The sequence below is a fragment of the Corynebacterium sp. PCR 32 genome (assembly GCF_037464985.1).
Lineage (GTDB): Bacteria > Actinomycetota > Actinomycetes > Mycobacteriales > Mycobacteriaceae > Corynebacterium > Corynebacterium kroppenstedtii_D.
In genome coordinates this window covers 57,672-115,342 of sequence record NZ_JBAHVL010000006.1, presented here as the reverse complement: position 1 = coordinate 115,342, position 57,671 = coordinate 57,672, and the positions used below count along the sequence as shown (strand labels likewise).

Annotated in this window: 53 protein-coding genes and 1 tRNA gene (2 of these 54 cut by a window edge); 22 read left to right on the top strand and 32 right to left on the bottom strand. The window is 56.1% G+C overall.

The genetic code is table 11. The features are described 5' to 3' along the window. A protein-coding gene (locus V5S80_RS08405; RefSeq protein WP_395170321.1) for a sensor histidine kinase crosses the window boundary here: on the bottom strand, window positions 1-511 show its 5' portion. It extends 1,289 nt beyond the left edge of the window; only the first 511 of its 1,800 coding nucleotides appear in the window; its start codon is at window positions 509-511; its stop codon lies beyond the left edge, outside the window. Window positions 512-568: 57 nt separating this feature from the next. Next, window positions 569-1,270 (bottom strand): response regulator transcription factor, encoded by a 702-nt coding sequence (locus V5S80_RS08400; protein WP_395170320.1) that lies wholly within the window; start codon window positions 1,268-1,270, stop codon window positions 569-571. A 158-nt stretch (window positions 1,271-1,428) separates the two neighbouring features. Here V5S80_RS08400 and V5S80_RS08395 point away from each other — a divergent pair, with 158 nt between their 5' ends. Further along, the gene (locus tag V5S80_RS08395) at window positions 1,429-2,520 is read left to right on the top strand and encodes an AbrB family transcriptional regulator (protein ID WP_395170319.1); all 1,092 of its coding nucleotides are present in this window, start codon (window positions 1,429-1,431) and stop codon (window positions 2,518-2,520) included. A gap of 341 nt (window positions 2,521-2,861) precedes the next feature. Here the strand turns inward: V5S80_RS08395 and V5S80_RS08390 are convergent, their stop codons facing one another. Together V5S80_RS08390 and V5S80_RS08385 are read right to left on the bottom strand one after the other, a co-directional pair. Next, on the bottom strand, window positions 2,862-3,626 hold the full coding sequence (locus tag V5S80_RS08390; RefSeq protein ID WP_395170318.1) for an ABC transporter permease: 765 nt from the start codon (window positions 3,624-3,626) through the stop codon (window positions 2,862-2,864). 78 nt (window positions 3,627-3,704) lie between these two features. Then, the gene (locus tag V5S80_RS08385; protein WP_395170360.1) at window positions 3,705-4,670 is read right to left on the bottom strand and encodes an ATP-binding cassette domain-containing protein; all 966 of its coding nucleotides are present in this window, start codon (window positions 4,668-4,670) and stop codon (window positions 3,705-3,707) included. A gap of 435 nt (window positions 4,671-5,105) precedes the next feature. On the opposite strand from V5S80_RS08385, the gene V5S80_RS08380 reads away from it, so the two are divergent. The 3 genes from V5S80_RS08380 to V5S80_RS08370 are packed head-to-tail and all read left to right on the top strand — an operon-like array spanning window position 5,106 to window position 7,668. After that, window positions 5,106-5,843 carry an ABC transporter ATP-binding protein gene (locus V5S80_RS08380; RefSeq protein ID WP_395170317.1) on the top strand — a complete coding sequence of 246 codons (738 nt, stop codon included), beginning with the start codon at window positions 5,106-5,108 and terminating at the stop codon, window positions 5,841-5,843. Window positions 5,844-5,884: 41 nt separating this feature from the next. Beyond that, on the top strand, window positions 5,885-7,075 hold the full coding sequence (locus V5S80_RS08375) for a hypothetical protein (RefSeq protein ID WP_395170316.1): 1,191 nt from the start codon (window positions 5,885-5,887) through the stop codon (window positions 7,073-7,075). Then, window positions 7,072-7,668 carry a hypothetical protein gene (locus V5S80_RS08370; RefSeq protein WP_395170315.1) on the top strand — a complete coding sequence of 199 codons (597 nt, stop codon included), beginning with the start codon at window positions 7,072-7,074 and terminating at the stop codon, window positions 7,666-7,668. Before V5S80_RS08375 ends, V5S80_RS08370 begins: the two co-directional genes overlap by 4 nt. Window positions 7,669-7,928: 260 nt before the next feature. Here V5S80_RS08370 and V5S80_RS08365 read toward each other — a convergent pair whose 3' ends face one another. Next, window positions 7,929-8,153 carry a hypothetical protein gene (locus tag V5S80_RS08365; protein ID WP_395170314.1) on the bottom strand — a complete coding sequence of 75 codons (225 nt, stop codon included), beginning with the start codon at window positions 8,151-8,153 and terminating at the stop codon, window positions 7,929-7,931. Between the two features lie 951 nt (window positions 8,154-9,104). Between V5S80_RS08365 and V5S80_RS08360 the strand changes: the two genes are divergently transcribed. Further along, window positions 9,105-10,523: an amino acid permease gene (locus V5S80_RS08360; RefSeq protein ID WP_395170359.1), complete on the top strand. Its 1,419-nt coding sequence runs from the start codon at window positions 9,105-9,107 to the stop codon at window positions 10,521-10,523. Between the two features lie 53 nt (window positions 10,524-10,576). Next, window positions 10,577-11,605 carry an ornithine cyclodeaminase gene (locus tag V5S80_RS08355; RefSeq protein WP_395170313.1) on the top strand — a complete coding sequence of 343 codons (1,029 nt, stop codon included), beginning with the start codon at window positions 10,577-10,579 and terminating at the stop codon, window positions 11,603-11,605. A 109-nt stretch (window positions 11,606-11,714) separates the two neighbouring features. Here V5S80_RS08355 and V5S80_RS08350 read toward each other — a convergent pair. Next, window positions 11,715-11,787 (bottom strand) — tRNA-Thr (locus V5S80_RS08350). A 276-nt stretch (window positions 11,788-12,063) separates the two neighbouring features. Between V5S80_RS08350 and V5S80_RS08345 the strand changes: the two genes are divergently transcribed. The 5 genes from V5S80_RS08345 (at window position 12,064) to V5S80_RS08325 (ending at window position 17,107) form a co-directional block, all read left to right on the top strand. After that, window positions 12,064-13,662: a threonine/serine exporter ThrE family protein gene (locus V5S80_RS08345; RefSeq protein WP_395170312.1), complete on the top strand. Its 1,599-nt coding sequence runs from the start codon at window positions 12,064-12,066 to the stop codon at window positions 13,660-13,662. Window positions 13,663-13,755: 93 nt separating this feature from the next. Then, a complete protein-coding gene (locus V5S80_RS08340; RefSeq protein ID WP_395170311.1) occupies window positions 13,756-14,163 on the top strand; it encodes a histone in 408 nt (135 codons plus the stop codon). Window positions 14,164-14,380: 217 nt separating this feature from the next. Beyond that, window positions 14,381-15,895 carry a trehalose-6-phosphate synthase gene (locus V5S80_RS08335; protein WP_395170310.1) on the top strand — a complete coding sequence of 505 codons (1,515 nt, stop codon included), beginning with the start codon at window positions 14,381-14,383 and terminating at the stop codon, window positions 15,893-15,895. Further along, on the top strand, window positions 15,882-16,241 hold the full coding sequence (locus V5S80_RS08330) for a 2Fe-2S iron-sulfur cluster-binding protein (RefSeq protein WP_395170309.1): 360 nt from the start codon (window positions 15,882-15,884) through the stop codon (window positions 16,239-16,241). Before V5S80_RS08335 ends, V5S80_RS08330 begins: the two co-directional genes overlap by 14 nt. 8 nt (window positions 16,242-16,249) lie before the next feature. Further along, the gene (locus V5S80_RS08325) at window positions 16,250-17,107 is read left to right on the top strand and encodes a trehalose-phosphatase (RefSeq protein ID WP_395170308.1); all 858 of its coding nucleotides are present in this window, start codon (window positions 16,250-16,252) and stop codon (window positions 17,105-17,107) included. An 80-nt stretch (window positions 17,108-17,187) separates the two neighbouring features. Here V5S80_RS08325 and V5S80_RS08320 read toward each other — a convergent pair whose 3' ends face one another. From V5S80_RS08320 to V5S80_RS08305, 4 genes are all read right to left on the bottom strand, one after another. After that, complete coding sequence (locus tag V5S80_RS08320) at window positions 17,188-18,339, bottom strand: LacI family DNA-binding transcriptional regulator (protein ID WP_395170307.1); 1,152 nt, start codon at window positions 18,337-18,339, stop codon at window positions 17,188-17,190. A gap of 34 nt (window positions 18,340-18,373) precedes the next feature. Beyond that, window positions 18,374-19,324 (bottom strand): 23S rRNA (guanosine(2251)-2'-O)-methyltransferase RlmB, encoded by a 951-nt coding sequence (gene rlmB, locus V5S80_RS08315; protein WP_395170306.1) that lies wholly within the window; start codon window positions 19,322-19,324, stop codon window positions 18,374-18,376. Window positions 19,325-19,393: 69 nt separating this feature from the next. Beyond that, complete coding sequence (gene cysS / locus V5S80_RS08310; protein WP_395170305.1) at window positions 19,394-20,815, bottom strand: cysteine--tRNA ligase; 1,422 nt, start codon at window positions 20,813-20,815, stop codon at window positions 19,394-19,396. A gap of 40 nt (window positions 20,816-20,855) precedes the next feature. Next, window positions 20,856-21,446: a CarD family transcriptional regulator gene (locus V5S80_RS08305; RefSeq protein WP_395170304.1), complete on the bottom strand. Its 591-nt coding sequence runs from the start codon at window positions 21,444-21,446 to the stop codon at window positions 20,856-20,858. A gap of 243 nt (window positions 21,447-21,689) precedes the next feature. Here V5S80_RS08305 and V5S80_RS08300 point away from each other — a divergent pair, with 243 nt between their 5' ends. Then, entirely contained in the window at window positions 21,690-22,355 is a 666-nt protein-coding gene (locus tag V5S80_RS08300; RefSeq protein WP_395170303.1) for a hypothetical protein, read from the top strand. 52 nt (window positions 22,356-22,407) lie between these two features. Here the strand turns inward: V5S80_RS08300 and V5S80_RS08295 are convergent, their stop codons facing one another. Both V5S80_RS08295 and V5S80_RS08290 read right to left on the bottom strand, forming a co-directional pair. After that, window positions 22,408-23,103 carry a hypothetical protein gene (locus tag V5S80_RS08295; RefSeq protein WP_395170302.1) on the bottom strand — a complete coding sequence of 232 codons (696 nt, stop codon included), beginning with the start codon at window positions 23,101-23,103 and terminating at the stop codon, window positions 22,408-22,410. Window positions 23,104-23,182: 79 nt separating this feature from the next. Next, window positions 23,183-23,875, bottom strand: coding sequence for a carbonic anhydrase (locus tag V5S80_RS08290; protein ID WP_395170301.1), 693 nt, complete (start codon window positions 23,873-23,875; stop codon window positions 23,183-23,185). Window positions 23,876-23,904: 29 nt separating this feature from the next. Between V5S80_RS08290 and V5S80_RS08285 the strand changes: the two genes are divergently transcribed. Continuing rightward, complete coding sequence (locus tag V5S80_RS08285; protein WP_395170300.1) at window positions 23,905-24,984, top strand: A/G-specific adenine glycosylase; 1,080 nt, start codon at window positions 23,905-23,907, stop codon at window positions 24,982-24,984. Between the two features lie 87 nt (window positions 24,985-25,071). Here the strand turns inward: V5S80_RS08285 and V5S80_RS08280 are convergent, their stop codons facing one another. Together V5S80_RS08280 and V5S80_RS08275 are read right to left on the bottom strand one after the other, a co-directional pair. Beyond that, window positions 25,072-27,789 (bottom strand): ATP-dependent Clp protease ATP-binding subunit, encoded by a 2,718-nt coding sequence (locus tag V5S80_RS08280; protein ID WP_395170299.1) that lies wholly within the window; start codon window positions 27,787-27,789, stop codon window positions 25,072-25,074. A 319-nt stretch (window positions 27,790-28,108) separates the two neighbouring features. Continuing rightward, complete coding sequence (locus tag V5S80_RS08275; RefSeq protein ID WP_395170298.1) at window positions 28,109-28,273, bottom strand: hypothetical protein; 165 nt, start codon at window positions 28,271-28,273, stop codon at window positions 28,109-28,111. Window positions 28,274-28,325: 52 nt separating this feature from the next. Between V5S80_RS08275 and V5S80_RS08270 the strand changes: the two genes are divergently transcribed. Next, complete coding sequence (locus V5S80_RS08270; protein WP_395170297.1) at window positions 28,326-29,141, top strand: SDR family NAD(P)-dependent oxidoreductase; 816 nt, start codon at window positions 28,326-28,328, stop codon at window positions 29,139-29,141. 68 nt (window positions 29,142-29,209) lie between these two features. Next, window positions 29,210-29,881, top strand: coding sequence for a tRNA (cytidine(34)-2'-O)-methyltransferase (locus V5S80_RS08265; protein WP_395170296.1), 672 nt, complete (start codon window positions 29,210-29,212; stop codon window positions 29,879-29,881). Window positions 29,882-29,918: 37 nt separating this feature from the next. On the opposite strand, the gene V5S80_RS08260 is transcribed toward V5S80_RS08265, so the two are convergent. Beyond that, a complete protein-coding gene (locus tag V5S80_RS08260; protein WP_395170295.1) occupies window positions 29,919-33,161 on the bottom strand; it encodes an error-prone DNA polymerase in 3,243 nt (1,080 codons plus the stop codon). Between the two features lie 276 nt (window positions 33,162-33,437). Between V5S80_RS08260 and V5S80_RS08255 the strand changes: the two genes are divergently transcribed. The 3 genes from V5S80_RS08255 to V5S80_RS08245 are packed head-to-tail and all read left to right on the top strand — an operon-like array spanning window position 33,438 to window position 36,270. Continuing rightward, entirely contained in the window at window positions 33,438-34,328 is an 891-nt protein-coding gene (locus V5S80_RS08255) for a MetQ/NlpA family ABC transporter substrate-binding protein (RefSeq protein ID WP_395170294.1), read from the top strand. Next, complete coding sequence (locus V5S80_RS08250) at window positions 34,328-35,539, top strand: methionine ABC transporter ATP-binding protein (RefSeq protein WP_395170293.1); 1,212 nt, start codon at window positions 34,328-34,330, stop codon at window positions 35,537-35,539. Before V5S80_RS08255 ends, V5S80_RS08250 begins: the two co-directional genes overlap by 1 nt. A gap of 53 nt (window positions 35,540-35,592) precedes the next feature. Continuing rightward, complete coding sequence (locus V5S80_RS08245) at window positions 35,593-36,270, top strand: methionine ABC transporter permease (RefSeq protein WP_395170358.1); 678 nt, start codon at window positions 35,593-35,595, stop codon at window positions 36,268-36,270. Between the two features lie 90 nt (window positions 36,271-36,360). Here V5S80_RS08245 and V5S80_RS08240 read toward each other — a convergent pair whose 3' ends face one another. From V5S80_RS08240 to V5S80_RS08230, 3 genes are read right to left on the bottom strand one after another with little or no spacing between them, the layout of a single operon-like run. Further along, window positions 36,361-37,539, bottom strand: a complete 1,179-nt coding sequence (locus V5S80_RS08240) for a sucrase ferredoxin (RefSeq protein WP_395170292.1) — start codon at window positions 37,537-37,539, stop codon at window positions 36,361-36,363. A gap of 46 nt (window positions 37,540-37,585) precedes the next feature. Then, a complete protein-coding gene (locus V5S80_RS08235) occupies window positions 37,586-39,241 on the bottom strand; it encodes a Y-family DNA polymerase (protein ID WP_395170291.1) in 1,656 nt (551 codons plus the stop codon). Between the two features lie 2 nt (window positions 39,242-39,243). Beyond that, window positions 39,244-40,068 carry a hypothetical protein gene (locus V5S80_RS08230; protein ID WP_395170290.1) on the bottom strand — a complete coding sequence of 275 codons (825 nt, stop codon included), beginning with the start codon at window positions 40,066-40,068 and terminating at the stop codon, window positions 39,244-39,246. Between the two features lie 188 nt (window positions 40,069-40,256). Here V5S80_RS08230 and V5S80_RS08225 point away from each other — a divergent pair, with 188 nt between their 5' ends. Continuing rightward, window positions 40,257-40,724, top strand: coding sequence for a hypothetical protein (locus V5S80_RS08225; RefSeq protein WP_395170289.1), 468 nt, complete (start codon window positions 40,257-40,259; stop codon window positions 40,722-40,724). 15 nt (window positions 40,725-40,739) lie between these two features. Here V5S80_RS08225 and guaA read toward each other — a convergent pair whose 3' ends face one another. From guaA to guaB, 6 genes are all read right to left on the bottom strand, one after another. Next, a complete protein-coding gene (gene guaA / locus V5S80_RS08220) occupies window positions 40,740-42,314 on the bottom strand; it encodes a glutamine-hydrolyzing GMP synthase (protein ID WP_395170288.1) in 1,575 nt (524 codons plus the stop codon). Window positions 42,315-42,475: 161 nt separating this feature from the next. Then, window positions 42,476-44,584, bottom strand: coding sequence for an FtsX-like permease family protein (locus V5S80_RS08215; RefSeq protein WP_395170287.1), 2,109 nt, complete (start codon window positions 44,582-44,584; stop codon window positions 42,476-42,478). A 3-nt stretch (window positions 44,585-44,587) separates the two neighbouring features. Further along, a complete protein-coding gene (locus V5S80_RS08210) occupies window positions 44,588-45,268 on the bottom strand; it encodes an ABC transporter ATP-binding protein (protein ID WP_395170286.1) in 681 nt (226 codons plus the stop codon). Next, window positions 45,265-45,768, bottom strand: coding sequence for a PadR family transcriptional regulator (locus V5S80_RS08205; protein WP_395170285.1), 504 nt, complete (start codon window positions 45,766-45,768; stop codon window positions 45,265-45,267). Before V5S80_RS08205 ends, V5S80_RS08210 begins: the two co-directional genes overlap by 4 nt. Before the next feature lie 100 nt (window positions 45,769-45,868). Beyond that, window positions 45,869-47,023: a GuaB3 family IMP dehydrogenase-related protein gene (locus V5S80_RS08200; RefSeq protein WP_395170284.1), complete on the bottom strand. Its 1,155-nt coding sequence runs from the start codon at window positions 47,021-47,023 to the stop codon at window positions 45,869-45,871. A gap of 159 nt (window positions 47,024-47,182) precedes the next feature. Next, window positions 47,183-48,697, bottom strand: coding sequence for an IMP dehydrogenase (gene guaB / locus V5S80_RS08195; protein ID WP_395170283.1), 1,515 nt, complete (start codon window positions 48,695-48,697; stop codon window positions 47,183-47,185). A 134-nt stretch (window positions 48,698-48,831) separates the two neighbouring features. Between guaB and V5S80_RS08190 the strand changes: the two genes are divergently transcribed. Next, complete coding sequence (locus tag V5S80_RS08190; RefSeq protein ID WP_395170357.1) at window positions 48,832-49,203, top strand: DUF5319 domain-containing protein; 372 nt, start codon at window positions 48,832-48,834, stop codon at window positions 49,201-49,203. 12 nt (window positions 49,204-49,215) lie between these two features. Here V5S80_RS08190 and V5S80_RS08185 read toward each other — a convergent pair whose 3' ends face one another. From V5S80_RS08185 to shbA, 5 genes are all read right to left on the bottom strand, one after another. Further along, on the bottom strand, window positions 49,216-49,791 hold the full coding sequence (locus V5S80_RS08185; protein ID WP_395170282.1) for a hypothetical protein: 576 nt from the start codon (window positions 49,789-49,791) through the stop codon (window positions 49,216-49,218). Next, the gene (locus V5S80_RS08180; protein ID WP_395170281.1) at window positions 49,792-50,937 is read right to left on the bottom strand and encodes a hypothetical protein; all 1,146 of its coding nucleotides are present in this window, start codon (window positions 50,935-50,937) and stop codon (window positions 49,792-49,794) included. Further along, on the bottom strand, window positions 50,927-51,634 hold the full coding sequence (locus V5S80_RS08175) for an ATP-binding cassette domain-containing protein (protein ID WP_395170280.1): 708 nt from the start codon (window positions 51,632-51,634) through the stop codon (window positions 50,927-50,929). Before V5S80_RS08175 ends, V5S80_RS08180 begins: the two co-directional genes overlap by 11 nt. Window positions 51,635-51,882: 248 nt before the next feature. Further along, window positions 51,883-52,854, bottom strand: coding sequence for a hypothetical protein (locus V5S80_RS08170; protein ID WP_395170279.1), 972 nt, complete (start codon window positions 52,852-52,854; stop codon window positions 51,883-51,885). A gap of 171 nt (window positions 52,855-53,025) precedes the next feature. Further along, a complete protein-coding gene (gene shbA, locus V5S80_RS08165; protein WP_395170278.1) occupies window positions 53,026-53,637 on the bottom strand; it encodes an RNA polymerase sigma factor ShbA in 612 nt (203 codons plus the stop codon). A gap of 296 nt (window positions 53,638-53,933) precedes the next feature. On the opposite strand from shbA, the gene V5S80_RS08160 reads away from it, so the two are divergent. Then, the gene (locus tag V5S80_RS08160; protein ID WP_395170277.1) at window positions 53,934-54,287 is read left to right on the top strand and encodes a WhiB family transcriptional regulator; all 354 of its coding nucleotides are present in this window, start codon (window positions 53,934-53,936) and stop codon (window positions 54,285-54,287) included. 115 nt (window positions 54,288-54,402) lie between these two features. After that, a complete protein-coding gene (locus V5S80_RS08155) occupies window positions 54,403-55,212 on the top strand; it encodes a DedA family protein (RefSeq protein ID WP_395170276.1) in 810 nt (269 codons plus the stop codon). Here the strand turns inward: V5S80_RS08155 and V5S80_RS08150 are convergent. From V5S80_RS08150 to pyrE, 3 genes are all read right to left on the bottom strand, one after another. Continuing rightward, window positions 55,177-56,514: a glycoside hydrolase family 76 protein gene (locus V5S80_RS08150; protein ID WP_395170275.1), complete on the bottom strand. Its 1,338-nt coding sequence runs from the start codon at window positions 56,512-56,514 to the stop codon at window positions 55,177-55,179. The two genes, V5S80_RS08155 and V5S80_RS08150, sit on opposite strands and share 36 nt — an antisense overlap. A gap of 93 nt (window positions 56,515-56,607) precedes the next feature. Next, window positions 56,608-57,288 carry a TrmH family RNA methyltransferase gene (locus V5S80_RS08145; protein ID WP_395170356.1) on the bottom strand — a complete coding sequence of 227 codons (681 nt, stop codon included), beginning with the start codon at window positions 57,286-57,288 and terminating at the stop codon, window positions 56,608-56,610. Between the two features lie 28 nt (window positions 57,289-57,316). Further along, on the bottom strand, window positions 57,317-57,671 hold the 3' portion of the coding sequence (gene pyrE, locus V5S80_RS08140) for an orotate phosphoribosyltransferase (protein ID WP_395170355.1). 224 nt of this gene lie beyond the right edge of the window; only the last 355 of its 579 coding nucleotides appear in the window; its start codon lies off the right edge, out of view; the stop codon is at window positions 57,317-57,319.

Genomic DNA, 57,671 nt, shown 5'->3' with positions numbered 1-57,671 from the left:
GCACGAAATATTGGCTGGGTAGTCGCGGGTTGTCACTGTAGGAACTTTGAACTGGTAGGCGACCTTGCTCGATAAACGGTGAATGCGCGGTGGATTGGAGTGATGCGTCGATTCGTGACTGCATGAATTCATTCAACGTTGAGGTCACGGCGAGGCCAGTAAAAAACATTCCCCCCGTGGAAATCACCATCACGATAATGATGAGTGAGGTATGGAGAGGTAGCCGGGAGAGGCGTCCTTTGGTCGTCCCCGTGTGTTGTTTACGCTCCCACTCTTGTCGACGCTTCTCACCACAATGTCGAGTGCATGGTGTTCGCCATCCTGGCCGGGCTGCCGGTACATGTGTCTTCTGGCCGAGTGCGTCACCATGAGATACCGAGTCGGCCGCAGTGACCGGGCGTTCCTCCGGAGTCATGCCATCGAGCTGGCCTGGATCGGAAGAATGAGTATCAGAAGGTTGGTGGGTATCAACGTCGTTCGGCTCGGCACTTTTTTTCAGATGATTCTGCATGAGTTGAAACCGAGAGTATCGTGAAATAACAGTGTCCCCTTACCCTGATGGTGGACCTTACCGTGGGGTACGGAGAACGTAACCCACGCCCCTCACCGTCTGGATCAAATGTGGTTCCTCTTTGTCCACTTTGCGTCGCAAATATGAGACATAGGATTCAACAACGTTTCCGTCGCCACCAAAGTCGTAGTTCCACACGTGGTCTAGAATTTTAGCTTTACTCAGTACGACTTCTGCATTCACCATAAGGTAGCGAAGTAATTTGAATTCTGTTGGGGACAAATCAATGTATTCGCCAGCTTTCGTCACTTCGTGCGAATTATCGTCCAACGTTAAGTCGGCATAGGTGATGCGTTCATCCGCGTCAGCCTCGGGCGGAGTGACACGCCGAAGAATCACTTTCAGCCGGGTGACGACTTCTTCAAGACTAAATGGTTTGGTGACGTAGTCATCAGCGCCGATGGTTAAGCCGTGAATTCGATCGTCCACGGCATCTTTGGCAGTCAAGAACAGGACGGGTGCATCATGTCCGTCGGCGCGGAGTTTGCTGAGGAGGGTGAAGCCGTCCATCCGGGGCATCATGACGTCGAGGATAAAGGCATCTGGGTGGAAAGACCGCGCAATATCTAAGGCTTCTCCGCCGTCGCTTGCCGTCGCAACCTCGAACCCCTGAAACTTCAGCGATACTTTGAGAAGCTCTACAATGTTTGCTTCATCGTCAACAACAAGAACACGCGTAGGGGCATCAGCAGAACTCATAACTCCAGTGTGCACGATTGCCCGCATTTTGTCTTCACACGCTGCATGTGAAGTTGCTGAGCACTTTCATCACGTTCCCTGTACATCACAATCATGCACCCTGCGATCAGAACAGACAGACTAAACTTCGTAATACAAACAGGGAGGCGGTGCATCAGGTGGCACACCATCATTCCAACGCCACAACACGACGGACACGGCTCGGCTGGACGCTCACGCTCATCACTACCGCCGCCACCATCACACTCTTTCGACGAGCAGCACTACCTTCCCCCATCATGCTGGGATCAATGATCGGAGCACTCTGCGGCGCCATCCTTGCACAAACCCGCATCCGCCCACCACGCTTCACCATCGGACCATCGCAAGGCATCGTTGCCCTCATGGCAGCTGGACCGCTCGTGACAACCCCACTACACCAACTAGCCTCCTACGCGCTCCCCACCACACTCGCCATCGGCATCACCTTGCTCCTCTGCGCCGCATGTGCATGGATTATCACACAAACATCGTCGGTCGACTCATCCACCGCGGTCATGTCAACGCTCGCCGGCGGGGCGTCAGCAATGGCAGTTCTCTCCGAAGAACTTGGCGCTGACTTTCGCTACGTCACCGTGGTTCAATACCTCCGAGTGATGATCGTGTCCTTTTCCCTCCCCTTTCTTCTTCCACTACTCATTGGGGAACACGTGAACGCAGGAACACAGCCACTCGTCGACCTCTCCCCCCATTCGGCGATCAATTGGCTGGTCGTCATCGCAGTAATCACCATCCCTGGCTGGCTCGCCAGCTTCACTACACTACCTGCGCCCCGGCTACTCGCCCCCCTCGCAGTCGCCATCCTCATTGGTGAATGGCAACCCGCCCTGGTCGCCAACCCAGGTATTGTTGAAACCGCCGCATTTCTCATTATTGGTTGGCAAGCAGGAGGAGCATGTGACCGTCAATCCCTTGTCACCAATGCTCGACGACTTCCCATCGCCTTCTTCTGCATCGTGGTGCTCATGGCCGGATGTGGGATCTTGGCGGGAATTCTCACCGCACTACACTTCGGAACATTCACTGACACATACTTAGCGACAACCCCCGGTGGCCTCTACATCGTCCTAGCCATTGCCAACGACCAAGAATCAGGCCCCATCGTCACCGTCATGCAAGTGACCAGAATGGTCGTCATGGTGATCGTCACAGCATTCGTTCCACGACTCATCCGAGCACAACAACATCACAAAGACAGTGCACAGTACTAACCCCCACGTCAGCACCCTGGGCCGACACGGATATAAAACAATACTCGACATTAGGCATACCGGTGTGCCACCTGAAGAGTCGACGGCACAAAGCTGGCCCCAAAATAATACACGTAGCTCAGCAGCATACTGAGCTGATGGAGTGGAATACGCACACAGATAGACTCAAGTGCTCGACTACCCTCACGACTCGGACACCTCCGGATACCTCTGCTTCCCGCAACCAATTCAGCCCAGCACCTTCCCACTGCGCAGTCCTGCCACTCGTATTTTTCGTGGAAGTATCGCCAGTATTCCCAGTCGTATCCCCGCCGTAGACATTCCCACCAGCGATAAGATAGCTACGAGTTTTCTTTACGGAATGTGCGCGTTCCCCACCAAATACCAGCAAAGAAGAGGACCAGCGACCAGAGAATTCCCCATGTCACCGTCGACGTATCTGGGTTGTCCCCAAACATAGCGCGGACGGCATCAACGATATATCGAGTAGGCATGAATGCCGAGAGCCGTTCAAGCCACGACGGCGCCAACGTCATCGGAAGAATAATTCCGGATAACAACATGATAGGCATAATGAGCATATTGGTCAGCGGTGCCATGACATCTTCAGACTTACTGGTCAGTGCCACAGCGTTCGATGCTGCAGCTGATGCCGCACCAGCGAACAACGTGATGATCACGCCCAGAATGGCTCCCCCAAGAGGAGCTTTCATCCCCATCGCATACCCCAAGACGACAAGGAGAATCGACTGAACTCCCAGCTGAGTGACATCACGCATCAAACGCCCACACAGGAGAGCAGTCCTACTGGCTGGTGTGACGCGTTCAGCTTCAATAACACCATCCCGCCATTCGGCAATAACACCAAAGCCGACGAACATTGCCCCCACAACCGTCAGCTGTACCAACAATCCAGGGACAAAAAAGGTATATGCGTTAGTCGCCCCGAATTGTGCGGTTAACGGCTTCAGCAACGGGCCAAAAAACACCAGATACATCACCGGCTGCAACAAGCCAATAATGATCCACGTAGGATTTCGCAGATTCATACGCAACTGCCTGCGATAAACAATGAAACTCTCACGGAAAAAAGTAGATATACTCATCAACTATCCTCATGCATTTCTTATGTATTTATTCCAATGAACATAGCGGTCCCACGGCCCCACCGATGGAGACAAGTCCTAGTCGCGCAACGAACGTCCCGTCAATGACAAAAAGACGTCATCCAGCGTCGGACTCTTGACACTGAGATCAGCAATCCCAATTTTTCCCTCATCCAATGCTCGAATAAGCTCAGGCAAGACACGGCCCGCCCCGCGAACATAGGCATCGACAACGCCATCGCACGCCTCCACAGGGCCGGTAGCGCCATGCGACAACACACGAGAAAAAATTTCTTGCGCCTCCACCTGACGCGCACTGTCGTCAAGTTGCAAAGAAATATGATCCCCAGAAACCGACGTTTTCAAATTTTCAGCCGTATCAGACGCAATTATTTTCCCGTGATCAGTAATGATGATCCTATCCGCCAGAGCATCCGCCTCGTCGAGGTAATGAGTAGTCAAGAAAATAGTCGAGCCGTGGTCATCACGAAGCTTACGAATATGCTCCCACAAGTTACTTCGCGCTTGGGGGTCCAAACCCGTGGTTGGTTCATCAAGAAAAACAAGCCTGGGGTTATGAATCAGCCCCATCGCAATATCAAGGCGGCGACGCTGACCACCCGACATATTCTTCGGCTGACGATCCCACAAACCATCCAAATTAAATTGATCGAATAGTGCCCGCGCACGATGTTCAGCATCTTTTTTTCGCAAACCGTAGAGCATGCCATGATCCATCACTTCCTCACCCGCACGGGCAGTGGACCCCGCAGACCCAGCCTGGCTGACATACCCAATGTTGCGACGTACCTCCACCGACTGGGTTGCGACATCATACCCCGCAACCCGAGCAGTGCCACTTGTTGGTTTCAACAGTGTGGTCAACATTCGCAGTGTTGTGGTCTTGCCCGCACCATTAGGACCCAAGAATCCGATAATTTCACCCGGTTCGACATGTAAACTCACACCATCAACCGCTTTCACGGGTTCTTTGCTACCGCCACGACCAGGGAAAGTCTGAGTAAGGTCATGCGCCTCTATCATCGGCGAACAAGTTTTATTAGGCATGACTCAGATCATGCCAGAAAATTGACATAGCCACACCCGATACAAAAACGAACACACCCCCATCCCCCCAAACACCACCTCCGGTAGCAACCTCGAAACCCAAGGCACGAACGCACGCTAGATAACGAGGCCGTGTCGACCACACGTCATATCAACCACGCTTCCCTGCAAGGCAATTTCCCCACCAGACACAACGGACCTTTAAACAGAACCATTACCCCGATGGTGAACACATGATGCCATCAACGTCACGTACCCCGACGCCACATCATTCCCCGTCGGGTACTCCACTCAGTATCTGACCACCGTCATGTCCGGCCCCCAAAAGAGGGCACACCCAAGGATGTTAGCCCTACTTAGTATAGGTTACTGGTGTTATTACCGTCCCCCACAAAGGAACTGAACCGTCCCATGACACCTGCCCTCCTCACGCGACAACTGCACTTTGGCTACCGGGCTGGTCACCCCGTTCTCCACGATGTTTCCTTCACCGTGGACGGCGGGTTTTCCGTTATCTTGGGGGCCAACGGTGCAGGTAAAAGCACACTCATGAGACTCCTCGCCGGCGAAGAGCGCCCACCCAAAGGCACAGTATTCATCCACGGAAGCCCCACCCACACCTCACGATTAGGCATTCACCCATGGCGACAACACCTCGGTTGGGTACCACAACATAACCCCGCCGACCCCGCCCAACGAGTGACCGACTTCGTCACCGACGTTGGCTGGCTCCGCGGCCTCTCCCATCGTGACGCACGTCGGGCAGCCAAGGAAGCCATCGCCCGTGTGAAATTAGAAGACAAAGCAACCAGCAGGATACGAACGCTATCCGGAGGGATGCAGCGTCAAGCCATGATCGCCGCAGGCATTGTCCACAACCCATCCATTGTTCTTCTCGACGAACCCACCGCAGGGCTCGACCCCAACCACCGAGCTGACGTCACCGCCATACTGCGTCGCCTCGCTAATAATGGAACCTCAATCCTCATGTCCACCCATGTTGCCGCCGATGTCACCGACGCCCAACGGGTCCTCGTCCTCGACAGCGGAGCCATCGTGGCCGATAGCCCAGTCGATATTCTCATCTCTCAGCACGGAAGTGTTGATGCCGCGTTCCGCGCTACTACTGGGCACGGTGATCACCGTTGAGACTCCTGCGCTACCTCCCAGTGCCGCTATTCGGAACGATCATGATGGTCGCAGCCAATCACGCAACTAGCCTGGCTGGAACATGGCCACAAGCAACATCACTAGTCGCCACGATGACATCAATCACTGGCGTAATACTCGCAACCATTGCTGCCTGGGACGCCGGCCACCGCACTCTCTCCTACCAACGCGCGACAGCAACCTCCGCCCTGCGGGCACTAACCGTCATCACCGGCCCAGCCGTCCTGTGCGCTCTGGTGACCTTCCTCAGCATTGCAGCAGTGACTTCCCTGGCTGTCCTCTCCGTCGATACCGGCGGACACCCCTGGTGGCTCACGATCCTCAGCTCACTGATGTGGTTAATCATGTGCGCCGTCGCGGGGACCGCAACAGGCTACGCCATCCACCGGCCAAGCCTGGCAGCTGTCACAGCACTGCTGGCATCAATCCTATGCGTCATCTCCTCAATGAAAGCACGAGAAAACGGCTGGCTCCCCCGCCTGATATTCCTCCCCGGAAGCCCGTTAGAGGTAGTCACCCGCCAACAAGTCCTGTGGATTATCTCTCTCCAGATCGTCAGCGTCCTAGTACTTATTACTGTGACCCTTCTTGCCCTAGCAGCACCCATCAACCGGCGATGGGCCCTATCGTCTGGAGTTGCCGCCCTTAGCACCACTATGGCAGCAGTAGGCCTGGGCGCATCGGGAACAAATATCGGTATGGAGCCACGCACCACATCCACCGCACAAGCCGTCTGCACTGCATCAATCAAAGGCGCAAGCTTCTGCAGCTGGCCAGAAGATAAACACACCGTCGAAGGCACAAGCAAGCACTGGAACGACTTCATTACCATCCTGCACACAGCCGGGCTGCCCGTCCCCACGGGCGTGTACGGGCAGCCCGGATCCGGCCATGACCATCAAATGTCAACCGTAGAGCACAGCCCGGCAGGAATATTTTCAGCGACATTCAAGCTCATCGCCGATCATGCAGAGAGCTCACGCACAGGAAACGTATGCCCGGAATACTCGAAGGCTACAAAAATCCTTCACTACTGGTCAATCTATTCATTCCGCACTCCCGATGACCCCGTGTCAATTTTCATTCAGGATTCCAGCCACGACAGGCAGACGCTCCACTGGGTGAAAGACACCCTGTCCACACAAAGTCCCGACGAACAAGCCCGCATACTCGCCCCGATCATTCACCAGGCCATAGGAGGATGCCCGTGATGATCAATCCCTATTTTCATCTCCGCGGCTGGCCCGAGTTCGTCGGTTTTCTCATCCTTGGCATCATTGTGCAATTCCTCGACACACTATCTATCCCCCAACTCGTCGGCCCAGAGCTCCGCCAACCGGTCTTCGTCTACAACCTCCTGCCACTAGTGATGACCGCCTCCGTCCTGGTCCTGTTAGGAAGCAGGTGGAACCCCCACTACGAAGCAGCCACCATCGCCCGCAGTGTCATGCTCACACGAATCGCCATCGTCGGCGTCATTATCGCGACCTGGGCTGGCGTGGCGGTCATGGGGATAATCGCAGTCGGCGTCGCATCAATCCACACCGTCCAGGCAGTATCCTTCGGGACCGCTGGCATCGGACTCGTCTGTGGTGCACGGTGGTGGTTCTCCACACGCACCACCGCATGGCTCACCATCCCCACCATGGCCATAGTGAGCACCATCCACTGGTTCGTCGGCGATCACACGCTCGTCGGAGACACCGTCGGCCGAGGACTATCCAACGAAATCCTCATCATCTGCGTCGCCATCGGCGGCCTTGGCGCAGGAACATGGATCACAGCGGGCCGCGAAATTCAATAAACACAGCCCGACCCTCAACTGCCGAGTGGGGACAAAATCGTTGTTGCCAGCTGTGTCCACTTACTAGGTCAAAATTATCTTCTACGTGCAAGACTCCCGACCGCATAAAAATTAATAATGTGGTCATTACTTCTCAACAGACGTGACCAGACTCGGATGCCACCATGATAGGCAACATTCTAGGATTAGCGTACTTCTCACAAGTATTGACAATGATGTCAAACGGCAGCATCAACTAGTACATCACTCGTGGTCAAAAACTAATCCTTCTTATTTATAAAATATATAATTGTTTGCCAGACCACGCCGACCACCACAATGGCAACGCCAAACCCTAGACCGATAGTACTCAAGCTTTCTTTAGCAATTTCCCAATAATTTCCTTCTCTGACGAGAGGAGCAAGAAGGGAGCAATATACAATCACACCAAGCAGTACAGCAGAAAGCCCTCTAAAAACACGTTGAGGTTCCTTAAATTTATCCACTTTTACCTCACTAATTCACTTCTCCACACGAAATAGCAATTCACCCTAAAAGAAGGATAAGAATAACTATTTCTACACCCTAATGTGGCAACTCCCACTTTCAATCTAGAAAATCACCAGATCTACAGCCACTAAAGGCGATACAACCATCGCATAGAAATAGGAACATAGATCAAGTAGGAAACAACCAACCTAGTATAAAGTGACCCCAGGTTAAACACCCCCAGGACCCACGAACTCCTCACACCGAAATAAGTACGACTATTTGCAGGCATTCTTATCCATGTTCATTGCATCTTCCGCTCCTGCCGAACCAAGAGCGCATGCAAAACCGGCCGGAAGGTTAATTACTCCAGTCGCCGTGCAGATCGCCCCTGACGATACTCGCCACGTCCACTTCGCCGCTGTCCCTCGCCAGCAACTTATCTCCCTGGAGACTACCTTTCACAGCGGGCCGCGAAATTCGCCATAACCCAGGCACAGGCCACACCGAACACCGCGCGAGGGACCCACGAACCACTATCTCCCCACCCCCACGTGAGGGACGTTAACAGGGAGAAAAACAGCACGTTGAGCAACAATCAACCTCTCCCTATATTAACCACTTCATCAACATCCTCGCAGCTCACCGGTGGTCTACCGTGCCATCCCTCTACATAAGAACGAACAAAGGGGAACACTATCTTTTAATTTTCCCTACCCGGCTCCCGGTATGTCACTCCTCATATATGTTGCCTTCTATGACCCAACACCCATTGCACAGATACCCCATCACTGCAACCACCACGAATGCAGCTTAAGGGAAGGCACCCTATGACATCATCAGGACACGAGAACACCTCCGCAGGTGATGATCCACCCCACCGGGACATACATCATCACCCTCGTGGACGCATTCATCCCGACGAAAACACCGGCCTGCAACAGTCCTTGAGCCGCCGCCAACTCCAGATGATCGCCGTAGGCTCAGCCATCGGCACCGGTCTCTTCCTCGGAACAGGAGCTCGCCTGGAACAAGCCGGCCCCGCCCTAGCCCTGTTGTACCTCATCTGCGGTTTTTTTGGATACCTCATCCTGCGGTCGCTCGGTGAACTCATCGTCTACCGCCCGACCTCCGGCTCATTTGTCTCCTACGCCCGCGAATTCTTCGGCGAGAAAGCTGCCTACACAGCAGGATGGATGTATTGGTTCAACTGGGCCATGACAGCCGTCGCCGATGGCACCGCCATCGCTATCTACATCAGGTGGTTTGGCCACTACAGTAAATTTGTAGCCAGCCTGCCACAATGGCTTCTCGCCCTCGCTGTTGTCCTCAGTGTTGCAGGGCTCAACCTTGTATCCGTCAAAGTCTTCGGCGAGTTGGAATTCTGGTTCTCCACGATCAAAGTTGGCGCCCTGATCCTCTTTCTCATCATCGGTATCGTGTTTGTCATCTTTGGCAGCCCCAACGGGCAACCAACCGGCATTCACCTCCTATCCGAAGGCGGCGGCATACTACCCAATGGCCTCCTACCCGCACTCGTCGTGGTACAAGGCGTCGTCTTTGCCTACGCCGGCATCGAACTCGTTGGAACAACCTCCGGTGAAGCTCAGGATGCCCGAAAAGAAATCCCCAAGGCCATCAACCTCGTCATACTGCGTATCGCGGTGTTCTACTGCGGCTCAGTACTCCTGCTATGCCTCTTACTTCCCTACACCACCTACTCCGCAGGAGAATCCCCCTTCGTCACTTTCTTCGCCTCCATCGGCGTCGATGCCGCAGCACCGATTATGCAACTCATCGTCATTACAGCAGCACTATCGTCGCTCAACGCGGGCCTCTACTCCACGGGCCGGATCATGCACTCCCTAGCATTGGAGGGCTCCGCTCCACGTTTTGCAGCCAAACTCACTCGCTCCGGCGTCCCCTATGGAGGAATTCTGCTCACAACGGTCGTAGCATTAGCCGGTGTAGGCCTCAACTACGTCGTCCCCGAGCAGACCTTTGAAATTGTCCTCAGCCTCGCCGCCCTGGGCACAATGGCAAGCTGGGCCACGATCACCTTGTCTCACATGAAGTTCGTGTCACTAGCCACCAAAGGTGTCTATCACCGTCCCGCATATCAAGCACACCTGGCCCCGTACAGCAACTACCTCATCCTCGGTTTCCTCGCCTGTGTAATCCTATTGATGGCATGCGACTACCCCGTGGGAACATGGACTCTCATCGTATCCCTGTTGTTTTTCCCCGCCCTGGCAGTGGGCTGGAAGATCAACCGCAGCCGAATCATGGCAGCTCTTGACGCCCGTCAAGCACAACGCACAGCAGAACAACACAACAACACGCACGACCGACAGCAAGGCATCACCACGGAACAACCACCCGGTTAGGACACAAAAACCCTATTCACCCCACCTAATCAATGTGAAGGAGCACTGTTTTTATGACCGGTTTCATCGATGTGAAAGCAATGACAGAATGGATTCAACGCGAAGGCGTCGAACACATCATCACTGGCATGATGGACTACCTGGAGCACGACTACAAGCGGTGGCGTCGCTTCGACAAAATCCCCCGAGTAGCTAGCCACACCCCCCTCGGCGTCATTGAACTCATGCCCACCTCCGATGGAGACGAATACGCCTTCAAGTACGTCAACGGGCACCCGTTCAACCCCGCCCGTGGATTCCAAACGGTCGCAGCCTTTGGCATGCTGTCAGATGTCAATAACGGCTACCCCACCTTCTTAGCAGAGATGACCCTGCTCACCGCACTACGCACAGCAGCCACCTCCGGCATGGTGGCACGCCACCTCGCCCGTAAAGATTCTTCCGTGATGGCAATGATCGGCGCCGGCAGCCAATCTGAATTCCAAGCACTGGGTATGCGCGCAGCACTCGGAATCGACGAGATTCGCATCTACGATATCGACTCAGCCGCCGTGGATAAATTCGTACGCAATATCGAACCACTGGGCTTCCACATCCACAAAGCCAGATCAGTAAGCGACGCTGTCGAGAACGCAGACGTCATCACGACCTGTACCGCCGACAAAGCTCAAAACACCATTCTCACCAATGACCACGTCACCGACGGAGTACACCTCAACGCAGTGGGTGGAGACTGCCCCGGTAAAACAGAATTAGAGGCCACGATTCTTGAGAGAGCCGACGTGTTCGTCGAGTTCCCCGAACAGACCCGCATCGAAGGCGAAATCCAACAAATGCCAGCCACCTTCCCCATCATCGAGGTGTGGGAAGTCATCGCTGGACAACGCAAGGGGCGTACCTCCGATCACCAGATCACTCTCTTTGATTCCGTAGGATTCGCCATCAACGATTTTTCGGCACTACGCTACCTCCGCGACTCCGTCACCGGCACCGATCTCGAGGCACATCTGGACCTCGTTGCTGACCCCGACGATCCCAAGGACCTCTTCTCGTTGATCCCGATCCTCTCTCCACTCCCCTAAGTGTGAGCCGGAACGGAGAGAACGCGGAGCACCAACCCTGACCACACATCAGGGCCACCACCCAGCACAATGAATACAACCCGCACACCACAATGTGTGCGGGTTACTGAGCTGGAGATGGGACTTGAACCCACAACCTACGGTTTACAAGACCGTTGCGCTACCAATTGCGCCACTCCAGCACACTGTCCTCGCGCCCAACACTCGCTACAACCATTCCGCCGGCACCAACCAGAGAATATGTCGAACCACGGCCAAGCACACTAAGCCAGCCCCGTCATCATACACGGAACCCAACTCACCACGAAAACACACCCTCCAACCACCGAAAACCCTCCCCAGACACCACACCACACACAGACATCTCGCCGTTCGTTCGTCAACACCTCAGTGTCTGTCGTAGCCTGTCACCACACACTCCTCGACCACCCCGATCAGTGAAGGCAACGATCGCCCCCATGGATTTCGTCTCAGGATTCAGCCACATATTCCGACGCATCGCCGGCTCACGCACCACCGGACCCCACACGGGCGGATCCAATCCTGTCGCCACCATCGACGCCGTCAAAGCAGCACCAGCACCATCACCACTCAAACCCATCGACTTCACCGACGCCGACGAAATCAACGCCGTGCTCGACCTCGCAGCACGCATCGGAGATGTCCTCCTCGCCAGCGGAATGAGCAACGGGGATGTCAAAGCCCACATGCACGCCATCACCGAAACCTACGGTATCCACGATGTCCACGTCGATATCACACTGAACACACTCATGCTCTACACCACGATAGGCCCCACCGAAGGAGCCCTATCAGCATTCCGCGTCGTCAGTAAACTCAGCATGGATTTTGCCCGCCTAGAAGAAATTGATGTCCTCGTCCGACGCATCCTCACCGGCGGCTACACCCGATCCCACGCAGCCGACGAACTCCACAGAATCGTCACAGCACCACCCACCTACAACCCCATCTTCATCCTCATCATGTGGGGCTTCTTCACCGGATCTGTCGCATTCCTCTTTGGCGGACACCTCACCGACGCCACCATTTCCTGCCTATCCGCCATCGTTATCATGTGGGGCTCCGCTGTCCTCGCCAGCCGAGGGCTCCCCCTCTTCTTCCAAAACGTCTTCGGCGGACTCTTCGCCCCCTTCCCCGCCGCCCTTACATACCACCTAGGAAACCACTACGGCATAGAAATTAACCCCTCCGTCTGCATCGGCGCCAGCATCGTCGCCATGCTCGCCGGGCTCACCCTCGTCCAAGCACTCCAAGACGGCATCACCGGCGCACCAGTTACAGCCTCCGCCCGATTCTTCGAAGCCGCCCTCTCCACCGGCGCCATCATCGCCGGCGTCGGCTTCGGACTCAGCATCACCACCCGCCTCGGCATCCCCCTACCAGCCTTCGAAGGCTCAGCATCCTCCGACGTCGTCCGCAACGTCGTCATCACCATATCGGGCGCCGTCGCCGGCGCATTCTTCGCCGTCGCCTGCTTTGCACGCCTCAGATCCACCGTCATCACCACCATCACCTCACTCATCGGCGCCGCCTTCTATTACATGATCCTGCTCCCCACCGGCTTCGGTCCCATCGCCGCCTCGGGCATGGCCGCCACACTCATCGGCCTCTTCGGCGGCCTACTCTCCCGTCGATACATGATCCCACCACTTATTACCGCTGTCTCCGGAATCACCCCACTCCTCCCCGGCTTCGCGCTCTACCGCGGCATGTACGCCATCCTCAACGAACACGCCTCGGCTGGTTTCTCCTCCGTGGCCACCGCATTCGCTATCGCCACCAGCCTCGCAGCAGGCGTCGTCCTCGGGGAATGGACAGCACGCAGACTACGCCGACCACGAATAGCCACCGCCTACCGCGGCGTCCGAAACATCATCCGCCGGCCCCTCGCCGTCAAAGCGCGCACCGCTGGCCGAAGCACTCCACGCCTCATCACCACCCCCGACACGCCAGCAACTGGAGGATCCATCCGAGCACGCTGGCGCAACCGTTCCTACAGAACAACAAAAACACGCTCACAATGGCGTCGCCAATAAACCAAAACCCATGGTGGCTACCACGAAACCCGCCGTGTGAGCTACCATTACACTGTTCACCATCCATCCCAGGAGGATTTTCCAGGAGGATTTGTGCCCCCTAAGGTCACTGATAACCGGGCAACCAACGCAGAATCACTGCACGCCGTCGAAGAAGACACCGCCATCGCGGCCCAGCGCATTGTCGCCACTTACTCGAAGGACTTCTTCGACTACACCACACTGACCAGCATGCTGGGTGTCGAACCCAAAGGGCTGCTCTACCGACGCGTTGCCAAGGAACTCGGCGAGCCCGAAACCCCCGGTAAAAAACCGGAAAAGAAATCAACCAAGAAAACCAGCAAAAAAACAACTGGTAAAAAAACCACCAGCAAGGGCACAAAAAAAACAACCAAAAAGTCGACCAAGTCCTCAGCCAAAAAGAGCACCAAAAAGTCGACCAAGAAAACCACAAAGAAATCGACAGCGAAAAAATCGACTGCAAAGAAAACATCAAGCTAGACAACATCAGGGCACTACCGCCTGTGGGGCACACACCCCAGCGACCACGCACCACGCTGCACCCGCGCGGGCGTGGTCGCTTTTGCTATACACAGACTCTCAACGCACTTATACCATCACCGGTCGCTGCACACACGCGACACCACTACCCTGTAACAGAGAATCCTCTACCACTACGTCGAAACCACACCTCGACAACAACGAAAGTACTAACACCATGCCTTCTCACAACACCACCACAACCACCACCCACCGCCCCCCTGTGAAAGACACCTACTCCTTCATCGTCGTCGCCAACCGATTACCCGTCGACATCGAAGTCAATCCAGACGGAACCAAACGCTTCGAACCAAGCCCCGGCGGACTAGTCACCGCCCTCAAACCCGTCCTCAAGGAACACAAAGGCGCATGGATCGGCTGGCCCGGCGGAACATCCAAAGGCCCAACAGCAACACCCGTCGCCGGGCCATTCACCACCGACGACGACATCACACTCATCCCCATGGGACTCACTGAGCGTGATTACAGCGAATACTACGAAGGATTCTCTAATGCGACGCTGTGGCCGCTCTACCACGACCTCATCGTGAGACCAATCTTCAAACGAAAATGGTGGATAACCTACCGCAACGTCAACACCCGGTTCGCCATGGAAGTCGCAGCACGCGCAGCACACGGTGCAACAGTATGGGTACAGGACTACCAACTACAACTTCTCCCCGGCATTTTGCGACAAATGCGGCCCGACCTAAAAATCGGCTTCTTCCTCCACATCCCCTTCCCACCCGCCGAGCTTTTCCGACAACTGCCATGGCGCGAGGAAGTCGTCCGCGGCCTACTCGGTGCGGATGTCATCGGATTCCACTCCATCCACAACGCCTCTAACTTCCTCGAGTTAGCCCAGGATGTCGGAGGCTTCGCAACACCAAGCACCGGCCAACCAGAAAACCTTCTTGTACAAGGTAAAGCCAGCATGCGGGAAATTACCGCAAGAATTACAGCCTCTGACGGTCATTCCGTTGGCGTCGGCGTATTCCCCATTTCAATTGACACGACCTCCGTCACCGCAGCTGCCAAACATGCCAGCGCATCCAAGGTACGCTCCGAATTGGGCAACCCCACCACAGTGATCCTCGGCGTCGACAGGCTCGACTACACCAAAGGAATCCTCCAACGCCTCGAAGCCTACGAAGAACTGCTCACAACCGGCGCCTTGGACCCCGATACGACAACCTTCGTCCAAGTGGCCACCCCCTCTCGAGAACGCATTGAGCACTATGAAATTGCTCGCCGACAAGTGGAAGAAGCCGTCGGCCGCATCAACGGACACTTCAGCAGGATCGGACACTCGGCCATCACCTACATACACCGATCCATTCCCTTCGAAGACCTCATCTCCTACTACAAAGCCGCCGACATCATGCTGGTCACCAGCCTCAAAGATGGAATGAACCTCGTGGCTAAGGAATACGTCGCCTGCCACCCCGAAGGCACCGGGTCCCTCGTCCTCAGCGAGTTCACCGGCGCTGCTGCCGAACTCGACGGCGCATACCTGTGCAACCCACACGATATCGATTCAATCAAACGACAAGTACACTCAGCAGCATTCGCCACCAAGAATGAACTGCATGAACGCATGATCTCCATGTTCAACGAGGTCACCCAACATGATGTTCACGTGTGGGCATCAGCATTCTTGACCTGCCTCCGAGACACCAATGACTCCCACTAACCCCACACCGTGCCCGGCCACACCACCCAGCAACACCGCCACGGGCCCAACTCCCGCGGCAACAGCCCATGTGGTCCTCGACGATACCAACCGCGACATCGCATGGCCGGAGGGAACGACCCTGCTCGACGCCATGCTGGATGCTGGCCTCGACGCACCATACGGATGCACAGAAGGCGAATGCGGAGCGTGCCAATGCATCATCACACCTCATGACGATGCGACGAGCACAATGGTGCACAACAACGTCCTCGACGACTACGACATCGAGGACAACATGACCCTAGCCTGCCAAACGATATCCACGACCCCCGGCGGAACCTTCGACGTCAGCTACAATCTTTAGGAGAACGAGTGTTCACCTCGTCCGACGACATCACCCACGCACTTCGCACCGCTGCCCACGCCCGCACTCTCATGCTGGCCAGCGACTTCGACGGATGCCTAGCACCACTCCACGCCGACGCCATGGCCGTCACCGCGAACCCCACAGCGATGAACGCCATCATTGATCTCGCCCGTATGCCCCACACCCACGGCGCACTCGTATCCGGCCGGGACATCGAAAAACTTGAACTCCTCGCCCGCCGAACCGGGCCACAGGGACAAAACATTGCCCACGACAGCCCTGATGATGTCCGCGCAATCTCCGACCTCATACTGGTAGGCTCCCACGGTGCCGAAGCCAACGACGGCAGCGGCGTCGAACCCAATGATGACCAGAAAGCACTGCTCGCCCGTATGATCCATGAGGCCCACGCGATCGCGGACAGCGCCCCTGGCTCAGGAATATTTGTCGAAGAAAAGCCACTCGGAGTCGGCCTCCATGGCATCAAGATGAACAACGAGGAGAAAGAACGAGAACTACAGCAAAGGTTCGCCACCGTTCTCGATTCCCTGCTCCATGGCACCACTGGTTCCTACATGTACGGAAAACACATCCTGGAAGCACAGGTCATGGAGGTAGACAAAGGCACATGGCTAGCCAACGCCCGTGGCCGCTACGATGTTGACGTCATTGTGTACGCCGGCGACGACACGACCGACGAAAACGCTTTCCGCGTGCTCCACGGCAAAGACGTCTCCATTAAGGTCGGTGACTCCGACACCGCCGCCCTCCTGCGTGTCCCAGACACGACTGCCATTGCCGACGTCTACCGACGCCTCGCTGACCTACGCCACGGGTACCTCACTGATCAGGGGCTTATGTAGAGCATCAGCGGCCGCACCTGATCACCAGAGACGCACCCATGACCGGCTGCCTCGCGGAGCGACAACCATCCCATGATGCACTAGCGTGGCGGCCCCACTGTCCGGCCAGGAATCAACGTGGTGTCCAGTAACATCCGCGAGGGCCGCGTCGTAGAGACCTGCCCCGTCAGCACAGCTGTCGCCCCCATGTCGTCCGCTACGTCTCGAATCATCATCTGAAGAACATGCCCCGCAGCCTGCCCCTTGTCCTTATTCGGCTGGGAGATTGTCGTAATACCCTGATCAACGGCCACGTCAATACCATCGAAACCTGTGACGGAAAGATCGCCCGGCACGCTCCAGCCACGCTCTGTAGCATGCTGCATGACAGCGATGGCGAGAGAATCCGTCGTGCAGGCCACTGCTGTGAGCTCCGGATGCGTATCCAACAGCATACGAGCCGCCGCACGGGTGCCCTCAGCGTCGTTGATATAGCACTCCACAATTGGAATCTCCCCCGCCACGTCGGGAGCAACCACCCCAATCGTATCCACGATCCCCTGGACGCGGTGCCGCTGCACGTGCATGTGAGCCCTCCGCAACCTCTGCGCCGAGACCTGGCCAGTATTCGCCTCGCGATCTAAACGAATACACAACACCCCAATATGCCGGTGGCCAGCGTCGATAAGCTGCTGAATGCCCGGCTGAATGGCGGCACGATCATCGATACCAACAAAAGCATAATTCTTCAGTTTCGACGTTGAATACGGCTGATCGCACACCACCGTTGGCAAACCGCGGGACGCAATAACATCCAGCGTCGGATCATCCGCTGCCACCGAATACACCACAAAGCCGTCAACAGCCGCCTGCGCCACCCGATTAATTCCCGACGATGCACGCCCCGGAGCAGCAGGAATGAGCACTAATGACGAATCCAACGCCTGGCACGACTCCGCCAAACCAGCCAAAAAATTCACCGACGAGCGATCCTCAAACGCATACGTGAGCTCATCTGTGAAGAGGACACCAATCGCATCCGCCCGGCGCGTCCGAAGCGAGCGTGCGGCGGGGTCCGGGCCAGCGTAGCCCAGTTTGGCGGCAGTGGCGAAAATCCGGGCCCGTGTCTGGGGCGATAGGTGGTCAGGTTTGTTGTATGCGTTGGACACGGTGGTGCGGGAGACCCCCACGGCTTCAGCGAGCGACGTTAACGTTGCTTTCTGGCCATTCTTGGGGGATCGTCGCGGACTCATGTGTAGTGATCTTAGCGGTCAGGCGCCGCACGAACTATGCCTTTGCCCGACGCTGACGGGCGAATTCGCTGAGTACAACCCCGGCTGCCACTGACGCATTCAATGACTCCACATGATCGGCCATAGGGATCGACATCACAGTGTCACACGTTTCCGACACCAGGCGTGAGAGCCCCTTACCTTCGGAACCCACCACCACGACGACCGGTGTCGTCCCGTCGTAGGTATCCACGGTGTGATCCCCCCCGGCATCCAAACCGACGACCTGATAGCCCTGCTTCTGAAACTCCTTGAGGGCGCGTGTCATGTTCGTCGCTTTCGCCACCGGCAATCGTGCCGCAGTACCCGCCGACGTCCGCCACGCTACCGCTGTCACCGATGCACTGCGCCGCTCTGGAATCACCACACCATGACCACCAAAGGCAGCCACAGACCGAATCACCGCACCCAGGTTCCGCGGATCCGTAATATTATCCAAACACACGATCAAGCCAGGTGACGACGACTCTTGCGCCCGCTCAATCACATCCTGAACATCAACGTACTGATACTCCGGAACCAGCAAACCAAGGCCCTGGTGCATAGCGTTACCAGTCATACGATCCAGTTCAATGCGCGGAACCTCAAGCACGGTAATGCCACGGTCACCCGCAACGCGTACTGATTCCGAGAGACGATCGTCGTTATCGGTTCCCTCGGCGACGTAGAGTGCCGTCGCAGGAACTTTTGCCCGCAAGCACTCTACGACGGGGTTTCGTCCTACAACTAGCTCCGAGCCATGCATATTACGTCGATCATGACGTCCCGATGCCTTCCGCTGCTGCTCAACCTTGCGCTTATGAGCCTTGTGATAAACCCGATCCTCCGCCTTCGGGGTGGGTCCTTTTCCTCTGAGTCCACGACGACGCTGCCCGCCCGAGCCCTTCGTCGCCCCCTTCTTATTCGATTTACGGATAGCACCATGGCCCCGCGTATTACCTGACATTCATCCTCCTTGATTCGCCAATGTTCCCGGTTGCGTTGACCCGGTGTGAGTACTGCTCCTCAGTGATGTTTATTGATCCGCAAGCTCCCACTCGGCCCCAGCAGGAGTATCTGTGACGACGATGCCTGCTGCTGACAACCGGTCACGAACCCCATCTGCTGTCGCCCAATCTTTCTCCGCACGCGCTGTCGCACGAACCTCCAATTCAGCACGGACCAGTGCATCCAAAGCACTGTGTTCTGCACCGGATTCACGGGGGGATGCGAGCCACTTCTCGTCCAACGGATCCACACCCAACACACTAAGCATGGCGCGTACCTGCTCACCAGTGGTAAGCACATTCGTCACGGCGGCGTCGTCACCTCGGCGGGCGGCATCCAGTTGCGAGTTTCCAGAACGCACAACAGTGTGTATCTCAGCCAATGCGGCCGGAACACCAATATCGTCGTTCATCGCGTCGGCAAAAACATCCGTCACCTCGGAACGCTCCAGCGTGCTACCACGCTTCTCCGCCAGATCCGACACTGTATGCACGAACTTCTCCACGCGACGGTACCCAGACGCCGCCTCAAGAAGGGCAGGCTCCGAGAACTCCATCATGGACCGATAGTGCGCCGACCCCAAGTAATACCGCAGCTCCACTGGACGAACCAGGTGCAGCAGGTTCGGCACTGACAACACATTGCCAAGCGATTTCGACATCTTCTCGCCAGCCATTGTTACCCAGCCGTTGTGCATCCAATACTGGGCAAATCCATCACCCGCCGCATGTGCTTGGGCACTTTCATTCTCATGGTGTGGGAACTTCAAATCTAAACCACCGGCGTGGATATCAAACTCTGTGCCGAGATACTTCGTCGCCATTGCCGTGCACTCCAGGTGCCAGCCAGGGCGTCCCGGCCCCCATGGGGTATCCCAGCTTGGCTCACCTGGCTTCGCAGCTTTCCACAACGTGAAATCGCGTGGATCTCGTTTGCCGGTGCCGGCCGATTCTCCCTGGTCCATTTCGTCCAGCTTCTGGCCAGATAATGCACCGTAATCAGGCAGAGTCATGGGGCTCAGGTAGACGTTCCCATCGACAGCGTAGCCATGGCCAGCGTCAATAATGCGCTGGATGTAGTCGATCATTTCAGGAATATGCCCGGTCGCGCGAGGTTCCAACGAGGGTGGTGTGACACCCAACTGATCATAAGCCCACTGAAATTCACGCTCATATGTTGCGGCCCATTCCCACCACGGGCGATGGTGATCAGCCGCCTTATGTAAAATTTTGTCATCAATATCGGTGACATTTCGAATAAATGCCACATCAAGACCCATATGGGTCAACCAATTACGCAAAATATCAAAAGCAACGCCCGACCGCAGATGACCAATATGTGGTGCTGATTGAACCGTGGCACCACACACATACACCGATGCATGCCCCTCACGCAGAGGAACAAAATCTCGCAACTGACGGGACGCAGAATCGAAAATACGTAGAGTCACGCTCCCACCTTATCGGTTCACAGCGTGACCACGCGAAACGCTAATCGTCGAAATCCTCGTCGAGATCGATGAAGTCAGAATCCTCAGACGGTCCAGGCTTCTTCACAACATCGTCGTCCTCACCCATGAGCTTGGCACGATGACGAACAATAGCCTCCTGGGCTTCCTGATACATCGCATCAGCCTTGGCATCATCAGTGCCATCAGCCAACGCAAGCTCCCCCACCAGTACCTGACGAGCTTTAGCCAGCATGCGCTTCTCACCAGCAGAGAGACCGCGATCCTGATCGCGGCGCCACAGATCACGGACGACTTCGGCGACTTTGTTCACATCACCCGAGGCCAAGCGCTCCTGGTTCGCCTTGTACCGACGAGACCAGTTGCCAGCCTCTTCAACATCAGTTTCTCGAAGGACACCAAAGACCTTGAGAAGGCCCTCTTCCCCTACGACATCACGGACACCAACAGACTCCGCATTCTTTTCAGGAACACGAACTGTTAAATCACCCTGATGTAGCTTCAGGACTAAATAATCAACAGTTTCGCCCTTGATGTGACGCTGCTCTTTCTTTTCAATGACAGCAGCACCATGATGCGGGTAAACGACGGTATCCCCAACGTTGAATTTCATGAGTCCCTTCAGATCCGCCACACACGCCCACCGGGTGCGGACAGCTAAACTGGTGTGAAATGACGTTTCAGCCCATTCAGCATATCATTACCCCCTGATTGGCCACGACAAACGTCACATGACTAGGTAGAAATGGCCATACCGCGTTAATGTAAGTGGGTAATTTCTGTGCTCCGAGCAGAAACCCCTGACGCAAAATAAGACGAATACGTGGCTGTCCCACAGCTGCCTATGGAGGACAAAATGTCGTTGAAGTCGGCTTCCCTACGTTCCGGCCTCGCCATTGCTGCTGCCGGTTCCGCACTGACCCTCGGTGCTTGTGGCGCGGGCCAAATTTCCCAAACCGCTAACCAGGTCCCCGCCGTCGATGGAGCCGCTGCCAACGCAGAGAACAACACCATCACCCTTCGTGATGTCACTGTTCAGCCTAAGACCGACGACCACGCCGGAGCTGTTGCATTCACCATCTCCAACGTTGATCCTTCACAAACCCAGCGCACCCTGCAACGCATCAAGGTCGATGGGAAAGAGGTCAAAATTGAGGGAAATACTGACCTCAAGCCTCAGTGCCAAATCATCGGTAACAACAAAGATGCACTCAAAGGCATGGGTGCTCACGAGGTCAAGGCGACGAGCTCCACATCGGAATCCACAGCCGATAGTAAAGGCGGATCACGAGTCAACTGCGTGAGCTACATCCGCACCAGCTTCAACGGGTCCCCAACACCTGGCACCTCCACGACAGTGACATTCACTTTGAACACTGGCGACATCACCCTGACGGCTCCCGTCGCCGAAGCTGTTCCTCAAGCAGGCCAAACGTCCCGCGACCACAAGGGCGTCACCAAGGACAAGTCCGACAAAGCAAAAGACGACTCCAACACCGCAAACGACGATTCCGATCACTAAACACTATGGCGCCATCCCAGTGGCGCCACCAAGCCTCTCCAACCCCGCGCCCTTACGCCAAGTTAAAGGTTGTCGCCTCTGAATGCTGATCACCAACCAGCGTATGCAAATAGTACGACCCATTAGGCACCGCGACCTGACCTGAACAATCCCCCGGTGAAGACGACGTCCGCGACCAGCTCAGCATATAATTCTTGGTCTGCCCCGCGTTGATATCCAACGCCCCCGTTGCTGCTGGGCGATGACAATCCACATCAGACCACACGCGCTGATTCGTCTGCAGATTGTAAACCTCGAACTTCAACTGCGCCTTCGCAAGGTCAACATGACACGAACCCTTCGTTGGGTTATGAGCAATCAAGTAAAAACGCGGCATCTGCCCAGCACTATACGAATCCGCATCCGTACGCGCCTCGATCTGTAGGTCATTCACATCACACGTTGCCTTCGCGTCCGGAGCCACTGACGGTTCCGCTGAATCAGACGGATCCTCCGACTCAGACTCCGTGGGAGCAGACGATGAGTCATCCTCCTCCGATGACGATGGCGACGACGATGACGTCGACGGCGTCGCTGACGACGTGCTAGATTCCGCCGTCGGTGACGACTCCCCGCCACCACTCAAGGACGAAATAATCCACCACAACAACGCGACGATGACAACCACGATGACGCCGGCGGCAATTCGCCGACGATGATAAATCTCGGGTGGATGCGGAAGACCGTTGTAGTTACCTTGAGCGCTCACATCACTAGAGTATCGGGAACGTGGACCCCCTGCAGAAAAGTAGGCGGCGTGTCCCCTCCGAAGAGCGCAGGATTAGTTCTCACTGCCCCTCGCCCTGGATCGCACTACCGCGTGCGGTCACTACCTCTACCTCACCGTTTTTTAACAGGTACCGCAGACCGACAACGCCGATGGTGCCATCGTCCAGTTTCGTTATAATCTCAGGGCTCCGGCCGACAATATGATCCACAATCGAGCGCACATGCTGCTTCTCATAATCATCCGTGGTGAAATGCCCCTGGGCGCGAGCAACCATCACTGACGGCGCCACTTTCTCCACCAGAACACGTTGAAACGTTTCTGACACACCGCCTTGTGACATTGCCTCCGATGCTGCTTTCACAGCGCCACAACTCTCATGGCCGAGGACCACCACGAGGGAAACACCCAACCCCTCCACAGCGAATTCCAACGACGCCAACACAGACATGTCAACGATCTCCCCGGCAGTGCGGATCACAAACACGTCGCCAAACCCTTGGTCAAACAATAATTCAACAGGAACACGAGAATCGGAGCATGCCAATACCACAGCTTTTGGCGCCTGCCCCTGCGTTAAACTGGACCAGTGTTGCCGGTCCTGGTTCGGCCGTAATGCTCTTCCTTGAACAAAACGATCGTTTCCATCCAATAAATCGTGCAACACCGAGGCCGGAGTGCGGCTCTTCCCGGACGCGGTGGAGGCCGCGTCCGGGGTCAGTCCATGGTCCGGGCCGGGCGATAGTGCCGTCATGAGAAACCTCCGGTCTACAATGATCCGCGATGTTTATTGGCCACTCAACGTCTTTTCTTGTCGACGAGCTTAATGACTGGTTTATTCTGACCGGACGTCACCTCCCCTGGCGCGACCCCCACTGCTCCGCATGGGGGGTTCTCCTCAGCGAAGTGATGAGCCAACAGACACCCGTCGCCCGTGTGGAACCCGCCTGGCGTGAGTGGGTGGATCGATGGCCAACGCCCACCGATTTCGCCCGCGCCGGACGCGATGATGTCCTCCGCGCCTGGGGGCGACTTGGCTATCCACGACGCGCACTCCGTCTACATGACTGTGCACGAACGATCGTCGAGACGCATTCTGGGAGAGTGCCTGATACCGTACCGGAGTTACTGAACCTACCCGGTATTGGCGAATACACCGCCCGCGCCGTGGCGTGTTTCGCTTACGGGTGGGCTGTTCCCGTGGTAGATACCAATATTCGCCGTGTGATCGCCCGCGCTGTTCACGGCAAGTACTTACAAGGACCAGCTCGGAGAGCAGATCTTGACGACATGCGTGATCTCATGCCCGTATCGGATGAACAGGCAGATGTCTCCGTGGGGGCCATGATCCAGCGTGTCCGCGAGTCAATTAATGTGGCCACACCGACTTCCCGAGAACAATCCGCTCTGTCACCAACACCACAGGCGGAGACGGGAACGCTCATCAAGGTGGCTGGCGTTGGCCTGGGTCATATCAGTAATGAGCAGTTCACAGATGTGGAACGATCGGCAGTGTTTGCTGCGTCAATGATGGAACTTGGGGCTCTAGTGTGCACCTCACGGGCCGCGCGGTGTGATCACTGTCCCCTGATCCGCAGCTGCGCGTGGCGATTAGCAGGATGCCCAGAGCCGACGGAGACAGAGCGCACCGCTGTGGCACGCCGGGTTCAGAAGTTTGAGGGCACGGACCGGCAGGTTCGCGGTGCCATTATGAAAGTTCTCCGCGACGCACCTGGCCCTGTCGATCGCGGCGCTATTGCGCATGCGTCGAAGGACGACAAGCAGCTCATGCGGGCTCTTCAGTCCCTGATCGACGATGGCCTCGTGGTTGAACGGGGCGAACACGTGGGGCTCCCGCAGTAGCGGAAGCCCCGTACCCTCAGCGGATTTTTGGGCGCCGGGGGTGGTACTCACGTCCTCACAGTCGATTCTGCTGGACCCTCATGCGGGTTATTCAGATTCGGGCTGCGCAGCACTGGTGCCTGAACCGGGGTCTGTAGAATCAGAGCTGCCGGTGGAGAAGTAAGAGGAAGAATATTCCATCGGCACGATCGTGTCAGAGTCGTCCGAGGCATCCTCCGCCTCTTTCTTGTGGTCTTCCACACTGGCGTCCCCTGCGCCCAGGACAGCGCCCGGTGTGGTGGATGTGGAGAACGTAAACGTTGCGTCGGCCCCTTTACCTTCGCCATCCCAGTTCTCAACATCAACCGTGACCAACTCACCGGCGGCAACTTCGCCGTAGAGGATCTTCTCTGACAGTTGATCTTCGATCTCCCGCTGGATGGTGCGGCGAAGCGGGCGGGCGCCCAGTACGGGGTCAAACCCGCGCTTGGCGAGTAGGCGCTTTGCCGTGTCCGTGAGTTCGATATCCATATCTTTGGCGCGAAGTGCAGTCGCTACACGACTAATCAGGAGGTCAACCATCTGAATGATCTGATCCTGAGTGAGTTGGTGGAAGACAACAATGTCGTCAATACGGTTGAGGAACTCAGGGCGGAAGTGCTTCTTCAGCTCATCGTTGACTTTCGTCTTCATGCGCTCATAGCGGCCCTGTTCATCGGTCTCACCGACACCAGAGAAGCCCATCCCCACAGCCTTGGAGATATCTCCCGTACCCAGGTTTGAGGTGAAGATGAGGACGGTGTTCTTGAAATCGACTACACGGCCCTGACCATCAGTCAGACGGCCATCCTCCAGAACCTGCAACAAGGTGTTGTAGATCTCGTTATTGGCCTTTTCAATCTCATCGAAGAGCACCACCGAGAACGGCTTGCGGCGCACCTTCTCAGTCAACTGGCCACCCTCTTCATAACCGACGTATCCGGGAGGGGCACCGAACAGGCGTGATGCCGTGAACTTATCGTGGAACTCAGACATGTCGATCTGAATCAAGGCATCGTCCTCGCCGAAGAGGAACTGAGCAAGCGCCTTGGACAGCTCTGTCTTACCAACACCAGACGGGCCCGCGAAAATGAACGATCCGGAGGGGCGACGCGGGTCTTTCAGCCCAGCGCGAGTACGGCGGATAGCTCGGGATACAGACTTGACAGCATCTTCTTGACCGATGATGCGCTTGTGGAGTTCGTCCTCCATGTGCAACAAACGATCGGACTCTTCTTCGGTGAGTTTGAAGACGGGGATGCCAGTCCAATGGGCCAGCACTTCCGCGATCTGTTCTTCACCGACTTCCGCAACATCGTCGAGTTCACCGGAGCGCCACTGGCGTTCTTTCTCTTCGCGTTCCTCACCCAGTTTGCGTTCTTGATCACGCAGACCAGCGGCTTTTTCGAAATCTTGGTCATCGATGGCTGCTTCTTTGTGCTTGCGGATCTTCGCGATTTCCTCATCGACCTTGCGGAGGGACTCGGGTGCTGTCATCCGTTTGATGCGCATCCGCGCACCGGCTTCGTCGATAAGGTCAACGGCCTTATCAGGCAAAAAGCGGTCATTGATGTAACGATCCGACAGGGAGGCTGCGGCGACAAGAGCGCCGTCGGTAATCGACACGTGGTGGTGTGCCTCGTATTTCGGGCGAAGGCCCTTCAAAATGTCCACCGATAATTCCACTGACGGTTCAGGGACCTGGACAGGCTGGAAACGTCGCTCCAGTGCAGCATCTTTTTCAATGTGCTTACGATATTCGTCCAGCGTGGTCGCACCAATGGTTTGGAGCTCGCCGCGAGCCAACTTCGGTTTCAACAGGGATGCCGCATCGATCGCTCCCTCAGCGGCGCCGGCGCCAACAATAGTGTGGATCTCGTCGATAAAGAGGATGATGTCACCGCGCTGGTTAATTTCCTTAAGAACCTTCTTGAGGCGCTCCTCGAAATCACCACGGTACCGGGACCCCGCCACCAAGGACCCCATATCCAGCGAATAGAGCTGTTTATCCTTCAGGATCTCGGGAACTTTACCGTTCACGATATCCAGGGCAAGGCCCTCAACGACCGCAGTTTTACCGACACCCGGCTCCCCAATGAGGACAGGGTTGTTCTTCGTGCGGCGGCTCAGGACCTGCATAATCCGCTCGATTTCTTTCTCACGGCCAACCACCGGATCAAGTTTGCCATCCTTCGCGGCCTGCGTGAGGTTCCGCCCGAATTGGTCGAGCACCAAGGAATTGGACTTATGGCCGGAATCACCACCAGAGGAGCGACCTAACGTTGCCGAGCCCACGCCAGCTCCTGCAGGCTCACCGGAGCCTGACTCCTGAGAATCGTCGCCTTGGCCTTCGTAACCTGACAACAACTGAATAACTTGCTGGCGCACACGAGGAAGATCGGCACCCAACTTCACGAGCACCTGAGCAGCGACACCCTCGCCTTCACGGATGAGGCCGAGCAAAATATGCTCAGTACCAATGTACTTATGCCCTAATTGCAAAGCCTCCCGCAAAGACAGCTCCAGGACTTTCTTCGCGCGCGGAGTAAAAGGAATATATCCACTCGGCGGCTGCGACCCCTTGCCAATGATATCTTCTACTTCGCTGCGGACAGCGTCACGGGAAATTCCCATCGACTCGAGAGCCTTCGCAGCGACACCCTCGCCTTCACGGATGAGGCCGAGCAGAACGTGCTCAGTACCGATGTAGTTGTGGTTAAGGGCTCTAGCCTCTTCCTGAGCTAGCACAACCACACGACGGGCGCGGTCGGTGAACCTCTCAAACATGTACTGTCCTTCGCGTTGAAAAAACTACATTCTCGACGACTGCCTGGACTGGAATGATCCCCAGCGGCATATGTTTTTCACACCACTGTAACGGCTGCGCCAGGCATGAACGTCCCCATCTCATGGATTACTCGCCCTCCCACAGGTCTAAAACCACCACACGCCACCTATTCCAATTCCTTTCGTACTGGTCACAACCCTTTTCTGTGAGAAGTCAGCGTGGCGTACGCCGGCAGCGAACACGGCGAAAAAGTACGAAAATTCACCTCATTGTTGACGACTCCGAGACGACTATGACTGCATAGCTCGTCCCTGCTGGCTAAAGTATCCGAGAACCTAACGTATACAACAGCACTACTGACAACAGGAAGCGAACACCAATGATGAAGAAAACCTCATCATCCTCCCACTCCACGGGGACTACACCTTCCACCACCTCGACAGCGGCAGGAAACCACCACCATGACCGGTGCCAACCTCCCACACTGTCACCAGGAGTGCGACACGATCCCAGTGCCACAGCATCATCCGTGAACGTGGCATCACACGCTGGTCAGAGCGCCATCGATACCGAACCGCACGGGTATATTTCTATCGATCTCAGCGGACGGACAGCCGTCGTCACTGGTGGCGCTGGCGGAATCGGTGCAGCGGCGGCGCGCGCCTTAGCAGCGTCGGGGGCTCATGTCGTCGTGGCAGACTTACTGGGACAAGGTACCGACGGAACAGTGGATGCAATCCATGAGCTTGGTGGTTCCGCCGAAGTATGGGATGTCGATTTACGTGACCACGAACTGCTAGCAGAGATGACCTTAGACTGCGATATTTTGGTGAACTGTGCAGGTTCCCACGTCATTGCGCATATCGAGGATTACGAACCAGCCGATTGGGATCGCATTATCGACACCATGCTTACCGCCCCCTTCTTACTCACCCGCGCAGCACTTCCCCACATGTACAAAAACGAGTGGGGTCGCATTGTGAATGTGTGTAGCGTGCACGGACTGCGCGGCTCCGAAGGACGCGTCGCCTATACCGCAGCAATGCACGGCCTGGAGGGACTCACCAAGGTCACTGCCATTGAAGGCGGCCCCCATGGTGTGACCGCAAACTGTGTTAACCCCGGTTTCACCAGGACCGCACAGATACAAAAGCAAATTCGACAGCAAGCTGCACTCCACTGGCTCCCCGAAGACGAAGTTGTAGAGAAAGTACTTTTGAGCCGAAACTCAATCAAAGAAATGACAACTGTTGACGAAGTCGCTGCACAAATTATTTGGTTGTGCTCAGACTATGCTCGTCTCATCACAGGTTCTAGTCTGTCTATCGATGGCGGCGTGACCGCCAGTTAGGTGTGGACGGTGGGCCATCACCGTCATTGCCCCCTACATACAGTGAGTAAGAAGTGAGTACAATCCCCATGACGTCTGGGCATGACCCACAATCGCAACGCCACCGCGCCCATGGATTAGCACGCGCATTAGGTGACGACACGATCCGTAACCCCAACCCGGCCCTCCACATTGTGTTTGACCAGCCCGTCATCCCCCCGAACACAGGCAATGCGATCCGCATGTGCGCAGGCGTAGGGGCACATCTTCACTTGTGTGAACCCTTGGGTTTCACTCTGGAAGAAAAAAATTTGCGACGAGCCGGGTTGGACTACCACGACCTTGCAGACGTGACTCTCCACCCCAGCCTCGATCAGTGTTTAGCCAGCTTAGGTGCAGCGCCGGCAGATCGGCGCGCAGAGATTACTTCTTCAGCTGGCTCAGGTGGTAGCTCAGTGGATCGGCATGCGCATGGACACACGGGTGAGACGGTGGGCGGAGATCTGGAGGGGCCCCGTGTCTATGCGTTCACCTCGAATACGTCAGTGCGCGTGGATAGAGTTCGTTATCGCTGGGGTGACATCCTCCTTTTCGGGTGTGAGCCGACGGGTTTGAGTGATGACGCGCTCTCCGATCCTCGAATTACTAGTCGGGTGCGGATCCCCATGCTGCCGGGACGGCGATCCATGAATTTATCGAATGCGGCAGCCGTGGCCGCCTATGAAGCCTGGCGCCAGTTCGATTACGCAGGCGGGGAATAATGGCGGGCACTGGCTACGGGCACTGTGAGGTTCGCGGTCAGCGGAAGTCCCGTGATGGGCCAGCAAGAACAGTGCCACCCAGCGTGGTGTCAAGTGATTCAATACGGTCGGCGACAACAGTGACCGCCCCGGACGCGTTGTGAACAATTCCCCGTATAGCAACCATGCGTGAGGTGTGGGCAACATTTTTATAACGCACCCAGCACCCTGGGGACACCACAATATTCACAAGCCCTGTCTCATCCTCCACGCCGAGGAAAACCACGCCTCCTGCTGTTCTAGGGCGCTGCCGGTGTGTCACTATTCCCGCGACAGTAATACGTGTGGAGTCCTCACATGAGGCTAACTGCCCCACAGTGAGAATGCCTGCACTATCCACATAGCGCCGCAGCAATTCCACAGGGTGACGATCAGCCGTGACACCGGTCGCCGCAATATCAGCAGCAGCAAGCTCAAAGGCACTCATGCCGGGCAAAGCGGGCGCTGAAATCTCACTCATCCCTGGGAGCATGCCGGGGCGTTCATGGGCAGCACAACCAGCCGCCCACAGTGCCTCACGTCGCTCAATCCCCATACTTCCAAGCGCTCCCGCCGCAGCGAGTGCCTCCACCTGCGACACGCTAATCCCAGCCCGGCGAGACAGATCAGCGATGCGTTTGTATGGGCCGCCTTCACGTCGCGCCTGAACGACTGCCTCAGCGCCGTGGACGCCTAGGCCGTGGACGGTGCTGAGTCCAAGCCGCATGCTGTTGGCGATGCCGGGGGCAAGGTCGGGGTTGGTGGTGGCGTCGGCGTGGACGTCGGAGTGGTTGACGTCGATGGGGAGGATGGTGACACCGTGGCGTCGGGCATCGGCAATAAGTGACTGTGGCGAGTAGAACCCCATGGGCTGGGCACGGAGTAGTGCGACACAGAATTCTGCCGGGTAGTAGTGCTTGAACCATGCGGAGAAGTAGACGATTGATGCGAAGGATTGTGCGTGGGATTCGGGAAATCCATAGGCGGCGAAAGCAATGATTTTCTTCCATAATGTGGCGATGGTGGTGTCATCCATGGAATGTTTGTCACGACAGCCTTGGGTGAAGCGAGCGCGGAGTCGCTCCATTGTTGTGGCGGAGCGTGTGGATCCCATTGCTCGTCGGAGAGTGTCGGCTTCGACGGGGGTGAAACCTGCCGCATCAACGGCGACCCGCATCACTTGTTCTTGGAACAGCGGTACTCCCAGTGTTTTTGCCAATGCCTCTTTGAGGCAGGTGTGGTCGTAGGTGATTTTTTCTTCCCCGTTTCGACGTCGAATGTAGGGGTGGACAGAGCCGCCTTGGATGGGGCCTGGCCGGATGAGGGCAACTTGAACGACAAGGTCATAGAATTCGCGTGGCTTGAGGCGTGGAAGGGCGGATAGTTGGGCACGGGACTCGACCTGGAAAACGCCGACGGCGTCGCCGCGGGCAAGCATTGCGTAGATAGCGGGGTCATCAAAACCTAGTTGCCATAGTTCCACGGTGTGTCGGCGGTGGTCGCTGACCTGGTCGATGGCGTGATGAAGGGCTTCTAGCATGCCGAGTCCGAGAAGATCGAACTTGACGAGCCCGCCGCTGGCTGCGTCGTCTTTATCCCACTGGATGATGGAGCGTTGTTCCATTCGTGCCCATTCGACCGGGACGACGTCGGCAATAGGGCGGTCGCAGATCACCATCCCACCAGAGTGTATTCCTAGGTGGCGTGGTTGTCCGTGGAGTTGGTCAGCGAGTGTGACTACGTTGTTGGGAGCATCGTTGAGACCACGAGTCCATGCGTCGATATGGCCGGGTGAGTGCCCTAATGCTCGGGCAGCATCGCGGAGCGCGCCGCGGCGTCGATATGTGATGACGTTGGCGACTTGGGCAGCTTTTTCTCGGCCGTATTTGTCGTAGCAGTATTGGATGACTTCTTCGCGTCGGCCAGACTCAATGTCTAGGTCTATATCGGGAGGTCCTTCTCGCTCGGGGCTGAGGAATCGTTCAAAAAGCAGGTCAGCAGCAATGGGGTCTACATTGGTGATTCCGAGGGCAAAACACACCGCCGAGTTAGCCGATGATCCCCTCCCCTGTGCCAAGATATTGGCGTGCTGACAAAAATCAACTAGGTCTGTCACGATGAGGAAGTATCCAGGAAAGTTCAGGTTTCCGATCACGCTCAGCTCGTGGTCAATCTGAGCCCACACGGCAGGATGAGTTTCTCTAGAGCCGTAGCGGACGGTGCCGCGTTCCTCCACAATATGGGCCAGCCAGGTCATTTCTGTGTGTCCCTCCGGGACTGGCCAGTCGGGAAGGTCTGGCGTAATGGTTGTCAGGGGGAAGGCGCAATCGCGGGCCACAGTGCATGTGTTCATCGTGAGTTCTGGATGGTCAGGGTTGAACATCTCTGCGCCACTGCGCAGGTACGTTCCACCGAGAGGGTGTGTGTAAGGGTCCGCGTCCTCTATATTTTTTCGATACCGCAGTGCCGTTTTCGCTCCTGCTAAACGGCCATTTTTCGGGCGGGCTGCCACAGCAGCAGACGAACATACCGCAGCGAGTCCCAGACGATCAGCAGCTTCGAGTTGTTCTTCATGACGATCTGCATCATCGGGGGTGAGAAGGTAGTCAAGTTCCACAACAACCTGTGGGAAGTGTTTTATCAGTTCCTCTAGGTGTGGAGTCCATGAGTGGTCTGCCAGGACAATCCAGTGGTTGCCACCATACTGAGCTAGGTCCTCCAGCGGCGGATAGTGCACGATGTTTTTCTTCCCCGTACACATATGCGCTTGAGAAATCATTCGGGATAGGCGTCGATATCCCTCCGCACCGCGACACAGTACGGTGAGGATCTTCTCGTTCCCCGATGCTGTAGTGGGCGGTGATAACGTCAGTTCTGCGCCGAACACCGTGGCTATTCCGGAATCAGCTGCAGCCTCCGCGAATTGAACAGCGCCATACAATCCATCACGATCGACCAGGGCAAGTGCCTCTAAACCTAGCTCAGCTGCAACCTCCACCATCTCTGCTGGTGACGAGGCGCCTCGCAAAAAGGAATAAGTCGAACATGCGTGCAATTCAGCGTAGGGAACATAATCACGCCCATCAAGTGTCGTGTTTGCTCCTCTTTTTCGGGACGTTATAGGTGGTGACCCTTTCGACTTTTGAGAAGGATCTGCCGATAATGGCTTATTTTTCAGTAAGTGTGGTGGGTCAGCTGGCTGGTTATCTGTTCCTGACAGGATGCGTTCTAGTCGCGACCATGTCAGCGGTTTACCATTCATTGATCCTTGAGCTGTTACCCACTCCACACCAACAAAATAGCACTCATGTTCGAGTGTGGCGAATGGTTACCATCTCTACATAACAAGGGCAGCCCCTTCGCCTGGTGTCAATGGATTTCCATATCCCCCCACAAGAAGGCAGAATGAATCTCAACTTTTAGACAGCTTGGTCTATGATGTGGAGCGCCAGGGACCACACTTACACAGACCCGCCCACACATGGCAGACAGTGGCATAGCATCACGACAATGACACGACTGAAGGGACACAACCATCATGGCTACATCATTACGACGCCTCAGCACTCTCATCCTCACATCCGGCCTCACACTTGCCGGAGCAACCGCCTGCCATCCACCAGGGCACGGCGGCGGTGGAGCTAACACCATAACCATCGGCACCACAGATTCATCGAAAACCGCATGGAGGGTCTTCCGCCAGGAAGCAGAAAAACACGGTATCCACTTAGACGTCCAAGATTTCTCGGACTACAACACCCCCAATACCGCACTTAGCGAAGGCGTCCTAGATGTCAATTTGTTCCAGCACATCAAGTTTTTAGCCTCGTATAATGTCGAATCACAATCGAATCTTGTTCCCGTGGGCGCTACAGAAATCGTTCCCCTCGCCCTGTTCTATAAAGGACATAAAAATCTCAAAGATCTTCACAACGGAACATCCATCGCCATTCCCAATGACAGCACTAACCAAGGCCGCGCTCTTCACCTTCTCGAAGCGCAACACTTGATCACACTGAAGAAATCACATCTTCTCAACCCCACACCGGCAGATATTGACCAATCCCGGTCAACAGTGCGCGTAACCCCTGTCGATGCTGCTCAAACAGCGACAGCATGGGGCGAAGGCACTCCGGCCGTCGTGAATAACACATATTTGCTTCGCGCCGGAATTGACCCGAAGACCGCATTAGCAACTGATGACCCCAAGGCTGATAGCGCCAAACCATATATCAACGTCCTTGCTACACGACCAGAAAAGAAGGACAACGAAAACATCAAGAAGTTGGTGAAAATCTGGCACAGCGCCCCCGTCCAAAAAGCAAACGCGGAGGACTCAAAAGGTACCTCTGTTTCTGTGGATCTCCCCGCCCATGAGCTCGAAGACATTGTGAAGGATACCGAGAAGAAAACACGGGAGGAATCCTAATGTCGTCAATCCGAACCGAGAATTCCTCCAGCTCCACAACACCACGCGAGCCTCACCCCATGCAGAAACGCTCCACGCGCACCCCAGCTACATCAACAGAAGCAATACCAGAGTCAGCCGAGTGGGGAATCTCCGGCAACGATGCTTCCCCTCTGACATTTACTGACCGCCCCACCAACCATGGCACCCGGGTGGAGTTTCGTGATGTCACAAAAACGTTCACTCAAGGCAAGCGGACAACAACCGCCCTCGACAGCATCTCCCTGACCATCGAACCCGGCGAAATCTTGGGCGTTATCGGTTATTCCGGCGCAGGTAAATCCACCCTGGTCCGCATGATCAACGGTTTAGATAAGCCAACCTCGGGATCTATCACACTGGATAACACCACGATAACGGATTTGCCGGAACGGAAACTTCGCCGCCTCCGCAAACATATCGGCATGATTTTTCAGCAGTTCAACCTTATGAATTCGCGGACCGCCGCAGGCAATATTGAGTACCCGTTAGCGCTAGCCAAGATGCCTCGTACACACAGGGCGAAGCGTGTGAAAGAGCTGTTGGACTTCGTCGGTTTGGGTGATAAGGGCAAGAACTATCCTGAACAACTGTCAGGTGGGCAGAAGCAGCGTGTGGGTATTGCTCGTGCACTGGCAACTGATCCGTCCCTTCTCCTTGCCGACGAAGCCACCTCCGCTCTTGATCCTGAGACCACACAGGATGTCCTGGATTTGCTGCACAAGGTGAACCGGGAGCTTGGTATCACCATCGTCGTCATTACACATGAGATGGAGGTTGTGCGCTCTATCGCTGATCGTGTCGCGGTGATGGAGAACGGCAGTGTTGTTGAGTATGGCCCAGTACATGAGATCTTCTCGCACCCACGCGAGGACGTGACCAAGCGTTTCGTGGCGACGGCTCTGCGTGATACGCCGGAAGGCCGGGAGCGTGAGTCGTTACTGACTGACATCAGCCATCACCAGGGTGAGAGGCTAGTCACTGTTCGTGTCGATGACGGGCGTGACCTCAGCCCAGCATTTGCTTTGGCTGCCGATAGGCATGTGAGTGTCGGGTTTGTCCACGGTGCTGTGAATAACATTCAGGAGCATTCATTTGGGCGGCTCACGGTGAAACTGACTGGTTCGGCGGATGATGTCGAGGCGGTTGTGGCCGAACTTGGCGGTTTAACTGAGTGTGAGGAGATCAACTAATGGTGGGCACAGCTTTGCTTCTTGCCGACGCCCTGGGTTCGACACCGCGTGAGGTGGTTCTTGCTGTGGGAGCGACGGATTGGTCTAACGTAAAACCGATGATGGTGACGGCGTTGTGGACGACGTTGTGGATGGTTGGTTGGACAATTCTCCTTGGCGGGTTATTCGGTTTGATCTTGGGGGTGTTGTTGTATGCGTCGCGGTCGTCAGGTGTGTTGGCGAATAAGCCGTTGTATTGGACTCTGAATATTCTGGTGAACATCATTCGCCCGATTCCGTTCATTATTTTGATTGCAGCGGTGGGCCCCCTAACAAAATCGGTGATGGGGACGACGATTGGCACTGAAGCTGCCGCGTTTGTCATGGTGATCGCTGCGACGTTTGCTGTGGCGCGCATTGTGGAGCAGAACTTGGTGAGTGTTGACCCGGGGGTGGTGGAGGCTGCTCGAGCGATGGGAGCGTCACCACTAAAGATTCTGTGGAGCGTTGTGATCCGTGAGGCGTTGGGCCCGTTGATTTTGGGTTACACATTTATTTTTATCGCAATTGTTGATATGTCTGCAATGGCTGGATACATCGGCGGCGGCGGTTTGGGTGATTTTGCGATTACGTATGGCTACCGGGCATTCGATTGGAATGTCACATTGGTGGCGACGATCGTGATTATTGTTCTGGTGCAGGTCACTCAGCTGGTAGGTAATTCACTTGCGCGACTAGTCATGCGCCGATAGGTGTTGGTCAGCTGACTACTCCCCGTGTACACACAGGCCCGGCGCGCGTCATGCGCGTGTGGGCCTGGTCTTTTTAGTATGGTGGGGATCTCAGGGATAGACCTGGATGGTCCTCCATGCCATCCAGGTTTTTCCGTCTTTCGGGGGCGTCCCACACGATGCCATTACTTTCCCCGCAGGTACATGCGCCAACTGGACAGCCCATTTATCCCCGCGTGGTGTTGTCACCGTCCGCCACGTCGTCGTCAGCTCTGATGTCGTCAACTCCGCGCTGGCCAGCTCTTTTTCTTCTGTGGACACAGCCCAACGTTCGTCCGTCGGGAACAGCCCTGAGCGGTCAGTGGCACGGGACAATGTGGAGGGGCTGGCAGGCTCGGGAACACCCTGGTGCGCGACAGCGTCGTGTTCATCAGCTGTTGTTTCTGTGACAACGAGGCTACCAACGGGGACAGTATGCGCCCCCAGTGCCTGTGCTACTGCAATTTCGGCTGCTTGCCCTGGCGCATCCCAACATCCGCGACCACGTAGGCCGGTGAGGTACATCTTTCCTTGTGCACTAACAGTGACGGCGTCGACGGCTTGAGCAGTGGAGAGCCGCCCATAGGAGTATCCCCAGGGGAGAAGGATCATGGTAGGTGCGAAGCGGTGGCCTTTGGCATGGGATGTTTCCCAGACTTCGTCACCAAAGAAGCACGATTGCATACCAGCTGCGAGGGGTCGTCCTTTGATTGCGCAGCAGCGATCTCTCTTCCCGTGTGTACAAACAAGCATGATGGGGTGATCGACGCGTACAACGTCGCGTGGTGGGAGTGTGCATGTACCCCACGTGCCATCAGCGAGTGCGGGAATGTCGAGTGAGAGGAGGTCCTCAATGCCGGAGATACGTGTGGTGTAGCAGGTGCCATGGTCTGTTCGAGCTATGTAGAGTTTTCGCTCGTCCCGATATTGCCCTGCTCGGCCGGGTTTTCTGATGAATTGCATCGAGGCACAGTTGTCTTTGAGGACCCGTGCGAGAGGCGCTGCGAGTTCTCCGAGGACATCGTCGTCCATGATGTCGTGGCCCCACCCGCTGAGGTGTTCCACGGCTAGGAAGAGTGTCATCGGTTTGGCTGTGCCAGGGAGATCCTCATCACTGAATTCTGAGCACCGCGTGGACATCCATGCGTCATCACTGTGTCGGCCTGAACTCATCATGTCCGTGACCTGCTGATGTGAATTGGCCGTACCCGTGGGTGTGTCTTCTTTCGTGGTTGTCTCCTCTGGCGCCATAGGGGTTGAGGATACCCGCTTACCATGAGGTTTTTCACCATGTCTTTTACCGATAGGCGCCTTCAATCCTCCACGTCTGTCCCCGGCAGATCAGCAGAAGACCGCTGGGCTGATTTGTTGTTATTTGTAGCCGAGCGAAGCGGTGACCTTCTGCCCACCAGTGGTCATCGACCGGCCAGGGGCCAGCCCATCCTGTGACGTCATACTGCTTATTCCCCCATGCCACGCGCGCGGGCTGTGCGCTGAGACATGACCGGCCAGTGACAAAAATGCCGTCGCCATTCTCGTCAAGGAGGCAGACACCACCGGCGGGATGGGCGGTACATGGCCCCCGCTCAACGCAGGTACTCACGGGGATGGGGGCTGGAAATTGCCCCGGCCAGGCATATGTACTGCTGGGGAGTTCCGGGGCTGATTCCCCCACGGGAACAAGAGCAATGCGATCCCCAGGCCCCCTCCCGCCTTGTAGAACGGGTGTGCATACACGGTCTGGCCCCACCATTGTTTGCACGCGAGCTAACGCTGCATGCGCAGCATGATCCTCTTTGGCATCCCACAAACCCCGCAACGCGGTGCTGGTCGTCTCAATGGGGTCGATAGAGAGTTCACACACCCCCACACTCAGCGGGGCATCGCCATCACCAGTATCATCCTCACCTTCTGTCCCTCCCTGTGTCCTGGCTGCATGTGTTACGAATCGGTGAAGCCACCCCTCCACTTGCCACCGCACCCGCTGGGCGATGGCATGTTCAGTCAGTTGATCAGTGCAGCGCCACACACGCTCCCATTCATGATCCCCTTCACGACTCCGGATGCACGCACGGATAGCCACCCTCTGGCATATCTGTCCTTGCTTCTCTAGGAGATCATGAAGATCCGCTGCCAAACGCCGGCCAATAAACGCCACCGTATCCGAGTGGCATTCTGGCGAGTCAAACCGATGCGCCACCACAAGGTCACTGGTGTTTTCTCGTGGAGCTAACGGCCGCACAGGGGCACCACGCGCTACCGTCCACCACCGCACTCCCTCGGCCCCAAAACGGGAGGAGACATCCCGACGCGGTAGAGCAGCCCACTCCCCCATCCGCGTCAGACCCATTTTCTCCAGGGTATTCACCAGTGCCTGCGGTTGGCCTAACGCTTCATCCTCACACAGGGCACGCAGTGGTAAACCAGCTAAGAAGTCAGCGTCACCACCGTCTGGGATAGTGATCCCCCGGCGGGCAGCAAACACCGCTGTCGGCAGTGTTCCCGCCGCACCTGCTACAACATCCACGCCCGGGCGAGCAACAGCATCAAGAATCATCGTGATTGCACGCTCTTCCGAACCGTAATATGTCACGAGAGGCGCGGATTTCACAGCAATGAGACCAGGGCGTAGAAGCTCAATACCAGCAGAGATGGAATCCACATCCGCCACAAAATCCTCAAAATATCGCGCATCACGATCATCATCGGCAGACACAATATGCATATTTGGGCATAACGATTGCGCCTGCCTCCGTTTCATCCCGCGACGAACCCCCGCTCGACGTGCATAGCGATCACACATGTACACACCACGGTGATCCACCAACGCCAAGGGGCCATCCGGGACATCCTTATCGCAGCGCGCGGCATGCACAGGGAAATCTGGAACCCAGAGAACAATTGTTCGATCATCCGGTGACATGCCCAGGTGGGAACGTGAGGAAGGCACCATTGTCATCCCCCAGCCTCCACCGCTTTCGCACCATGAGTGTCCCCCTCGCTATACGAATGACGATGAACTGCCGGACAGTGATGGCGAACCGGATGGATAAACGACCCCACACCCATATGCCACTGCCCCCGCCGGGGAGGACGATAACGATCAGCCACCTGCACGTCGACACTCATGCCACGAATACGCCCCTGGCCACAGCCCAAGCCTCGGAAAGCACTCACCGTAGCGTCGATACGCAACGAGACACCCGGCCACCGCACACCACACACAAGGAGGGCACAGCGCGATGACCGCACACGGCTCATCACTGGCCGCACCGACGAGGGAGGAACATCCACCCAGCAGTGCCCGCAATACACCACAAGATCCATCCCCTCACATAGAACACCCAGTACACTGAGAGGATCCGGGAGGTTGTTAGCCACATCACTTGTCACATCCGGCAGTTCGATAATGGAGACGAACGATAAATCGCCTCCCGCATCCGCTACCGCTGCCCAGAACATATCGTTACGCCCGACGACGGCAACATGCTCTCCAGCAGCACTCGCCTGGGCAATAATCTGCACCAGCACCGTGGGGCAATCCGTCATCGACGTGGCCGCGCCACGCGGAAGGCCGCCCAGCGCTGTCAACTCCCCCAGTGGCCCCTGAAGAGGAAGCGCCCGAGGCTCCTCCACTGGAGAAACACTCCGAGGCACTGACACCAAATGAGCCATACGCGAACGCAGAACCTCCACTTTTTCGCCATTCGACAGAGCGGACAAACCCTTACCCGCCGTCACCGCTGCATATGTCACCGTCATCACCCCTTTCACAGTCACCCTCTACGGAGCACTCCTCCAGCCGGCCATACAATCCAACTTCTTGACACATATCGTACTCATGTTCGAATCATAATGCACACAAGAAATCACCCACCAGAAAAGATCAAGAGACACCTTCAGGCTCTTAGCCCTCAACCACGACTCGGGACAAAAGCGGAAACACTCCACCTACTACCCTAAAGGCTATGGCTACCGACGACACCACACATAAAAAGACTCGACGCAGCAACACTCACGGAAATAAGCGAGCATTAGCGGACTTCGAACACCCCACCACAGTGTCTACCCCAACACTGGTGCGAATACCTGCGTCACTGTTGCTCGGCGGTGCCGTTGGCGTTATGGGATTTGCCATTGCCCCCATGCTCAAAGTAGTACTGCTCATCATCCTCGCAGGAGCAGCGCTACTCTTCATCAGCATCCACCCCTACCGACGCGACGTCAGCACCGCTTACACGCAGCGTTACGGCGAATACCGAACCAGCGTTAACCGGCTTATCCCCCTCTTCCCGGATTGGTTAGCCCTCATGGCGCTCCCGGCCATCCCCCTGCAAGGAGCGCTACTGGGCATCAGCGCTTTCGCCGTAGCCAGTATCTACAACTACATCGTATTCCCATGGATCGACGGAACTGCCTGCACACAGGAGCCATAACCACAGCCCCCGGCCTTACTCCCACTCGATCGTTCCCGGTGGCTTCGACGTGCAATCCAGTACAACACGGTTCACGTCAGGAACCTCATTCGTAATCCGCGTTGAGATCCTCTCGATCACGTCATACGGAAGACGAGTCCAATCCGCCGTCATCGCATCCTCCGACGACACAGGACGCAGCACAATCGGATGACCGTACGTTCGGCCATCGCCCTGCACACCCACAGACCTCACATCTGCCAGCAGGACGACAGGACATTGCCAAATAGAGTCATCCAACCCCGCCGCTGACAACTCATGGCGAGCAATCGCATCCGCCTGACGCAACGTCGCCAAGCGATCAGCAGTGACCTCACCAATAATGCGGATCCCCAGCCCTGGGCCAGGGAATGGCTGCCGCGACACAATCTCACTCGGCAAACCAAGCTCACGGCCCACCGCGCGAACCTCGTCTTTAAACAACAACCTCAGTGGCTCAACCAGCGTGAATTCAACATCGTCAGGCAAACCGCCCACATTGTGGTGGCTCTTAATATTCGCGGTGCCACTACCACCCCCAGACTCCACCACATCCGGATACAATGTGCCCTGCACTAAGAAATCAACACTCGACCCCTCCGGCGCATCAGCCAGAACACCAGCAACCGCACGCTCAAACGCGCGGATGAACTCATGCCCAATTGCTTTACGTTTTTTCTCCGGATCCGTCACACCTTCCAAGGCCGACAAGAATGCGTCATGCTCGTCAACAGTGACCAAGTTCGCACCCGTAGAAGCAACAAAGTCGTTTTCAACCTGCTCGCGCTCCCCCTTACGCAGCAGACCATGATCCACAAACACACAGGTCAAGCGATCACCAATCGCACGCTGCACCAACGCAGCCGCTACGGCAGAATCCACGCCACCAGACAGGGCACAAATAGCGCGACCCTCCGGGCCCACCTGCTCACGAACCTGCTCAATCAACTGATCGGCAATGTTCCCCGGTGTCCATGTCGGCTTCAGCCCGGCAATGTGCGTTAAGAAACGTTCCAAAACTTTCTGCCCCTCGGGCGAATGCATAACCTCCGGGTGATACTGCACACCAGCCATGTGGCGATCGACATTCTCAAAAGCAGCAACCGGAGCCCCCACTGAACGGCCCGTGACAACGAAGCCCTCAGGAGCCTCTGACACTGCATCACCATGGCTCATCCACACATCATTTACTGAGCCATCATGCAACACACCGCCATCGCCGACGATCGACATCGCCGTTCGACCATATTCACGATCACCCGTGTGCGCGACAACTCCCCCCAACGCGTGCGTCATCGCCTGAAAGCCATAACAAATACCGAACACTGGAATACCCAAATCCAGCACCGAAGGATCAAAAACAGGTGCATCATCAGCATAAACACTGGACGGGCCCCCGGAAAGGATCAGGGCAGCTGGGTTCTTCGCCTTAATATCCTCCGCAGACGCTGTGTGCGGAATAACCTCGGAATACAGACGAGCCTCACGCACACGTCGCGCAATCAGCTGGGCGTACTGTGCACCAAAATCGACGACAAGAACAGGAGACGGGGTTTGTTGCTGTTCACTCACGCACACGACTCTACCGTGTCACCCAGACAAACCTCGACACTGCTCGACGGTCCCACTGATGTCAATGCCAGCACCATGAGCCCACACCGTGGCCACGAGTATCCCGTGCCTTTCGTCGCCACGAGTGGTCAAGGGGCAGGCGACGACCATCGCATCCATAACTACCGCCGCCGCAAGTGTTTCCTATGAGAGACAGCAGCAGTTGCTCCACCACTAGCCCATCCCAGCAGCGGTACTACGATGATCAGCACCAGCCACAGTAACCATGGGATCGTCATCGGCGCTATGGACGACATTGTGAAATAGCTTATCAAGCTGGCAACAAAACCGGACACCACCCCGATGAGGGCGATAAGAAGAGACTGCATGGCCGAGATTCGGGCCAGCAGACGCTGCGGAGCACCAACAGTCCACATGGTGGAAAGATCAGTGCGTGTCTCACCCACAGAGAGCACAGCGAGCAGGATCATCACCACCAGGCACGAGACCGAAAGCATGATGAGTGGAATGAGGTAGTGATTCCAGAGGCGGTCGACACGATCAGGGAGGAAAGAAACACTGATGAAGTTATGGCTCGCGTGTCGTGCCATGAACTCCTGGCGTAGGGTAAGGCTCCGCTCCGGGAAGAACAGAACATGATCCAGGTAAATGCGCCGCCTCTTGCGCTCCTTAACAGTTTTCGCCTCGTACTGGGGTTCCTCAAGCTGGGCATCATGTGCAAAAACCTGGTTGTTTTCCCATTTCTCAGCCTCAGCATCGCGATAACGCTGGTATTGTGACAGCTGAGCTGGGTCAATGACCACGGTATCCTTGTCAATATCCCTGTACACGTACATGGGTGGCACGCCGCCGAGAGCCTGCGAAAGCTCCCGGACTTCTTTTTCTATGGGTGCACTTTCGGCCGCATACACGTTCGCCGTGGCGGCAATAATGGGAGACGTGTCATCTTGCTTGTATTCGTACGGGCCACCCAGAGAAATCGTGCCAAGCACAAAACTCAAACCCAGTATTGCGGCAATAGCCGGGCCTGTGCGATGCACCTGCCGGAACAAATCACGCAAGGCCAAACGCAGAGACACCGGCCCCCAGGCCGATGACCGAGCAAGTAGCCATAGCAACGCCGGTGTGCTGCTCACTGCGCCGATACCAAAGATTCCGTATCCAACCGTCGCCCACCTGGATCCAAGGATTCCTAACAACAGGCCACACACAACAATCACGGGGCCGATAGCCATCGGCCAACGCCAGCGCAAGCGAACCTCTGTTGTGGGACGCGAGCGCGCGGCGCTCACCGCCGGAATCACAGCGGCAACCAGGGCGCAGAACAGTGACGAGCCGACGGTGAGAGCTAGGAGATCAAGGGGAGGCACCGTGCTTGTACCAGCAGCGCCATTAAAAAGGACAAGGAAACCCGCCACGCCGAGAACGAGACCGAGAACAATCCCCACGGCCGAGATTGCGAGAGCCTCCATATAGAGAACCCAACGCAACTGAGCGGGCACAGCACCGTTAATACTGAGCACGCGCATGGAATGCTGCTGCCTCCGAGCAGCCACCGCGAAGATGGGGGAGACCATGACCGCCAGCACAATGAGGGCGAGCAGGCCGAGGGACACCAGACTGGCGTTGTCGAAAGCACTGTGGCCCTGCACAGCGCTGAGCACCGGGGTGAGAGAACCCGGATGGGGGCCTGCAGCGGGATAAGCCTGCACGTCATCATTACGAAAGTCCAGGTTGGGGTTAGCGCTGGACCAACTCACGGGAGTCGGGAACTCAGCGGAAACAATCTTATCTACAGGCACAGAGAGCCGAAGTGAGGGTTGGTCATTGCCCAGCTTCATCGTCACCGTGCGCGGAGCCTGTTCCCACGGAGCCTGCACTTCAATGGTATTGCCTTCATGTATCCCCAGCACATGAGCCATATCCTGAGGAATAGTGAAGGTATCCGGGCCGTCAGAGACATATTTGGTACGGATGTAGGCAGTGGTGCTCCCAGAACGCACAGTGGCGAGAGTAGACTCTTCCGCCCTCAATTTCTCATCGGGGAATACCTTTCGGATGCGCTCCAGATCAGTGCCAGTCCCCTCCTGTGACAAAACAATGTCGGAACGGTGAAGATCAGCATAATTATGCTCGTTGTTCCCCATGAACCCCAGCAGTGTCACCACGGCAATGGGCAGGGTGAAAAAGAGCACCGCCACCACGGAACGCCACGGGTGCTTGACAATGTCCCTGCACGCAATGCGGGCGGGAATGATCACACTCGGCATCCTCTACTCCTCTCCCACCACAGCGCCATCGCGCAGGTAGATTGTGCGATCCGCCCATGCAGCGAAACGCGGCTCGTGAGTGACCAGCAAGCACCCTGCCCCGGCATCGACACGGCGGCGGATAATACTCAGGACGGCCTCGCCGGTGGCGGTGTCAAGAGCGCCAGTAGGTTCGTCGGCAAGCAGAAGTCCACGGTCGCCAATGAGCGCGCGGGCAATGGCAATACGTTGGGCCTGGCCTCCGGAGATCTCGGTGGGAAAACGATCCGCCAGACTGGACATTTCTAATTCATCGAGCGCCGCGAGAGCCTTCTTACGGGCTACTGCGCGCTTGGTGCCGCCAAGTTCCAGAGGCAGGGCGATATTCTCCGCAGCGGTGAGGGTGGGAATCAGGTTGAAGTTCTGAAATACGTAACCCACGTGAGTGCGGCGCAGCTCTGCGGCGGTCGCACGGCTGATATCCGCGGTGTTCACGCCCTGAATAAGCACACGCCCGGAGGTCGGGGTTTCCAGCGTGCCTGCCACGTTAAGCAGGGTGGACTTACCGGAACCTGAACGTCCGGTGATGGCTACCAGCTCTCCCGGCTCCAGAGTGAGGGAAACGGAATCGAGAGCCGTCACCGTGGCAAGGCCGTCTGTATATAGACGAGTGACATTGTCGAGTGTGAGAGCAGTGGGATTCATTGGGGTTCTCCTTGTTCCGGGTGGGCTTCGATGAGATCAATCCAGCGCAGCTCTGCCTCAAGGTCGAGGATCTGACGTTCACATAGCAGCCAACGCGCGCCGGGGGGCGTTTGGGCCTTGTCTCGGGTCAGCTCTCTGAGACGTTTCATCGTGGCTCGGCGTTGAGTATCGAGGAGCGTTATGAGATCAACGTCGTTGCTTAACGAGGCCATGGCCACCTTGATCGCCAGGGCATCGCGCTCATCCGCGATCTTGATTTCGGGTTCGTCCCACCACCGGCGCAGGGTTTCGCGTCCTGCAGGGGTGAGGGCGTATGCCTCGGGGGAATCTCCGGTTTTTTCCACCAGACCGTCGCGCTCGAGGCGTTTTGCGGTCTGGTAGACCTGCCCGACATTGATAGGCCAAGTGCCGGACGTGGATTCCTCGAAGAGGGTGCGTAATTGCCCCACGGGGCGAGGTTGCTCAGCTAAGAGGCTGAGCAGGGCATTCCTTATGCTCATGGGCTACCTCCTGGGTACTTACCGAGTAAGTTACCGGGTAACCTCATGTTTGTCTAAAAACACAAAACAAAAAATTAGCGGCGGAACCGCCGCATAACAGCTACAACCACGACCGAACGCTCAACTGAACCTTCTGAAAATCCTTCAAACTCGTATACCCAGCCTTCGCCATCGAACGACGAACACCACCAATCAAATTCAAACTACCGAACGGATCCGTCGCCGGCCCCATCAACACAGTCTCCAAAGACGGGGCCTCACCGCCCCCCACCATCAGCGTCTCCACCTCCCCACGCGGAAACCGCGGGTGAGCAGCCACCGATGGCCAATAATACCCAGTCGCAGCAGCCTCCTTCGCCTGCGACAAAGGACTACCCAACATCACCGCATCAGCACCACACGCAATAGCCTTCGCCATCTCCCCCGACGTTTCCAGCTCACAATCCGCAATCACGTGAACATATCGACCACCGGTCTCATCCAAATAGTCACGACGCGCAGCCGCGGCATCAGCAATAGCCGTCGCCTTCGGCGCATCGATACCCAACGTGTCAGCATTCGTCGTAGAACCACCACCAACGATGATCCCCGCGGCACCCGTCCGCATCAAGTGAAGAGCCGTCGTGTAATCCAAAACCGACCCAGCAATAACCGGAACATCCAAAGACCCAATGAACTCCTTCAAATTCAGTGGTGTCCCATCAGCAGACACATGCTCCGCAGAGATCAACGTCCCCTGGATCACAACAATCTCCGCACCCGCAGCCACCACAACCGGCGCCAATTCCCGAGCATTCTGCGGAGACACACGAACCACCGTCGTCACACCAGAAGCGCGAACATCACGAATACGATCCGACAACAGATCCTTATCCAACGGAAGACCATGCAAGTGCTGCAAAAGCGGAATCGCACGAGTCGTCATCTGACCATCGTCATAACCCTCATCATCCAAGGCCGTCGACACAATCTGCCCCACGGCAGAATCCATGTCCTCCATACGACCCCACAAACCCTCAGCGTTAATCACAGCAGCACCACCCAGGCGGCCCATCTCACCGATGAACCCCACACTGGTCAACGCATCACTCGGCTGCGCCAACACAGGAATACCAAAACGATAAGCATCAATCGTCCAGGACGTATCCACATCCTTCGACGAGCGCGTCCGCCTATTCGGCACAATTGTTATGTCATCAAGACCATATGTCCGGCGCGCTTCACGCCCCAAACCAATTTCCACAACTTCACGCATTATCTTTTCCGTATTCCCTCATGCTGACAGGCAACCCCGGCGAAGGCCGCCGCCAACAAAATTACACCCTGAACAGACGCCGCTTCCTGCCCCGGACCAACACCCGCCGGACCAACGCTGACCATCACACTCCGCGCAGCACCCACAACTGACGACGCTTTAATGCTGATAATAATTCGGCGCTTCCACCGTCATCTGAATGTCATGCGGATGCGACTCACGCAAACCAGCCGCGGTGATCTGAACAAACTTGGCATCATGCAAATCATCAATCGTTGCTGAACCGGTGTACCCCATCGCCGCACGCAAACCACCCACCAGCTGGTGGGTAATACTGTCAATATGCCCACGGAAAGGAATACGCCCCTCAATCCCCTCAGGAACCAACTTCTCCTCGCTGCGAACATCAGCCTGGAAATAACGATCCTTCGAGTACGACCGCTTCTCACCCGTCAAACCACGGCCCTGCATAGCCCCCAAGGACCCCATACCGCGATACATCTTGTACTGCTTACCATTAACAGTCACCACATCACCAGGCGACTCAGCAGTACCAGCCAGCAGCGAACCCAACATCACTGTGCTCGCACCAGCAACCAACGCTTTCGCGATATCACCAGAGTACTGCAAACCACCATCAGCAATCACCGGAACACCAGCCTTACGCGCAGGAACAGCCGCCTCCATGATCGCTGTAATCTGCGGTGCACCCACACCCGCGACCACCCGCGTCGTACAAATAGAACCAGGCCCAATACCCACCTTGATGGCATCAGCCCCAGCATCAATCATCGCCTGCGCAGCCTCACGCGTAGCCAGGTTGCCACCAATAACGTCGACACGATCACCGAACTCTTTCTTCACACGCGCAACCATATTCAGCACACCAGAGTTATGCGCATGCGCCGTATCCACAACAAGGGCATCAACACCAGCATCAACCAGTGCACCCGCACGCTTCCACGAATCCTCACCCGTGCCAATACCAGCACCGACAATCAAACGGCCTTCACTATCCTTCGAGGCGTTCGGATACTGCTCACGCTTCACGAAATCCTTCACCGTGATCAGCCCCGTCAACTTCCCTGCCGAATCAACAATCGGCAGCTTCTCCACCTTGTGGGTGGACAACAAGTTCAGGGCAGCGTCGGCTGACACCCCTTCCTGCGCCACAATCAACGGCATCGGAGTCATAACATCAGCAACCTTGCGGGAAAGATCAGACTCAAACCGCATATCACGGTTCGTACAAATCCCCACCAGTGTGTTGTTCTCATCCACCACCGGAAGCCCAGAGACACGATACTTAGCGCACAACTCATCGACATAGCCGATAGTGTCCTGCGGTGAACACGTAATCGGATCGGTGACCATCCCAGCCTCCGAACGCTTCACCACCTCAACATGTTGAGCCTGGTCATCAATAGAAAGATTCCGATGCAGAATCCCCATACCACCCTGACGGGCCATGGCCACCGCCATACGGGACTCCGTCACCGTATCCATTGCGGCCGACACCAACGGAATACCCAACCGAATATTGCGCGTCAACTGCGCAGACGTATCAACCTCAGACGGAATCACATCAGAGGCGGCCGGGATAAGAAGGACATCATCGAAAGTTAAACCTACAAGCGCAACCTTGTTGGGATCATCGCCACCCGTGCGTTCCACTATTTATCTCCTCAAACCGTGAAGAAAACAACCATGAAGAAAGCGAAGTGCCACCGTGCACTCTTTCGTCACATGCTACCGGAAACAACCCAGCACACATCGGCTAGCCTAGTTGCGTGAACTTCGCAGACCATATGCCTCCGGACCCTTTTGCGGGAGACCCCAACGATCCCGCCTCGTTCCTTGATCCCGATGAGCCTATGGAACCCCTCACAGAAGAGGAAAAAGGCGACGTCCTCATCGAACTTCATCACGTCCGAGAAATGGAACGTGTCCTCACCCCACTAGGCATCCGTGGAGTGGGGATGCTGTGCGACGACTGCGAAGACATGCATTATTACGACTGGGGAATCCTCATCAACAATTTGCTCGCACTCTACAACCACGAGCAACCACCCATCCACGAGCCCGGCGCGAACCCAAACCCCGACGACTACGCCCCCTGGGACTACTGCCTCGGTTTTCTCGACGGCCTCAACCACGGAAACGCCGGGTATCGGCAATAGGGCGGTGTAGCGCTACGTCTTCTTCTTGAAGCTGTCGATCTGTGTGCACGCGAGGATAAAGAACATTCCGCTGACGGCAAGCATCACTAGCAGGCGCACATGGTCGAGGAGAAATAGTGCGTGCCGCAATGGTGAATATTCCAGCACTGGCCAGAGCCCCGTCTGCACGACAAGTTGTGCAACGAACAGGAGAGCTAGTGTATCCACGCGAAAGAAACGGCCTGCACAGATACACAGTCCGATGAGCACAGTGGACACATAAGCGAAACGGGATGAGGCTATCCCGGTCAGTGCGAGCCCCCACGGAAAAACCCACAACACCAGCAGAATGAGGCGATCGATTGCACACCAGCGCCGTGGTGTGAGGAATTCCAGGCGGGAGATCTCATTTCTAAACATGAGGATCGCTGCGCAACTGTAGATGAATGCCGCTACCGTGCCGAAATTCACCCTGTTCGTCCCGGTGAGCCAGGGCACCTCAATCACCCGCCCTTCAGCGAGCACCAAGATCCCTACTGCCAGTGCCATAAGACCAGCTGCGGGAACTATTTTGTGTGCACGAGCATAAAGCGAAACAAATGACCGCATCTATCGACGCCCACCCAACGCGCAGTACTCTCGTTCAACTCTATGAATAAAATCCTGCAGTGTGACAGGCTGATGAGGATCCCACGGTTGCATAGTACGGACTATTCCAATGTCTTTGGCGCGTACATTGCAAATCTTCGCATCTGTTGCGATTAATTCGGCTGATCCAGCTTGATCAACATAGTCGCCGACTACTGCTTCAACAGTAGTTTGTCCGCTAAAACTCAAATGTTCCACAGAGCCCCCGGACCATAAGACTGGGCGATCAACAAATTTCCGCCAGCTTAAAGGGGCAATTTCCTTAAGTGCATTGCGTGCAGAAATGTTATTATTGACAATATCTTCAGGAACCTCGGGCCGCGCACAAACCCCTTCCCGACAATGCATGTCTGCCCGATCCCGGGGCTTAAGTCCAAATTCAGAAAGTTGGGCAGCTAATACAAAAGCGCCAGCCATACAGGCTACGCCCACTAACCCTAAGAAAGTTGTTCTTATTTTTTTCCTCCTCAATAATGCGACAATAGACACAATCACCATTGTTACACCCACGAGAAAAACAACCGAGGCAAGGATTGTACGATAATCTAGAACATTATCCAGTGAACAACAAGCAAGGAAATCTCCCGTGAGGCGCTGTAACACGCCGGGCGACATTGATGGAGGTACCGCGTACCATCCATAGCCCAACAATGTAGCGATACAAATAGCAATGAGGGGTTTCATCGAAAGCCCAAAGACTGTACCAATAATCGTCCAGCAAATTCCCACAACGAGGGTATAACCTAGCGTAAACCACAACAGCCCCGATGCTAATACAGTAAAACTGGGAGCTTCCGATAGGAGAGCAATGAGATACCCAATGACAAGAACAAAAGAAAAAGGAAATACTCTATAAAAATAGACCTTAACTACTATAGGACGACCGGAACTAACCAAAGGTCGAAACCGTGAGATTTCCCATGCTGACGCGGCAGTGATTGCCGGAGCCACAATAAAGAATGTCATCAAGGGGTGAGTGACAACCGAAGGTGTATAAGCAACGCGCCCCATGTCAGATATAGGAGCAGCAGTTAAAACGAGCGCGATAATACAGATCCACACTGATGGGCGGCGGAGCCAGTGAATCAAACCAAAGCTAGGCTTCATAGGCTTGCCTCCTCCGCATAAACGACCTGGATAATTCATGAGCAGGAGATGAATGTTCCTCTGAAGCAAGGTTTATGAACGCAGCTCGCGTCCCATCGAAATGAACCTGCCCGTTATCGAATACGACGACCCTCTCAAACGGATCATGCAGGTCCCCTGTGTCATGTGTAGAGACCACAAGGTTGCGCTCGGAATCCACTATCCGCTGATACACGGTGTGAATCCGCTCTTTACTCATGGGGTCTAATGAGGCGCTTGGCTCATCTAGCAACAACGTATGTGCACCTGAGTTCAAGGCGGTACCTATCGCTAGCCGTGCTTGCTCGCCACCACTTAGCGTTTCGCATTTTTGCTGCGCAGCTCGGGATAGGTCGACAAATTCCAGCCAGGAATACGCCTCCGCTTTCGCTTGTGCTTTATTCTTCCCACCCAGCCAGGACACATATGCGCAATACTCTAGTGCGGTAAAACCAACAACTGGACGAAATTTTTGCTCAACATGAGCTACATTCTCGTTGGTCTGCACAATGCCACGTGTTGGCGTAATTTTCCCGCTCACCACGGAGAACAATGTGGACTTTCCAGCACTATTGACACCAAGTACGAGCGTGGGCCGCTGGTCAAGCTCCAAGTGAGGAACATCCACAATAGTTTTTTGGGATCGACGAACCAGCAGCGAATCGATACGAATCGACATTAATAAACAACCTTAAGCCAGTCGATAGTTAACCGATTCCAGCTGAACGTGCTCAACGTCACCAATCATGCCGGTAATAACACGTTGGCCCCATCAGGTAACTAACACATGCAGACAAGGACCCAATGAGAGTAACCACACTTCTACACGTTCCCTAAGCGACTACCCCTGTTTCCGACGCCCCCACCCCCGGAGGCTCCACCAGGAGTGCCCATAACGTCGACCCCCCCCTTTTTTTCCCGGGTCTGTTACCTCGCTGGGGACAGGGTTTCCGCTTTGATCGACGAGGGGGAACCCGCAGTGTTCCTGCTGGGTTCGTGCGACGATGGTGTCGTTGGCGTCGTGTCCGAACTCTTTCCACCTGATGTCGGCTCCGACGTCGGCGTCACTGTCGACGTTACAGTAACCGTCACTGTTGTCGACTCACCCGACGTGTGACCATCCGCCACCGCAGGATCCTTATCAGCCTTGTGCGTCCCCACCTCATCATTATTCACCGCATCATCAGCGGTATCCGCGGAGGAAGGATCCCCTTTCGGGCCTTTCACCACAGACTGATCAGGCACCGTGACCGTCGTCGAGTCATGTTTCTTCGCATGCTTCGGGCCTAATTCTTTTGTTGACTTATGGGCAACATCACGTGCTTTTTCCAACAGTTCTGCCGCAGCCTCGGTGTCCCCCGCTGCCTGCTTGTCATGAAGCTGATCGAGCGTCGACGCTAACTCAACGGCAGCAGCATGATCACCAAAGAACCTCTGGTTCAGCCCCCACAACGGGGACCCCGGCGACGAAGCATGAATAACAACACCCGAACCCGCAAGAAGCACACACGACGCCGCAGCCCCGCCAAGAACATACGCCCACCGCGGAACCGGACTGTGATCATCACCGTGACGCCACGAACGGCGACGCATGCGCCGACCCTGAGAAACACCCCCATCGCCGGACGTGTCAGGCTGTGTCCTATCCCGTTGGTTCTTCCATGCCCCACAATCATGCACAGTAGAGACAGACTCCGAATGGAAGAAACCTATATCCTCCAACCGCGGGGAACGAGGAATATCACGTTCCGATTCCTGACGAGCCTGAATGAACAACTGGCCAAGGCCATCATCACTATGCGAGGACTGAGCGAGCGTATCAACGTAGCGGTCAACAGCGGCTAGGGATTCTGGATCATGCTCAACCCCCTCACGATCCCAGGGTTCACATGTACTCATTCGCTTGCTCCTGCTGGTCCATCTACGCCACAACGATCATTACTGTTCAAAGCCTCATCAGGGCACGCAGCCGCGACACGGCTATGCCGGTAAGAATTAAAGTCAACTTTTCAACCAAACGTCCGCCACGTCCCTTGCGTGTCCTCGCCGAGTCCCCCCGGGTGTCATGCCTCAATCCCCTGTGGGCTTCCTAGCCACAGCAATCACCTCACCATACTCAGGTGATTCAGCCATAGCCTTTTTCAACTTCGCAATCGCACGGAACTGAGCTACTCGAACAGCATTTGGCGTCGAACCAATAATCCGAGCAGTCTCTTCCGAGGTATACCCTTCGAGGACTCGCAAGATAATGATCTCACGTGGTCGTTCACCAAGTATGTCGAGCAAACGAAAAAGTTTGTTACGCCCATCAGATTCAATAGCCAACTCTTCCGGCCCAGCCACATCATGAATGGACTCTGGAAGGTCATCAGTCGGCTGGCTATGATCTCTCCCCATGGAACGGTAGCCATCTTTCACCTTATGGCTAGCGATCCCGTACACATATGACATAAACGGTGTTCCACGGTCCACAAAGCGATCAAGCGACCTCAATACCGCCAAGCAGATTTCTTGAGCAATATCCTCCGGCCCAGGGAAAGAATCATCCGATACCCGGTGACGGCAATAGACAACAACCTTCGGGTAGACGTGATCCATGACCGCCTGCAAAGCATCCCGATCTCCTCCCACAGCTGCCGCAACCAGGCCATTGATAGCCTCGTCACTGACTGCTGCAGACATTTTTCCCTCGTCTCCCGGATTCTTCTCACTACCCCGATTCGGGCATCAACACTGGCCCTTGACCTTCCCAATGTACCAGTTCGATGCCCCATCACGATCGTCAACGACACGCCACACATATAGCAATCTAAAAGTCGTGTTCTTGTTACTTTCTGTTCACCAACAAGGACTTGACTACACAGTGGGCCTTCAACAGGCCGCAGGCACCACTGCCGCAGACTGGTTGTCACACGCGACCCCTCTTGTGCCACAGTGCCTGCACCACGATGTCCACACCGAGGCACATGGAGGAGAATATGCTTTCTCAAGTCCACAACTTGCCAGCACCCACCACACAATCATGGGACTGGCAACGATACGGATCATGCCGGAATACCGACGCCTCTCTGTTCTTCCACCCCGAAGGTGAACGCGGACGTGCCCGCGCATCCCGCGAAAACACCGCAAAATCGATATGTGCAACATGCCCTGTCATCAACCGATGCCGAGAACACGCACTCTCCGTCGGCGAAACCTACGGAATTTGGGGCGGACTTAGCGAAAGCGAACGCGACACCATCCTGAAATCCCGCCTTCGCTCCCGCAGGCAGGCCAGAACGCAAAAGCACCATCACACCACGACCCGCACCCCCGTTGCCACGCACGGATAGCACCATCTCCGCCCCCCGTGGGGCCATCCACGCCCCAACCAGTGTGGGAGGTCACAGAAAGCTCACCATCCACGAGTTATAGAGCTCCGATCCGCACCAAGTATGCTGTGGGACCATGAGTGCACTGACCGCTGTCGACCTCACCGTTCTCGCCACCAACACACACCTCGTTACCAGCGCCGCAACCACGCTACGCGCAGCAATTGCCAGTTCCTCCGACGTGGCAACACATCTATACGCCAGCGCTGACGCTCACACACGAGAAACCGTGACAGCAGCCCCCCAGCTTCTTGACCCGATGTACTGGCTCGGCGGGGACAGCCCCTTCGGCAACCTGATCCTCCCGGGCCTTGGCCTCATTATCTTCATCGAAACTGGGCTCGGGTTCCCCCTCCTCCCTGGTGATTCTCTCCTCTTCACCGCAGGCATGCTAGCCAACCAACACAATGGCTTCGCCCCAGTCTGGCAAGTCCTCGCCGTGACCGTGACCTGCGCCATCGCTGGTGATCAATCGTCATACTGGATTGGCCGAAAACTTGGCGACCGCATCCGGGAGAGACCCGACGGACGAATCTTCAAAAAAACCTACATCACAGAAGGCGAAGCATTCTTTAAAAAATGGGGCGCCCTCGCCGTCATTCTCTGCCGGTTTGTTCCCATCGTCCGCACCTATGCACCCATGACTATTGGCATGGCCCGCATGAACTACGCTCGCTTCTTCCTCTTCGACATCTGTGGTGGCCTCCTCTGGGCAGGTGGTGTCACCCTCCTTGGCGTGTGGCTGGGCAGCTTCACCTTCGTCCGCGACAATATCGAACTTATCTTCCTCGCTATTGTGTTCCTCTCGATCCTCCCGGGCATCATCGCAGCGATCAAGAAAGCACGCGGGTCACAGGACACCACCAGCAGCAACACCACCGAATGATGACACCCGTGCAGCTGCCTCTATCGCCATCCAGCCCGAGAGCTGCACGGAAAGGTCACGCTCCGCGATCTCAGACCCCGCGACCGAACCACCGCTCATACCGCGGATACTCCCTACGGCCTGAGGAAGCTCTGCTTCCCGAGTCCATTCGGCACTAAACACGGGAAGTCCATTCACGTCCAAGCGGTGGTTCCACACAGCCTCCGCCGTCGACAGCACCAGCTTCGATGCCAAACGCTTGGTCGCACGAGACAACTTCTGATCATCCGGTAGGTCCGTCGCCACCAGTGCCAGGTAGCGCATCAAAATGCCCCGGAACAAACCACCGTCACCGCTCCCCGACCCCTTGATTACCCCGGTTTCCGTCGCCACATGCACAGCAATCGCGTGAACAAGATTATGGACTCGAGTGATCGACGACATCGCCCGATCGGAATCAATCCGCCCCCCATCGCCCGATGAATCCACGCTAAAACCGGCCTCTTCACGGCGCCGTTGGGCGATCTCCACGCAGGCGCCCAACGCAACCCCCTGGTTATAGGGGAACACTGCAGTCGACGTTTCAGGACCATCCATCTTCATGCGGATACCGTCCATCAGCAGACCATCCTGGTTAATCAAATTCGTGAACATCCAGTCAGTGAGAGCCTCGGCCTCATCCACACGACCCATCCGAGCCATCATGATTGCCGCCGGCCCATTGGTTGGCGCGTTATAAAACGCCTCCCCCACACGCCATGGAACAACACCAGTCAGTGAATCAACGCCATCAATAATATTGTGCTGAAGATCCGTTAAACTCCGCGCCTGATGCCCATGCCCCAACCCTTCAGCACGGTCTAACGCTAATGCCAACCACGACTTGTCGTCGTAATAACGATTCTTCGTCAACGGAGTACCATTACGCAGACGAATCCCCCGCATCGTCCGGCTGATACGGCGCGACCGGGACCGCAATGGACGCCGAGAAGCCGCATCCACCAAGCAATCTAAATAATGCGCCTGCCACCAGTAATGCCACCGCAAGAAAAATTTATCTCGTGTTGCCGCAGGCCACGACACCACAGCAAGATTTGTTCCCGGTAGGCCCCATACCCGGCGCGCGTGACGCTCGTGGATGGCATCTTCGGCAAGGTCCGCGCGATGGTCCCACTTCTCCCACAACTCCTGCTGTTTCTGTTGAGGCCGCTGAGGTTGTGCGGGGCGTACCTGATGGTCGTCATGGTTATCGTGCTGAGATCCGGAAGCTTTCACGAGCGCATCATCCTGGTTAGTATTTCGTATATCCTGTCTTGCACTCATCGTGCCCTATATACCACGACGGCGCTACCACATCCCCAGAATCAGGTCGACGACAACACCCACCAGTAAACAACACCCCGTAGACCCAACGCCCTACCACGCGCGAGAGAGGTCAGCATGCTGCCGCACCCATGCGTGCATAGCAATACCAGCAGCAACACCCGCATTCATGGAACGGGTCGACCCAAATTGGGCAATAGACACCGTCTGCACCGCCCCAGATTGCGCTTCCTCACTCACCCCCGGCCCTTCTTGACCAAACAGGAGGAGGCACCGCTCCGGTAGCTCAGCCGTCTCCAACGGCACCGACCCAGGAACGTTATCGACAGCGATCACAACCAGGTCATGATCATTCGCCCACGCAAGAACATCAGACACGGTCGCATGATGGTACAGATGCTGATACCGGTCCGTCACCATAGCCCCACGACGATTCCACCGCTTTTTACCAACAATATGAACCGCCTCGGCAGCAAACGCGTTCGCTGTCCTGACAACAGTTCCAATGTTGTGATCAGACGTGAAATTTTCAATCGCAATATGGAACGGTAAACGGCGCGTATCCAAGTCCTCCACAATCGCATCACGCGTCCAATACCGGTACGCATCAACGACATTACGGCGGTCACCCTCGTCAAGAAGCACAGGATCATACGGATGCCCTGTCGGACGAGGGCGCCCAGGATATTCATCCTCCCATGGCCCCAGCCCCACCGGATGAGGGTTCCATTCTGTCGCCCCAGCACCCACCGACGGCTGTATTGTTCCCGACATCGCGGTAGCGTCCACCGTTGGCTCTATCTCACTCAAGGCCCAGGTCCTCGAGAGTCAAAATGGACCGATATTCCAGCCCCTCACCATGAATGGCATCGGCTGCACCTGTATTACGGTCCACAACTGTTGCCACCCCCACAACCTCTGCACCCGCGTCGCGGGCCGCTGCCACCGCCGTCAACGGACTATTCCCCGTCGTTGTCGTATCTTCAACAATGAGGACACGACGGCCCTTGATATCCGGGCCTTCAATCCGACGCTGCATCCCATGCTTTTTCGTTTCTTTACGAACCACGAATGCATCAATGGCACGACCAGGAGCATGCAACACCGCATCCGCCACCGGATCAGCACCGAGAGTGAGTCCACCCACCGCATCGACA

What these genes read in the sequence shown, in the direction of transcription:
- V5S80_RS08400 (WP_395170320.1), bottom strand. Translation starts at nt 1,270, where the DNA reads ATGAGTTCTGCTGATGCCCCTACGCGTGTTCTTGTTGTTGACGATGAA.
- V5S80_RS08390 (WP_395170318.1), bottom strand. Translation starts at nt 3,626, where the DNA reads ATGAGTATATCTACTTTTTTCCGTGAGAGTTTCATTGTTTATCGCAGG.
- V5S80_RS08385 (WP_395170360.1), bottom strand. Translation starts at nt 4,670, where the DNA reads ATGATAGAGGCGCATGACCTTACTCAGACTTTCCCTGGTCGTGGCGGT.
- V5S80_RS08380 (WP_395170317.1), top strand. Translation starts at nt 5,106, where the DNA reads ATGACACCTGCCCTCCTCACGCGACAACTGCACTTTGGCTACCGGGCT.
- V5S80_RS08375 (WP_395170316.1), top strand. Translation starts at nt 5,885, where the DNA reads ATGATGGTCGCAGCCAATCACGCAACTAGCCTGGCTGGAACATGGCCA.
- V5S80_RS08360 (WP_395170359.1), top strand. Translation starts at nt 9,105, where the DNA reads ATGATCGCCGTAGGCTCAGCCATCGGCACCGGTCTCTTCCTCGGAACA.
- V5S80_RS08355 (WP_395170313.1), top strand. Translation starts at nt 10,577, where the DNA reads ATGACCGGTTTCATCGATGTGAAAGCAATGACAGAATGGATTCAACGC.
- V5S80_RS08345 (WP_395170312.1), top strand. Translation starts at nt 12,064, where the DNA reads ATGGATTTCGTCTCAGGATTCAGCCACATATTCCGACGCATCGCCGGC.
- V5S80_RS08335 (WP_395170310.1), top strand. Translation starts at nt 14,381, where the DNA reads ATGCCTTCTCACAACACCACCACAACCACCACCCACCGCCCCCCTGTG.
- V5S80_RS08330 (WP_395170309.1), top strand. Translation starts at nt 15,882, where the DNA reads ATGACTCCCACTAACCCCACACCGTGCCCGGCCACACCACCCAGCAAC.
- V5S80_RS08320 (WP_395170307.1), bottom strand. Translation starts at nt 18,339, where the DNA reads ATGAGTCCGCGACGATCCCCCAAGAATGGCCAGAAAGCAACGTTAACG.
- rlmB (WP_395170306.1), bottom strand. Translation starts at nt 19,324, where the DNA reads ATGTCAGGTAATACGCGGGGCCATGGTGCTATCCGTAAATCGAATAAG.
- V5S80_RS08305 (WP_395170304.1), bottom strand. Translation starts at nt 21,446, where the DNA reads ATGAAATTCAACGTTGGGGATACCGTCGTTTACCCGCATCATGGTGCT.
- V5S80_RS08300 (WP_395170303.1), top strand. Translation starts at nt 21,690, where the DNA reads ATGTCGTTGAAGTCGGCTTCCCTACGTTCCGGCCTCGCCATTGCTGCT.
- V5S80_RS08290 (WP_395170301.1), bottom strand. Translation starts at nt 23,875, where the DNA reads ATGACGGCACTATCGCCCGGCCCGGACCATGGACTGACCCCGGACGCG.
- V5S80_RS08285 (WP_395170300.1), top strand. Translation starts at nt 23,905, where the DNA reads ATGTTTATTGGCCACTCAACGTCTTTTCTTGTCGACGAGCTTAATGAC.
- V5S80_RS08280 (WP_395170299.1), bottom strand. Translation starts at nt 27,789, where the DNA reads ATGTTTGAGAGGTTCACCGACCGCGCCCGTCGTGTGGTTGTGCTAGCT.
- V5S80_RS08265 (WP_395170296.1), top strand. Translation starts at nt 29,210, where the DNA reads ATGACGTCTGGGCATGACCCACAATCGCAACGCCACCGCGCCCATGGA.
- V5S80_RS08260 (WP_395170295.1), bottom strand. Translation starts at nt 33,161, where the DNA reads ATGAATGGTAAACCGCTGACATGGTCGCGACTAGAACGCATCCTGTCA.
- V5S80_RS08255 (WP_395170294.1), top strand. Translation starts at nt 33,438, where the DNA reads ATGGCTACATCATTACGACGCCTCAGCACTCTCATCCTCACATCCGGC.
- V5S80_RS08250 (WP_395170293.1), top strand. Translation starts at nt 34,328, where the DNA reads ATGTCGTCAATCCGAACCGAGAATTCCTCCAGCTCCACAACACCACGC.
- V5S80_RS08240 (WP_395170292.1), bottom strand. Translation starts at nt 37,539, where the DNA reads ATGGCGCCAGAGGAGACAACCACGAAAGAAGACACACCCACGGGTACG.
- V5S80_RS08235 (WP_395170291.1), bottom strand. Translation starts at nt 39,241, where the DNA reads ATGGTGCCTTCCTCACGTTCCCACCTGGGCATGTCACCGGATGATCGA.
- V5S80_RS08225 (WP_395170289.1), top strand. Translation starts at nt 40,257, where the DNA reads ATGGCTACCGACGACACCACACATAAAAAGACTCGACGCAGCAACACT.
- V5S80_RS08215 (WP_395170287.1), bottom strand. Translation starts at nt 44,584, where the DNA reads ATGCCGAGTGTGATCATTCCCGCCCGCATTGCGTGCAGGGACATTGTC.
- V5S80_RS08210 (WP_395170286.1), bottom strand. Translation starts at nt 45,268, where the DNA reads ATGAATCCCACTGCTCTCACACTCGACAATGTCACTCGTCTATATACA.
- V5S80_RS08205 (WP_395170285.1), bottom strand. Translation starts at nt 45,768, where the DNA reads ATGAGCATAAGGAATGCCCTGCTCAGCCTCTTAGCTGAGCAACCTCGC.
- V5S80_RS08200 (WP_395170284.1), bottom strand. Translation starts at nt 47,023, where the DNA reads ATGCGTGAAGTTGTGGAAATTGGTTTGGGGCGTGAAGCGCGCCGGACA.
- V5S80_RS08190 (WP_395170357.1), top strand. Translation starts at nt 48,832, where the DNA reads ATGCCTCCGGACCCTTTTGCGGGAGACCCCAACGATCCCGCCTCGTTC.
- V5S80_RS08185 (WP_395170282.1), bottom strand. Translation starts at nt 49,791, where the DNA reads ATGCGGTCATTTGTTTCGCTTTATGCTCGTGCACACAAAATAGTTCCC.
- V5S80_RS08180 (WP_395170281.1), bottom strand. Translation starts at nt 50,937, where the DNA reads ATGAAGCCTAGCTTTGGTTTGATTCACTGGCTCCGCCGCCCATCAGTG.
- V5S80_RS08175 (WP_395170280.1), bottom strand. Translation starts at nt 51,634, where the DNA reads ATGTCGATTCGTATCGATTCGCTGCTGGTTCGTCGATCCCAAAAAACT.
- V5S80_RS08170 (WP_395170279.1), bottom strand. Translation starts at nt 52,854, where the DNA reads ATGAGTACATGTGAACCCTGGGATCGTGAGGGGGTTGAGCATGATCCA.
- shbA (WP_395170278.1), bottom strand. Translation starts at nt 53,637, where the DNA reads ATGTCTGCAGCAGTCAGTGACGAGGCTATCAATGGCCTGGTTGCGGCA.
- V5S80_RS08160 (WP_395170277.1), top strand. Translation starts at nt 53,934, where the DNA reads ATGCTTTCTCAAGTCCACAACTTGCCAGCACCCACCACACAATCATGG.
- V5S80_RS08155 (WP_395170276.1), top strand. Translation starts at nt 54,403, where the DNA reads ATGAGTGCACTGACCGCTGTCGACCTCACCGTTCTCGCCACCAACACA.
- V5S80_RS08150 (WP_395170275.1), bottom strand. Translation starts at nt 56,514, where the DNA reads ATGAGTGCAAGACAGGATATACGAAATACTAACCAGGATGATGCGCTC.
- V5S80_RS08145 (WP_395170356.1), bottom strand. Translation starts at nt 57,288, where the DNA reads ATGTCGGGAACAATACAGCCGTCGGTGGGTGCTGGGGCGACAGAATGG.